The sequence below is a fragment of the Cellulomonas gelida genome, from assembly GCF_006538725.1.
Taxonomy (GTDB): domain Bacteria; phylum Actinomycetota; class Actinomycetes; order Actinomycetales; family Cellulomonadaceae; genus Cellulomonas; species Cellulomonas gelida.
Map to the genome: position 1 here is coordinate 1 of NZ_BJLQ01000021.1, position 56,698 is coordinate 56,698.

Here is a 56,698-nt window from a genome sequence, read left to right on the forward strand (position 1 = left end):
CACCCCGGGCGGAAGCCCGGCACACCACTTGTTCCCTGCAGAGCCGCAGCACCAACACATAGACGGCCTCCGTCCCGCCTGTGCCGAGACCTGGTCAGCCCGTCAGTACCGTCGCGTCATACAGGTCGGTCGCGTTCCAGAGCGGCGTGTAGAGCTTGCGGCAGACGCCTCCGACGCCGTCCGCAGCGGCCTTGCCACTATGGATCCCGTACACGCGCACCCCGCCCGTAACCGTGTTGAACCACGGTCCGCCGCTGTCGCCGTTGGTGGTGCAAGCGTTCGTCGAGCGGACCTCAACCAACGGGTAGATGTCCCAGGGTATTCCGCCGGCGACGTCCTGGTGGATCAAGCGGCCGCCGCCCGTCACGCGGAACGTGCACTGGACGCCGGAGATGGTCCCGGAGAAGCACAGCTCGACGTTGGGGTCAGGCGTGCCCAGGTGCGTCGCCTTGATGGCTGCGCTCGTAGTTCCCGTTGCCCCGCCCATCCAGATCCGGCCCTCGCTCCCATTGTTCTTCCAGGCCCCGATGTCGCCGCGGTTGGGAACATTCACTCGGAACGTACTTGTGAGCCCGTACGTGTTGCCGACAAGGTTCGTGTACGTGCCGTCGCCCGCCTTCGAGTAGACGTTCAGTGACGCAGCCATCTCGGTGCAGTGTCCAGCGGTGACCATGATGTGGTCGCCGTTGGAACGAACCATCGGCACACCTGCGGTGCATGTGTACCGGTAGCCGTCGGAGAACATGTAGGCCGACGAAGCGCCCCAGTACTCATAACGGTCCTTGTCGCGCTGCGGCCCCGACTCCAAACTGACGCCAGACTCGACCAGCTGGACCGACACGCTCTCGCCCGCCTTGGAGTACAGGTCTTTGCGAAACGCGTCTGGCGCCTCGAGCATGTCCAGCACCACACCGTCGCTTTCCGGGTCGATGTACCCCATGCCGGCGCCGTGCTCGACGAAATCGGGCTCGTCCATCAGCGCGCTCATGAGTTCGTAAAGCTCCCGTGCGCTGCGCTTCGCCGGGACGACATCGACCTTTGCGGCTGCGGCTGCCGGGACCTTCAGAGTGCTCAGCTTCTCGCCGACCAGCCGCTCGGCGAGCTTCGTGTTCGGTGCCCCGACCTCGAGCGTCCCTTCGGCGGTTGTCCTCACCCACGCCAGATCGTCGAGGTGCGTCGAAACGAGCAGGTCAAGCTCGGGATAGATGTCGGACGCCCAGGTCCCGACCTGGTAGGCCGTCTGCTCGGGGACCAGAGGTGCGAACGGCACATCGTCCGCGGCTCCGGCGCTCGTCCCGCACACGAGGCAGAGGCCCGCGACCCCCACCAACGCGACTCCGAACTGCACCCGACGGCGTCCTGCCATGGCCTCTCCTCGGCTGTCGTGCACCTGTGGCACCATGACGCTAGCCCTCGTGTACTGCCCGTTCTTCATCCATTCGAGTGGTTTGCCTGAGCGTGGCCGTCGCCGGCTACTCGAGCCCGGCCGAGCTCGACGCCAGGACGATCGCGACCGAGGCGCCGTAGCGCTCGGCCAGCATTCGACGGAAGTCGTCGGGCGCGTCGAGCAACGCAATGATCAGTCTGTCCGACTCGCTGTCGATGTACGACATTCCCGCGGACAGGGCCTGGAACGTGGGATCCTCGCCGAGCTCACGAGCGATGGCGTAGAGGTCTTGGGCGCTGCGAGTCGTCTCGACCACGTGGATCCGGTCGGCGAGGGCCGTGTGTGTCGGGGACTCGGCTAGCGCCGATGTGACCAGTGGCTGTGCCGCGTCGACGTCTGTGGCGCCCAGCTCGATGTCGCCTTTGGCGTCGATGCCGATGTAGGAGAAGAGGTCGCCGTTCTCCTGCACGACCAGGCTCAGCATCGGGTAGATGTCGTGCGCCCATGGGCCCGCCGCGTTCGGGACGTCTTCGCCGACGATCGGTGCCATGGCGCCCGTGCCTGCGTCGGCCGGTTTGGTCGCAGCGGCGCTGCTCGATGGCGAGGGCGGCGGGGGTGTCGAGCGTGCGCTATCCGCAGTGTGTGAGTCGCGGGCCCCGCCCAGGAGGCTTCCGGTGGCCACCGCGCCCACACCAATCGCCGCGACCATGAGTGCGGCCGCGGGCAGTGCCCACCTGCTTCGCGAGCGCGGACGCACGACACGCAGTTCGGTGGTGCCGACGGCGGCGAGGTCCATCTTCGGTGCGAGGGTGGATCGGTCATCACGCTCGACCGACTTGAGGTACGCGTCACGGAACTCAGCTTCGGTCCAGCTCATCATCGGCCTCCTTCTGGCACGGCGGACTTTCCTGTGACGCGGAGCCGGGTCAGGGCCCTATGGGCTGTGACCCGCACCGTGCTGCGAGTGACACCCAGCGTCGACGCGATCTCCTTGTCGTCGAGGTCGGCGACGTACCGCAACGCAAGCACCGCGCGGGCGCGGGGACTGAGCAGTGCGACCATCTGGATGACGGCGTCGATCCCTTCGATCTCGTCGAACGGCTGGGCAGCCGATCGGTCGACGGTCAGCTCGACCGACGTGGAAGCGTGGACGTGGGGATCCCGCCCGTCGAGGTACATGCGGACCATGACGGTACGGGCGTACCCCATCTGGTTGGTCGCCCGAGCGAAGGCTTCGTGTTTCTGCAGGAGGCGGGCGAGGGTGTCCTGTACCAGGTCGTCGGCCGCGTCGACGTTTCGGCAGATTCCGATCGCGATGCGTCGTAGCTCGGGTCCGTGCGCCCGTGCGAACGACTCGACACCGTTCGCAGGCTGGACGAGCTGCACGGCTGGCTCACCCCCGGTCGGTACGACGGATGTCTCGTTCACACCCACTGTGACACCTGGATACCTGTCTTCTGTTTACATCTGCCACTCGCACTCCGGAGCGCGAGTGGAAGCGGAGTGGGGTCTCACCCCATTGCGCAACCTCAGGCGCTGGCCCGCGCCTGCTCGGCCGGCCCCAAGCGGTCCGCCAGGCGCACGCAGCGGTCCGTGGCGCGTATGGGACCCTCCGGTATAGGCTGTCCTATATCGAGGAGGTGGACGGTGGCACTGCTGGAGCACACGCCGGACGTCGGGACGCTGCGGCGTCTTCGGAGTCGGCAGGAGATCGACCGGCTGGACTACTTCCGTGCGCTGCGGTTGGTGGCGCGCACGATGCGTCAGACGGACCTTGCGCGTCAGCTGGGGATCGCGCAGCCCTCGGTGTCGCAGGCGTTGCAGCGGGCTGAGACCGTGCCGGATGTCCGGCCTGGGTTCTCGGGTGCGACCCCGTACGAGATTGCTCAGCGGTACAGCGCTGGTGAGCTCACGCGCGACCAGCTCGTCGACGAGCTGGCGCGCTGGGAGTACCGACCGAGCGCGTCCGGGGACGGGTACGACTGGTCGACGTACGAGCCGGGGGAGTGGCAGGAGACGGTCGTGCGGGCTCTGCGTGATGGGCTGATCGATGGCGAGGCTTACGAGCTCGCGTTGCAGAAGTGGGAGAGCGCCGGCAAGTGACGGCGAGCTACTGCCTGCGGCGGCGTGCGGCTGGAGATCTGTGACCTGGTGATCGATGACGTGCGCCTGCATGAGCACCGGGATCGTGTGGTCAAGTCCTCGGTAGTGGTGTAGCGGTTCGGGCGTGACCCTGTTGGTCAGGCTGTCAGGGCGAGGTGCGGATCGGTCACCTCCTCGTCGCCGGGGACGATCGTGATGCGGGCTTTCGCGAGGAGCTCGAGGCCGAGGTAGCGGCGTCCTTCGGCCCACTCGTCGTGCTGCTCGGCCAGGACCGCGCCGACGAGGCGGATGACGGAGGCGCGGTCGGGGAAGATCCCGACGACATCGGTGCGGCGGCGGATCTCGCGGTTGAGGCGCTCGTTGGGGTTGTTCGACCAGATCTGTCGCCACAGGTCCTTGGGGAAGGCTGTGAACGCGAGCACGTCAGCGCGGGCCGCGTCCAGGTGCTCGGCGACGTCGGGGAGCTTGTCGACGGCGGCGTCCAGGAGCTTGTCGAACTGGGCCTGGACATCCTTGGCGGTGGGTTGGTCGTAGACGCTGTGCAGCATCGCCTTGACTGCCGGCCACGACGTCTTCGGACACGCGCTCATCAGGTTGGCGGCGTAGTGGGTCCGGCATCGCTGCCAGGTCGCCCCTGGCAGGGTCGCCCCGATCGCGGCGACCAGCCCGGCGTGGGCGTCAGAGGTCACGAGCTTGACCCCGTTCAGGCCGCGGGCCACGAGGTCCTGGAAGAACGTCAGCCAGGCCGGGCCAGTCTCGGCGGTGGTGACCTGGACCCCGAGGATCTCACGGTGCCCGTCGGCGTTCACCCCGGTGGCGACCAGGACCACCGCGTTGACCACGCGGCCGGCTTCACGGACCTTCATCGTGAGCGCGTCGGCGGCGCAGAACGTGTAGGGGCCGGCGTCCAGCGGGCGCGTCCGGAACGCGGTCACCTGGGCGTCCAGGTCCTTGGACATCTCACTGACCTGTGACCTGGACAGGCCCGTGATCCCCAACGACTGGACCAGCTTGTCCATCCGCCGGGTGCTCACCCCGAGCAGGTAGCAGGTCGCGACCACCGACGTCAGGGCCCGCTTCGGCTCGTCGACGGCGGGTCAGCAGCCACTCGGGGAAGTACGAGCCAGAGCGTAGCTTGGGGACCGCGACGTCCAGCGTGCCGACCCGGGTGTCCAGGTCACGGCGGCGGTAGCCATTGCGCCGGTTGACCCGCTCAGGCGAGGTCTGTCCCCAGCCGGCCCCGCAGACCGCGTCGGCCTCGGCCGACAACAACGCGTCGATGAACGTGCTCAGCAGGTCGCGCATGAGGTCCGGGGACGCCTGCGCCAGCTGCTCGTGCAGGAACCGGGCAGGGTCGATACTCGTGGGTGCGGTCATCGTGGAGTCCTTCTTCGAGTCGGTTGTGAGAGATCACTCGAAGGGTCACGCGGTGACCGCGCCGTCGTCTACGACGACACGATCACCGAGCTACCGGTACACCACTCTGGCGGACTCCACTGATCGTGTTCGTGCGTTGATGAAGCCTGGCCAGTTGCTCGCGGTGGACAGCCCGTACGCGACGGTCAACAACCGTGCGTGGTTCGCGAGCCCGGGACGGCCGCGACTCGCTCGCGCGGAGTTGCATGAGGAGTTGGTCGCTCGCGCGCTAGGGGATAGGACGAGCGCGTCAGGTCGGAGCCGACCCTCGGCCATCGTCCTGGCGGGACCACCCGGTGCCGGTAAGGGCACCATGCGACGTCAGCTGCTCGGCGCTGAGGTCGGCTCGTGGTTGGTCGTTGACGCCGACGACTTCAAGCGGGCGCTGTTGGCCGCTGCCCTCGAGGATGGCACCTACGACCGGTTGATCGTTCCTTCCGAGACGAGCCTGGAGGTCGCAGACGCGCAGTCCCTGTCGGCGGCCGCCGACGCGCTCGAGCGGCAGGCCAAGGGCGCCGTTGACGAGAACACCGCGGCCGCGGCGCTCGACGAGGCCGCGGCGGACCGCGCCGACGCCAGCGCGGCGTGGGACTCGGCCGAGCGGCGCCAGGACCTGGCCGCCTCCCTCGAGCACGTCGACAACCGCGCGGCCGTCGACGCACGGCTGACCGCCGACCTCGACCAGGGCACGCCCCCTGCCGCGGCCGCTGCGGCCGGCCGTGCAGCGAGCCGTGCCGGCAAGGCCAAGGGCAAGGCGCGCACACGCACCGCGAACCAGCGAACGGCCGAGCGGAGCAGGTGACCGCCAGCGCTCCACGCTGCACAGGGCCCGCACTCGACTCAGAGAGTGCGGGCCCTGTCGCGTGCAAGGGGTCACTACGCTCGGCACGACCACGAGGAGGAGCCATCGACGACGAGGTAGGCCGGCTCGCCGAGCGAGTCGCGGCCGCGGCTGACGCCTGGCTGCGCGACCCGCAGGACGCCGGCGTCTACCGCCGCCTCGTCGACGCAGTGCTCGCCTGGCGCACCGTCACTCGCGCACAGCTCGACCTCGTCGACCCGAGCCCGGGAGCCACCACCGTGGCCGAACGGCACGCGGACCCACAGATGGTGCGCGGCGCTTTGGCCGACGTCGTCGACGAGCTCCGGCGCCGAAGCACCGGTCCAGACTCATGACGGTCGGCGCCACAGGCAGGGGGGACCGTGACGCCGACCGTAGGACACAGCATGCCGCGGAACGTCATGCGCGGGAGGCCGGTTCGATGCGAGGCACCCGATCGGGTCAGGAGGCCCGATCAGCCAGCGGTGCCGGGCTGCGGCCGCTGGCCGGGGTGCACATGCTGCGCACGGACGAGGCCGCGCGGATGCTCGGCGTCAGCGTGAACCTGGTCCACAAGTGGGTGCACGACGGCGTACTCGACGCCATAACCACTCCGTCCGGCGATCTGAGATTCGACGCGTCGCTCGTCCGCGCCGTGTCCGACGGCTTGTCACGTCCGGAGCCGAGGTCTCGGTGACGCCTTGACGTTCACCGACACCTCAGGCCGCGACCCCATCGGCGGTTGAGTCCCCGTAGCCCATGACCGTGTGTGAGCATGACGATGTGCACGTACCCGAGGCGCTCCGCACCAACCACGACGCGATCCTTGGCGCCCTCGGCCGGCACCATCTGTGGAGCGGATACGTCCACAACTGGGACGATCCGTGGTTCGACGAGGTCGTCGCCGCGATCCTCGTTCTCGTTGGCGAGAAGCCCCTTGTCTACATCTCTGCCAGCGGCAGCGCCGCGGAGATACCGGACGGGAGCCACGAGCATCTGGCCGTCCATGTCATCACGGACGGCGCTCTGATCGTCGTAAGCGTGGGCCCTGCCGATGACACCGGCGCCCGAGAGATCTCGACACGGGCGGTGCCCTAGACCGTGCAGTCGCTCGCGGTCGCCGTGCGGAGTCCGTGGCCCGGTCGACTGTCTGCAACCGTGACAGTCGCTGGCGAACAGGCGTTCCGAATTCCGTCCCGACACCCAATGAGCGACGGCGAGGCTGAGGTCCTGCGACACGCCATCGACCATCTGGCGCGCCGGGTCGCGAGCGATCAGGCGCGCTGAGGTCAGCGCGCGCACATTGCCGCCCGGAGTTCGCCGACGTCTGGCCTGGCCTGGCGCTACTGCTCGGTTACTCCAGGGCCCCCAGTCGAACGGTCCGGCGCGGCAGCCGGTGACCTGGCGCGCTGGCTGCTCTGATTGTCACCGTGAGCACTGCGGCCTTTACGTTCGGTGGCGGCGACCAGGTGACCATCGAGATCACCGATTGCCACCTGGTTCCGGGGTTCGGCTCCCACGAGCTGCGCCTGAGGATCCGGCATCGCGGCCCAAGCCAGCCTGCCCCTGAGCTAGTGATGCTCACCGGCACGCTGTCCGCCGGCTATCCCGGTCGGGTCCTGGGACCGATCGCGCCGGCTACGCTCGCCATCCGTGACTGGGACGTCACCAGTGACAGCCTCGTGGCCATGGTCACCGACGACCAGCTCGCCGCCATCAACGCCCTTCCCGCCAGCGATGTCGAGCTCCAGCTGGACCTGACCCTGGTCCGGCTACGTGCTCCCGCAGATGCGCACCCCTCGATGACCGCGCAGGCCCGACACCGCGTCGACGCCGCCACCTGGTCGGCGAGACTCGACCAGCTCGGCGCGGCCGTCGCGCTCACAGTGCGGGTGCCCACACCACTCGTCGGACACGACGGCGAGTCCTCCGGGCTGACCAGAATCGGCGAGCACCTGCGTGAAGCGCGGCGACACCTTGAGAACCACCGGCACCGCGAGAGCGCCGCTAGCTGCCGCCTGGCACTCGAACTCCTCCTCGAATGCGAGGAGATCCCGGAAAAGCCGACGACCGCAGAGCTAGCGAGCGGCGCCAGGCGGTCCGTCCCCGAGCCCCGCCGCTGGCTCCTGCTTCTGCGAGCAACGGTCGAACTCGCGCATCTGTCCCACCATGCCGCCGGCACCGCATCGGACGTCAGGTGGAGACGGACCGCTACCGAGTCGCTCCTTGCCACGACCGCCGCGCTCGTCAACTACTACATCGATCCGCACCGCACACCGCTGCCGGCGTAGCCGCGCCGGCAGTGCCGGGGGCGAGGCGGGTGATGCTCGCGGACGGCCCCATCTTTGAGCGAAGGAGCGCACCATCCCATCGACGTGGGTACAGGCCGCGATCGTCCTGACGCTTGTTGTACCCGGATTCGTCTACCAGGCCTCCACCAGGGCTGTCGCCGGACCGGACCCGGAAGAAAGCGAGTTCGGCGCGCGCGTCCTACGCATGATCGCCGCCACCGCGGCGTTCGCCGGCGTGTACGCACTGCTCTTTGGCGAGCGCGTCGTCGAGTACGTGCGCACCCCGGACCGGGCGCTCAGCGACGTGCATCTCCTCGGGGTGGCGTTCGTCGTCCTGGCGCTCGTCATCCCGTGGCTCGTCGCGCGCTGCATCTACTGGCTCGTCAGCAGCGGTCCGTACAAGCGCGCCTCGCTGTGGGTGCTCACGAAACTCCACCTGCGCCGGCCCTACGACCCGACGCCCTCGGCCTGGGACTTCGCGTTCGGGAACGGTGCCCGCGTGGGCTGGGTGCGTGTGCGCCTCGATGGCGGCGTCTGGCTGGGTGGCTACTACGGCGCCAACTCGTACGCGAGCTCCTATCCTCACCCCCACGAGCTGTTCGTCGAGGAGGGCTGGGTCATCAACGACGACGGGACGTTCACCGACGTCTGCCACGCACCCGGTGGCATGATCATTAACTGCAGCGGGGCGGTCACCGTGGACTTCCTTCCCGGCGACGCCGATACTGCTGAAGCAGACGACGACGCTGACGAGCAGGAGGTCGGGTGATGGGGAAGAAGCGAACGAAGCCGGTCGCGACTCACCAGGTCGGCCGATGGTTTGCTCCCTCGACGGGGGGCTACAGCGGACTCGGCCCGGGCGGCGAGGTCGTGCCTCGCAAGGGGACTCCCCCCAAGCTGCCGGCAACCCCCGCTGGCGTCGCGAAGACGCCCGCCGCCGAGCAAAGGGCCCAAGCCTCGTGAGCAACGAAGGCCGCCTCTACGGTGTGCCGCCCGAGCAGGCGCCGTACCGCGGCGTCGACGACGACAGCGACAGCTTGTACGAGGGCTACACGCCCACCGCGGCTGTCGACGAGCGTCGGGTGACGCGCCCTCCCACGGGACCCGCAGCGACCTCGACTTCGCGAACGGACGCCGAACGTGCCTGAGGACAAGATGATCTGCCCGGACGAGTTCACTCGGCGCCCGGATCGTTACGAGGAGCGTGGTCTCCGTCCCACGGTCGCCACCGCGCGACCCCCGGCGCCCCCACGCACACCCCCGGCAGTGCCGCCGGCGCGCGACAGCCGCCCTAGCGACGACGACAGCCGGTAGTACTCGCGCCGTGGCTGCGGCGTCGACCGTCGCGCGATCGCGTCTGAGTCCGGCGACCACGTCGCCTTGTGCATGCCGATAATGGGTCTTATGTCCGGTAGCCCTGATCAGAGGCGCTCTCCGCCGTGGCATCTGCTTTCCAGAGCGTGACGATGTCGCTCCGCAGCGGCCGGGGCGCTCCTGCGAGCTGTGTGTGGCTTACCGAACAGCAAAGGCGCGAACCCCGAGAATCGACGAGCGAGGTTCGACGGGGGGTCTCGCAGCTAGGCGACTCGCGCCTCCACAAACTGCCGGCGTGGACTGCGATTGCCCTCAGCGTCGGTCGGTGACTGCAATCGTCGCCCCTGGGCGCGAAGCCGATGGGCGATCCGAGCCGCGCCTCGGGGCTCTGAAGCTATTCCGTCCCCCATTCTGCAAGTAATTCGCGGCGGAGTAGGTCGACCTGCATCTGGAGTGCCCCAAGCAGCTCTGTGCGGTTCGGGGCACTGCTGGTCCGATACGCCCAGCCAGGGTCCGAGCCCTGTCGAGACTTCAGCCTGATCATGACAAAAGCGAAGTCCCAGTCATCTTCGTCATCGAGGGGGTGTAGGCGGAGGTTAGGCAACGCCTCCTCCGCGGGGAGTCGGTCGTCGTCCTGCTCGCTGTCGTCGCTAATAGGGTCTGCGCGCATCGCCCTTTTCCCCGCCCCTAGTCCGTCCTGGGTCTACTTTGTCAACAAGCGCAGCAGAGCTCGAGCCCAATGCCACCGACGTCCGAGCAGAAAGAGTGAGAAGAGAACCACGACTATCGCGACCCAGATGACATAGTGCGTCCAGAATATTGGATCTGAAATGCCCGACGGGATATGAACCTGAAAGGTCCCTGGGTCGAACAGGCCCATAGGGAGCAAGTATATCGGGCAAAATGCGATAATTATCCACGCGTAGCGACGGGTCTGGCGGTCGGATGACGCCTCTTGGTCGCGGCGATCGGCCCAGTCGGGGTTGCTATCGGGCATGCTTGGGGCCCTTCAGTAGCCACTTGTTGACATATGTCACCACAGTGTAGTACTTCGTGCCCGACGCCCACCGGAGTAGGTATTGGCCCAGCTTTCGCAACACGGTGAACTTTACCAGGCCGAAGACAAAACCCTTAAAGAACTCGCCTGCGGCGGCGAGCGCGCTGAATGCTTTGTCGCCAGCGTACTTCCAGACGTACTTTGCTAGGTAGTTCATTCCTTGCGCGACGCCACTGCAGAAGAATGCGCCCAGTCCAACCACCGAGGCGAGTGCGACCTTGCAGCCCGCGTTTGTCGCCAGACTGACTGCGAACGCAGCGCCCACACATAGGAAGTTGCATGTTCGTGCCAACCCGTCGAGATCAAACTCGTTGACTGGATCTTGTGGGTACGCGTAGGCGGTCGTATTTCCGCTGGTGATTGGGTCTACGGACGTAAACGAACCGGTGCGTGGGCTGTAGAGGCGGGCGCCCATCAGGAGAAGGCCGCTCGTGTCGGCGGCGCGTTGCTCGGCGCCAAGCCAGCCGTAGGTCAGGGCACCGGTGTTGGGATGAGTGGTGGCGTTGCCGTACTCGTCGTACAGGTTGGCAACGTCGGGGACGAGGTTGTCGTCGACGCGGGTGAGTGTGGTCAGGACGTCGCCGTGAGGGTCTGTCAGAGCAATGGACAGGGAGTCGTCGGCGAGTGTCGCTGACAGGTCACCTGCGATCGAGGACAGGTACCGGGTGGTGGCCGTCTCGGGCCCGCTGGCGGTGGTGGCCCAAGTCGGGTTGTCCGAGGTATCGCTGTAGTGGTGAGTCGTCGTACTCGACATCGCGCCTGTGGTGGAGCTAGCGGTCGTGCGTCGACCGCGCGGATCGAGCTGGTAGGTCGTGGTGGTGCCGTCCTGTGTCAGGCCACGAGCGGCGTCGGTGTCGTAGTACGCGATGGTCAAGTCCCCGACTGTGGCTCCGGCCGGCGTGTCGACGGCGGGGACGGTGGTCTGCCTGCCGAGTTCGTCGTAGACGTACGCCCCCACACCGTTCGCGCCGAGCTGGACGCGGTCTGCTGCGTCGAACGCCCAGGCGCTGGTGGTACCACCTGTCATGGTGCACGCCCCGTCGTCGATCGACGCAGCCACCCGCACACGATTCCCGTTCGGATCGAAGCCGTAGTCGCGCCGGGTGCAGGACCCGTTCGCTGTGTCGGTGGCACTCACGAGACGGGCCGCGTTGTCGAACGTGTACCGCTGGGTGCGGGACAGGCTCGGGGCGGTCAGGTCGATACCGTTGACACGGTCCAGGATGTCGTAGCCCTGGGTCCACGTCGCGACCGGCGACCCGGCCACCTCGTAGGTCCGCGAGGTTTGACGACCGGCGATGTTGTATGTGTTGCGCTGGAGCACACCGCCCGGGGTCTGCTGGGTGAGAATCTGCCCGGTCATGTCGTACGTCGCCGTGAACGAACCCTCGACCCCGGTGGCGGACTGCTCGACGAGCAGACCTGTGACAGGTGCGTAAGTGTTCGTCGTAGTCCCCACGCCCGCGATCGCGCTCGATGCGACCCGCCCGGCGGCGTCGTAGGTCGTGGACGTGATCGTCCCATCGGTGTCGGTGTAGGTGACCGGGCGGCCCCAGCCGTCGTACCCGGTGGTTACCTGGTCGGTGACGTCTCCCGGGCCGGTCAGTGACTGTGTTGCGACGACCAGGCCGGTCAGGCTCGAGTACACGGTCTTGGTCGTGGGAACTGGTGTCGAGGAGGTCAGGCCGGTGACCGCGACAGTTGTGGTGACGCTCCGGCCTGCGGTGTCGAACGTCGACGTGGTGGTACGGGTCACTGTGCCGCGTGCCTCGGTCACCGTCTGCGCGGACAGGTACTTGTCGTAGCTGGCGATCGTCGTGACTGGGGTCGCCGCTGCGTCCGCGGTCGAAGTACGGCAGGCCAGGCCAGCCCACTGCGGCTTGGCGCCGCACACCGCGTCGGCCCCAAGCTGGCTGCCCGCCGTGTAGTAACTGGTCGTTGTCGTTCCGGCATCGGTCCCGTCGGAGTTCGGCTGACGTGAGGCGATGGTGCGCCCCTCGGCATCGAGGATTGTGCGCGACACGATGTCATCGGCGCCGCCGAAGCCGTCACCGTCGGCGTCGACATGCGAAGTCGTTGGCGTGCTCAGCACCCACCCCGAGGTCGGGCCCGTCAGGCTGGCACCGTCTTCGACGGGCGCGTAACCGTGCACGGTCGTCGCGACGACTGTTCCGAGTGCGTACGCATCCTCTGGGTTGCTCGATCCACTTGCGGGGTCGGCCTGTCGGATCGTGAGCGTGGTCGGGAGGAGGTACGGCAGACCGGTCTGCGGGTTCACGCCGTCGTTGGGGGCGCCTTGGTCGTAGTCGGCGTGGGTGTGCTTGCGCGCCAGGGTCACCGATCCGTCGCTTGAGGTCACCTCGACGGTCGGGCCCCATACGTCAGTGACCACAGTTCCCGCCACGGTCAGGACGTCGCCGGGGTCGATGTCACCGACTTCCGTGGTAATTGCGAATGGTGCGGTGATCTCTGGGTTGTAGCGAATGATCGTGGCGTACTGGTCAGGGTCGGCCACTCCCCCAGCGTCGATGATCGTGGCGATGGCACGGGCGTCGAGCTCGCGCACGACAAGCCCGGTGTCGTCGTAGCCAGTGGAGGTCAGGGCCCACCCCTTGCCGGAGTAGGTTGCGGTGTTCACCACGCGGCCGTCGTCGTCGGTGAGCTGCAGGTCGCCGTATGGGAGGTCCGTGCTGGTCGGCGTGGTGGGGACCTCGGCTGCGTGGTCCTGGCCGAACACGGCGAACGCCTTGGTGGGAGTGTCGGTCTGGCCCCAAAGTGCGACGTCGCCAGCGCGACGCCCTCAAGGCCACCGGGCGCCCGATCGTCTACTCGATCAACCCGAACAGCGCGCACTCCAACACCGCCCCGACATACTCGGGCTGGGGCGCGTTCTCCGACATGTGGCGCACCTCGGAGGACCTGTCCGCGTCCTGGTCGACGGGCTGCTCCCCGTCCGCCGACTGCTTCGTCGGCATCACCGAGGCCCTCGACATCGTCGAGCCCATGCGTGAGTGGACCAAGCCGGGGCAGTACAACGACCCCGACATGCTGATGGTCGGGGTGCGCAACGCCCTGAGCCTCACCGAGAACCGCGCGCACATGACCATGTGGGCGATGCTCAGCGCACCGCTCATCGCAGGCAACGACCTGAGGAGCATGAGCGCGGACGTCCGCGGGATCCTCACCCAGCCGGACGTCCTCGCGATCGACCAGGACCCGCTCGTCCGGCAGGCCGACCGGGTGCGCGACGACGGTGACGCCGAGGTCTGGGCGAAGCCGCTCGCGGACGGCTCGGTGGCCGTCGCGCTGCTCAACCGCGGCAACGGCAGCAGGCAGATCTCGACGACGCTGAGCCAGGTCGGGCTCGGCTCCGGGACCTACCAGTACCGCGAGGTCTGGACGGGCGCGACGGGCACGACGACGAACCAGCTCTCCGCGCAGGTCGCCCAGCACGGCGTGGCCCTGTTCCGCGTCAGCGCCGGTGGCACCACCCCGCCGCCGCCGACCGGCTCCGCACTGGTCAGCGCGTCGTCGGGACGGTGCCTCGACGTGCCGGGCAGCGCGACGACGAACGGCACGGGCCTGGTCATCTGGGACTGCCACTCGGCGGCCAACCAGACGTGGACCGCCGGCTCCGACGGCACGCTGCGCTCGCTGGGCAGATGCCTCGACGCGCCCCCGAGCGCCACCGCCGGCACGCGCGTGCAGCTGTGGGACTGCAACGGCGGCACCAACCAGCAGTGGACGTTCCAGAGCAACGGCACCATCCGCGGCGCGCGGTCGGGCCTGTGCCTGGACGTGGACCGCAACCTCACCGCGAACAGCACCGCGGTGCTGCTGTGGACGTGCACGGGGTCGGCGAACCAGGTCTGGTCACGCCGGTGAGGCGGGCTCAGCCAGGCGTCGGTCGTCGGGGCGAGGGGGTCAGGACACGACCTCGAGCCCGGTGGCCCGTGCGGCGTCGTCGAGACCCCCGGCGTTCTGGACGTCGTTGAAGCCGAGCTCCTCGAGGTAGTCGACTGCGACGCCCGCGCGGCTCCCCGAGCGGCAGTACACGACGTAGCTGCCCTCGGGGTCGAGCGCGGCGACCTGGCCCGCGAAGCCCGGGCTCTGGACGTCGTAGTTGACGGCGTCCTCGAGGTGGCCCGCGCCGTACTCGGCGGCGGTGCGCACGTCGATCACGACCGTGTCGGCGTCCATCTCGACGTCCGCCGACGACGAGCACCCGGCCAGCGCGAGGGCGCCGACGAGCGTCACCAGGCCGGAGACCCGCGCGGCCCGTGCGTTCCTGATCATGCGACGTTCCTTCGTGAAGCCGAGCGAGCCCATGCCGCGGGGTCGCGGCTCAGCGGCCGAAGAGCCGGGCGAGGAAGCCACCCGACGAGGGGGCGTCCGGGTGTCCCGGGCACCACTGGGCCGCGGGGACGGAGCGCTTGACGCCGTCGACGTGCTGGCCGCAGCCGGCCCAGGTGGTCTTGCCGCAGGTCTTGCAGGTGGTCGGGTAGCACATGAGGGGTCTCCTTGGGTGAGGGGGCGTGGGGGTCAGACGGCGGCGATCTGATACGAGACTTTATACCCCCGGGGGTATCCATGGCTACCTGTGTGACCGTGACGAGGCGCGCATCAGCGCCACCGCGACGACCTGCAGCACGGCGGGCAGCGTCGCGGCGAACGCGAGCGGCGGCACAGCCGCGACCAGCACCGGGACCGTGAGGACGACGCGCGGGCCGAACCGGTCGTGCAGCGCGCCGACGATGAGCGCGCCGATCGCCGCCGCGAGCATGGCGCCGGCGTAGACCACCGGCACCAGGGCCGCGTCGAGGAGCCCCTGGTCGACGAGGCGGTAGGAGGCACCACCCGCCACGCGCTCGAGCGCTCGGCGCTCTGCGACCCTGTCCTCACGCCCCGACGGTAGGCGTCTCGGTCGCGCGGCGTCGCTAGGCGGCCGCGCTGCTCGTCGGCTCCGCGAGCAGGTCGGCGAGCGCCGCCGCGGTCTCCAGGCGGGCGATCCTCGGCAGGATCACGTCGAGGGCGTTCGCGTGCGCCTGGGCCACGAGGTCGGTGACGGCGTCGTGCGCGACGACCACCTCGTAGCCGAGCTCGCGCGCGGTCCGCGCGGTGGACTCCACGCCGATGCTCGTCGCGATCCCGGCGACGACCACCGCACGCACGCCCCGGCGGCGCAGGCGCGAGTCGAGCTCGGTGCCGGTGAACGCGTCCCACCCGCGCTTGGCGACGTGCAGGTCGGACGACGAGATGGGGACGCGGGGGTCGAGCTCGGAGAAGTCGGCAGGCTGCGCGACGGCGGGACCGGGCGAGTCGGTGCGGCCGCGCAGCAGGTCGCCGCCGTCGGGCGAGAACTCGATGCGGACGCGCACGACCGGGCGCCCCGCCTGGTGCGCGGCGGCGGCGAGCAGTGCGGCGCGGGCGACGACGACCGCCGGGTCGTGGACCGTCGGGAGGGCGGTGATGCCCTTCTGGAGATCCACCAGGACGAGGGCGGTGGCGGGATCGAGCACGTCGACGGGCACGGGGGACTCCTGACTCTGGGAGAGAAAGACAGCAAAACTGTCTATCGCGGGGTCGGGAGATGTCAAGCAAGACTGCACAGTTCTGCTGTCCGTCTGGGCGTAGGCTGCAGGCATGGACGACGCACTGCTGGCCGCCGAGCTCCGACTGCAGCTGGGCCGGCTCGTCCGACGAGGGCGCGCCGAGGACCCCCGCCCCCAGGCCCTGACCGCGGTCCTCGGGCTGCTCGCACGCGAGGGTGCGCTGACCACCAGCGAGCTCGCCGGCGCCCAGCGGGTCCGCCCCCAGTCCATGGCGCGCACGGTCCGGGCGCTCGAGGACGAGGGCCTCGTCGAGCGCTCCACAGACCCGACGGACGGCCGCAAGTCGCCGCTGGTGCTCACCGCCCAGGGTCGTGCCGCGCTCGAACGGGAACGGCGTCGCCGCACGGATTGGCTCACGCTCGCGCTGGCCGAGGCCCTCGACCCCGAGGAGAGGCAGACGATCGCGGCCGCCGTCCCGCTGCTCGCCCGCATCGTCGCCTGGGACGAGCGCCGCACGGACGAACACCACTCGGACGAGCACGACGAGGCACCCGCCCCTGACCGACCCTGAACCACGGGGTGATGGACGCGTGAGCGCCTACCTGATGACTCGGACCTCCTGGGGCCACCCGCACCCCTGCGCGACCTTGCCCGCCCACATCTTGGCCGACTCCCGGTCGGGCACGTCGATGACGGTGATGCCGCCGAGGTACTCGGCGGTCTCCGTGTAAGGGCCGTCGGTGATGGACAGCGTCCCGCTCGTCGCGTCGGCGCTGAACGCGTCGGCCAGGTTCTCCTCGAGCCCGCCCGCGAAGACCAGCACCCCGGCCTCCTCCATCTCGCGCACGACCGCCTTGCTCGGCTCCACGCGCGTCTGGAACCACTCGGCCGGGTGGTCTCCGACCCACTGCTGGTGGAAGTAGATGGCATACCGCGTCATGTCGCTCCTCCGGTTCGTGGCGTTCACTCCCGTGACGGACGAGCCTCGCCGGAATCGACAGAGCCCGCCGGCCGGCCAGCGGCCGCGCGGCGTAATCGATTCGCCCCCGGGGACGGTCGGGCGACCCCGCCGCCCGGGGCCCGCGCAGAGGTGAAGACTCGGGCCGATCGCTGACCACCAGAGGAGCTCGTGATGTCGTCGCCGGGGAAGATCCGTTCATGGAGCCGTCTGCTCGCCGTGGTGCTGGCGGGTGGCGCGCTCGTCGGCGTGCAGTCCCAGGCGGACGCCGTGCCGCCCGGCGGTGAGACCGGCCCGGTGACCGGCAACGCGACGTGGTTCGACAACCTCGGCGCACCCTACGGCGGCTGCGGGCTCCCGCAGGACCAGCTCGAGACGCAGAACTGGATCGCGCTGAACGTCTTCGACACCCCGGGCGACTACGCGATGTACTCGCGCCCGATGGCCGCGGGCGACCCGAAGATCGGCATGTGGGACAACGGCCGCAACTGCGGTCGATGGGTCCGGGTGTCGATCGACGACTACTGCACCGGCCTCAACGACGGCGCGGCCGGGCAGGCGTTCTGCCGCAACGGCGCGTGGGTCGAGGACAAGTACAACGGCGCGACGCTCGACATGCTCGTCGCCGACAGCTGCGGCGACCCCAACGCGTGGTGCCGGGACGACCCGTACCACCTCGACCTGGCCCACCAGGCCATCAACAGGTTCGTGAAGAACGGCACCGCGGTGGGCGACCTCGAGCCGAACCACTGGGGCAACCGCAAGGTCAGCTGGCAGTTCATCGAGGCGCCGAACTACACCGGCGACATCGAGATCGGGTTCATCCAGGGCTCGGAGAAGTGGTGGGCGGGGGTCTCGATCAACCACCTGCCCAACGGCATCCACGGCATCGAGCACTTCGCCGACGGCGCGTGGGTGCAGACCCCGATGAACGTCGACATGGGCCAGTCGTTCCTGCTGAAGCCGACGACGCCGGGCGGCACCGACTACAAGATCCGCGTCAAGGACGTCGACGACGCGTACCTGTTCGGCGGGCGCGAGTACTCCTTCTCGCTGCCGTCGAGCTGCGGCGGCAAGTGCTCCGCACCGCGGACGGTCGTCCCGTACACGACGAAGGGCGGGGACGACTCGACGCCCACCCCGACGCCGACCCCCGACCCGACGGTCACGCCGACCCCGACGCCGACCCCCACTCCCACCCCCACTCCCACGGCGACGCCGACCCCGACACCCACCCCGACCAGCGGCCCGGCCGCCTGCACCGCGACGTTCCGCGCCGTGAGCACGTGGCCCGGCGGGTACCAGGGCGAGGTCACGGTGACGGCCGGCTCCTCGGCGCTCTCGTCGTGGACCGTCACGCTGTCCGGCGCGTCCGTGAGCAGCCTCTGGAACGGGATCGTGAGGACGTCCGGCTCGACGACGACCGTCACCAACGCGCCGTACAACGGCACCGTGGTCGCCAGCGGGACGACGAGCTTCGGCTTCATCGGCTCCGGTGCGCCCGGCACGCCGGCCCTGACCTGCGCGGCCTGACGCCGAGACCGACCGGCCCGGCCAAGACCGCCCACGTCGCCCCGTGAGCACCGTTGCTCGCGGGGCGGCGTCGCGAGAACCTGGAGCCCCGTCGACCGGAGGCACTCATGGGCAAGCTGATCTACGCGGCGAACACCTCAGTGGATGGGTACCTCGAGGACGCGGCGGGCGCGTTCGACTGGTCGGTGCCCGACGACGAGGTGCACCAGTTCTGGAACGACCACGAGCGCCGCATCGGCACGTCCCTGTACGGCCGGCGCATGTACGAGACGATGCGCGTCTGGGAGGACGACGAGTGGCTCGCCGACGAACCGGCGGTCGTCCAGGAGTACGCGCAGGTCTGGCGTGACACCGACAAGGTCGTCTACTCGACGACGCTCACGGATGTCTCGACGGCGCGCACCCGCCTCGAGCGGCAGTTCGACCCGGAGGCGGTCCGGCGGCTCAAGGCGGCGTCCCCGAAGGACCTGAGCGTCGGCGGCGCGACGCTCGGGGCGGAGGCCTTCCGGCACGGTCTCGTCGACGAGTGCGTGCTGGTCCTGCACCCGGTCACGGTCGGCGGCGGCAAGCCCGCGCTGCCACGAGGCATCCGTCTGGAGCTGGAGCTGCTCGACGAGCGTCGCTTCACCAACGGCGCGGTCTGCGTGCGCCACGCGATCCGCGGCACCTCGTGACGGGCGCCTGACCCGCGGACGAAGGTCCGCGGCGACCGGGACCGGCACGCGGGACGCTGCGGGCATGACGTCCGTCGGCCCTGCGCGATCACCGTCCCGCGTGAGCACCGACCGGCTCGTCGTGCGCCGGTTCACGCCCGACGACGGCGAGGGCTTGCACGGCTACCTGTCGCGACCCGAGGCCGTGCGCTTCGAGCCGTACGGCGTCCAGACGCGCGCGCAGTGCGACGAGCTCGCAGGCGCGCGTGCGCACGACCCGTCGTTCTGGGCGGTCTGCCTCCGGGACGACGGCACGCTCGTCGGGAACCTCTACCTGCACCACGACGACCCTCGCGAGTGGCGCAGCTACGGCCTCGGCTACGTCTTCCACCCCGACCACTGGCACCAGGGCTACGCGACCGAGGCGTGCCGCGCTCTGCTCGACGTGTGCTTCGACCAGTGGGGTGCGCACCGAGTGATCGCGCACTGCGACCCGCGCAACGAGGCGTCCTGGCGCCTGCTCGAACGCCTCGGCCTGCGGCGCGAGGGCCACTTCCGGCAGTCCGCGTCGTTCAGCGCCGACGACGCGGGGCGTCCGGTGTGGCACGACGCCTACTTGTACGCGGTGCTCGACACCGAGTGGGCTGCCGCGAACGGCTGAGGCCCCGCGTCGGGCCAGCACCCGCCTCGGTGTCCGGCCGGCGTCGCTACCTCCTCGTGGCTCTCGCGCCGATCCACGCACCGGCGACGACGCCGAGGCCTGCCCCCAGCAGGACCGTGACGGACAGCGACGGAACGCTGTCGCCCCGCATCAGCTCCACCGTCACGTCCACGACGCCCGCGTCCGGTGGCCACACGCGTGCGGCGACGTCGATCGCGCCGCGCGCGGCCGTCACGGTCTGCGACATGGCACCCGTCTGCACCTCGACGCCCTCCCACCCTTGGGCCTCGAGGGCCGTCCGGACGACCGCGCCGTCGACGGTCGCGTCCGCCGTCGCGTCGAACACCACGGAGCCCCGGTCGAACGACGGCGCCCACTTCCCGCTGACCGCGGGGTCGCCGTCGGTGACGAGTCCCGGCAGCTCGATCTGACGTGCCTGTGCCAGGAGCTCGCCGTCGGACGGCTGCACCACGTACCAGTGGAACGCGTACGCAGCGGCCGCACCCACAGCCGCGAGCAGGACCGCGAAGAGGACGCTGAGCGCCGCCCGCCGGGCGTTCACCTAAGGCTCGTCCCTGATGACGTTGCGACCGTTGCCGCCGTCGAGCACGTCCTGCCCGGGCCCGCCGTCGAGCGTGTCGTCACCGCCCTGGCCCAGGAGCGTGTCGTCGCCGGCCTCCCCGTACAGGATGTCGTCGCCCTCGCCCCCTTCGACGTGGTCCTTGCCGTCGCCGGCCCGCACGACGTCGTTCCCGCCGCCGGCCAGGACGCGGTCGTCGCCCGCTCCCGCGTGGACGGTGTCGGCGCCCTCACCGACCGTGATCGTGTCATCGCCGTCGCCGCCTGTCACGACGTCGTCGCCGTTGGCACCGTCGGCCGTGTCGTCACCCGCACCGGCGTCGATGACGTCGTGACCGTCGCCGCCGAGCAGGCGGTCGTCGCCGTCTCCACCCAGCAGCGTGTCGTCGCCGTTAGCGCCGACGAGCTCGTCCGCGCCGTCGCCGCCGTCGAGGTGGTCGGACCCGTCACCGCCGTCGAGACGGTCGTCGCCTGCCCCGCCGATCAGGCGGTCCCGACCGTTCGCTCCGACCAGCACGTCGTGCTCGTCCCCACCGATCAGCACGTCGTCGCCATCACCCCCGTCGAGACGGTCGTGGCCGTCGCCGCCCTCGAGGCGGTCGGCACCGTTCCCTCCGACGAGGACGTCATCGCCACCGCCACCGCAGATCACGTCGTCGCCCTCACCACCCTCGATCCGCTCGCCGGCGCCGGTCCCGACGATCACGTCGTCACCGGAGGTGCCGTGCAGCACCGCTCGCCCGTCGCCGACGACCGTCGCGACCAGTCCCTGGCAGGTCGGTGCCGTGGTGACCACGGTGAGCGTGGTCGTCGCGACCTGACCGGCCGTGTCGGTGACGCGCACCGTGACGGTGTACGTCCCCGGGGTCGGGTACTCGTGGTGCACGGTCTCGCCCGACGCGGCGTTCCCGTCACCAAGGTCCCACGCGATCGAGGCGATGCCGTGGTCGTCGCTCGACGCGGAGGCGTCGAGGTCCACCCGCAGACCGTCGACCGCGGCGACCCGAGCCGACGCGATCGGCGGCGCGTCACCGCTGCTGCCGCCCGGGAACAGCGCGCTGCGGTACGCCTGCGTCCGCAGGCTGTCGACGAGCGCCAACCCGCCCGCCGAGGCGGCCGTCGGGTACAGCGTGAGGTCGCGCAGGACGAACGGGCCGTCCTTGCCCGTCGCGCCGATCGTCGCACCGTCGAACCCGAGCTCGATCGGCGTCGCCCCGGCCCCGAGCCAGACCGTGGTGCTCGCGCGCCCCACCTCGGTGCCGTCGGCCGCGACGAGCTTGCCGTTCAGCGCGTACCAGCCGGACGCGTCGGTGTGTGCGGTCCCCTGGATGGAGAGGATGTCGATCAGGCCGTCGCCGTCGGGGTCCACCGGCTCGTCGCGCAGCTCCGCGACCCGCAGAGCGTCATGCTCCAGCTCGGCCACGTCGTCGTGCGCCAGCGGGCCGAGGTCGGCGATGTCGAGCAGGTTCATCGCCCCGTCGGACAGGGTCGCGTCCACCAGCGTCCATGGCCCCTGGAGGCCGCGGTCGTGGATCTGCCGACCGTCGAGCTCGAGGACCAGGGTCCCCCGTCCAGCGGCCAGCGTCGCGCGCGTCCCTGCCGTGCTCACGGTCCGGCCGGCAGCGTCGACGAGTCGCGCCGCGAGCCGGTAGTCGCCCGCGCGTGCGACGTCGACCGGGACGTCCAGCACGAGCGTGTCGACGAGCCCGTCACCGTCGTCGTCGGTGGTGAACTCCTCGAAGCCACCGACGAGCTCGCCACCGTCCGCGACGACGACAGGAGACACCGCGGTGCGCGCCTGCGGACCGACGGTCGCGACCGCAACCGTGTAGCTGCCTGCGCCGGGCGGGGTCACCGTCGTCGCCCAGGCGCCGTCGCCGGACCGCGTGAGCTCACCACGGACGACGACCTCACCCTCGTCGTCCGCGACGACGTACTCCACGACCTCGTCGTCGAACGCGCCCGCGACCGTCGCGTCGATGTCGAACGCCTCCCCGGCACGCACGAGCGTCGGCACGGAGAGGGCGAGCGTGCGCGTCGACGCGAGCGTCAGCAGCGACGCGGCCTGGAGCGGCTCGTCGGTGGGATTGTGCACCGTGAGGACGGCGGGGCCGTCGAAGGTCGCGCCGACGGCGGCGACGCCGAGTACGTCCGCCTCGACGAGCTCAGCGACGTCGAGCCGCAGGTCCAGTCCCTCGTCGGCGAAGACAGTGAGACCCGCGTGCTCACCAGCAGCGACGTCCACCGGGAGCTGGACGCTCTGCCCGGCCTCGACCACGGCGGCTGGACCGACACCAACCTGCGCGCGCGCAGCGGCCTCGGGAGCCACGGCCCGACGCGAGGAGACCTCGTCCGCGGTCTCCGTCCCGTCGAGGGTGTACGGGAGCGGGCAGAAGTCCACCTCGTAGTAGGCGATCTCGCACGCCGTCTGCGCGAACGAGAGGGGGGCCTTGCCGTCCCTCTGGTGGATGAGCCCCATGTGGTCGCGGTCGACCGTCGGGTGCACCGAGAAGTGGAGCCCCGGGTGCTCGTCGTCCGCGACGCTCAACCACCGGACGCTCGCGACGGACACCGTGCCGTCATCCTCACCCAGGATCCCGGGGCCGAAGCCGTCGGTGATGACGCTCCCGGGTCCACCCTTGCGGCCCGCGATGGTCTGGTAGTTCACACCCGGCCGGTCCGGGACCTGCCGGTTGAAGACATCGCGGACGTACGCCGGCAACAGCTGGTACAGACCGTTGTCCGGGCCGTCGCAGTCGCCGAACTCCGGCGCGGCGTCGCGCGCCAGCCATCCGACGACGCTCGTCGGGAACTTCTTGTTCATGCGCAGCGCGCAGAGCGCGACGGCGAGCTCCGCCCCACCGTTCGGGGTGCCGACCATCACGAGGTTGCGGACCCGGCCCGGGTTGTCGAAGGCGTACTGCCGCGCGTCGAGCCCACCCATGGAGTGCGCGACGACGTCGACCTGGTTCGTGGGCTCATCGTCGACGAGGTCGTCGACAGCGTCCGCCAGGATCGCCACGTTGTCCGCGATCGAGCCGTTCAGCGTCATCGGCGGCGACGACGTGCGGTTGCGCAGGCCGGGGACCGTCTCCTGCAGGTAGTCGTCGAACCGCCACATCCCGCTGCGGGCAGCACCGGCCCCGTTGTCGGTGATGCCGTGCGCCAGGACGACCGGTCGCACGGAGCTGTGCGGGACGTACGGCCGCAGCTCGGCCCAGTCGATCTCGACCGCCCACCCGCCGTTGTTGCGGTCCACGTCGATCTGGACGGTGTTGGTCCCGCGAGGGTTGTCGGGCGTCGGCAGATGCAGCCAGCTGGCGAACACGTCGAACGTGTCGGTCGCCCACTGGTTGTTCGCGCCGCTGAGCTGGCCCGGCACCAGCAGGTTGCCGTTGAACCGGACGTCGTCGACCTCACCCTGGGCCTCGTCGACGTCCCATGCGCGCATCGTCAGGAGCATCGACTTGCCGTAGAGCAGGTTCCCCGGCGCGGGGTGGCCGTGCTCGTCGACCGGCCCGTAGCTGCGGTCGATGTCGAACGAGAACGTCAGCGGGCCCCGGTACAGGTACTGGTCGAGGTCGAACCCGTCGTCGACGCGGAACACCGTGCGGCCCGCGTCGTCGGTGTACGTCGTCGTCTGCCCGACGGCGGCGCGCGACGCCACCGCGCCACGCGCGGCGGGCGCGGTCGGCGGCGGCGCCTCGCCCGTCGCGGAGACGTCGGGTGCGGGGCCGCCAGACGCGGTCGCCGGCAGCGCGCTGCCGAGAATCGCGCCGACCGCGACGAGCACGACAGCCAGGTGACGGGAACGCCGCATCGAATGCCTCCTGCAGGATCCGGTGGTCGCCGACGAGCAGGTGCCCCCCAGCCGCTGTGGACGTTAGGGCAGGCCAGAGGGACGGACAGGCGATTTCGCTCGCGTTCACCCAAGTGGCCCAAACACGCCGATCAGGGCGACTGGGACGATCTCCCACCGAAGAGACCGGCTCGGGCACGGGTCGCTCGCGCCGACTTCTCGACGATCGGGGCCGTGCGCGGGTCAGGACCGCGTGGCTCGCGGCTGGGCGGAGCGCGAGCCTGCGCGCCGCGCGGGCGCGCAGCTAGCCGCCGGCGTGGTCCGGGTCGATCGGGGCGCCGTCGCCTTCCTCGGGCAGGTCGCCGCGCTCGACCGGCCCGTCCGGCACACGCACCTCGGAGAAGAGGTGCGGCAGCTCGCCGACGGTCGGGACGCGGACGGCCTCACCGGCAGCGCGCAGGGTCGCGGCGTCGACGTCGGTCCCCTCGAGCGACACGAACGCCTCGCCGCGCACCACCCCGCACAGCAGCGTCGTCTGCGTGTCCGTCAGCTCGTCGCACGGCACGACGACGGACGGGTCGATGACCGAGGTCCGTGCGGTCCTGAGTGCGACCATCGCCAGCCGGTCGTCGACCTCACGCGTGTAGGTCGCGGAGAACCCGTCATCGCCGGAGACCCCGACGGACTGCACCGCGAGGTCGAACCCCTCGACGTCGGTGACGTACACGAGGTCGGGTGCGATCCCCGCGGGCGTCGCCCGGGACCCGATGTCGTCGACCGTCGCCGGTTCCGTCGACCCGGCGCCCCCTCCGCTCGCGCACGCGCCCAGCAGCAGCACGGGGACGACGACGAGGGCGAGGGCACGGCGGGAACGGATCACGCCCGGAAATGTACCGAAACGCCCGCGCACCCGACCGCACCTCACGGCCCAGCCGACGCCAGCCCCGGCCGTGCACACCGTGACCGCAGCTCATCGGGTGGAGAACCGCTCGCTCAGCGAGCGGAAGTCCACCCACAGCGGCCCGGGGCAGGCAGGCGCGGAGGCGCGCGTCGGTCGGGGGGCGGGGGATAGTGGCGGGGTGCAGCCCGAGCCGATCACCGCGACGCCACCTCCGCTGCGCGGGCGGCCGGTGCTGCGGCAGTCGTGGTGCGACCTCACGTTCCTGCACTGGCGCGTCGCGGCCGACGTCGTCGCGCCGCTCCTGCCGCCCGGCACGAGGCCGGACGTGCACGACGGGACGAGCTGGGTCGGTCTCGTGCCGTTCCGCATGGTCGGCGCGGGCGCCGGGCGTGGACCCGGCGTCCCGTGGCTCGGGACGTTCCCCGAGACGAACGTGCGCCTCTACTCCGTCGACGAGCACGGCCGCCGGGGCGTGGTCTTCCTGACGCTCGAGGCGGCCCGGCTGGCGTTCGTCCTCGGCTCCCGTGCGGCGCTCGCCCTGCCCTACACCTGGTCGCGGATGAGCGTGCGGGAAGCCGACGGACTCGTCACCTACACGTCGCGGCGCCGCTGGCCGGGGCCACGCGACGCCACGACGCACGTCGTCGTACGGCCCGGCGAGCCGCTCCCGGCCGGCGACCCGGAGGCCGAGTTCCTCACCGCGCGCTGGGGGCTGCACACGCGGGCGTTCGGCCGCACGCTCTACCTGCCCAACCGGCACGAGCCCTGGCCGCTGCGCGCCGCCGAGCTGCTCACGCTCGACGACCATCTCCTCGCCGCGTGCGGGCTCCCGGGAGTCGCCGTCCGGCCCCCCGACTCGGTCCTGTTCTCCCGCGGCGTCCGCACGCAGTTCGGCGCTCCCGTCGGCGCCCGCGCGTAGCCGACACCCAGGCGACTCGCCCAGCGACGAGCAGGCCGTCGGGTGATCGCCTCAGCGCTGGCGCGCGAGCCGCTGCTCCCACTGGTCCTTCGTGATCTCGTACTGGTAGCCCCCGAGCTCGGCGCCCTCGACCGCCAGCATGTCCTCGGGCGTCGGCAGCGTCTGCGTGACGGTCATGCCGACCTTCTCCATCACGTGCTGCGACGCGCGGTTCAGGGACATCGTCGCGCCCCAGACGACGCGGACGTCGAGCTCGGTGAACGCCTTCGTGAGCAGGGCCGACGAGACCTCGGTGGCGTAGCCGTGGCCCCATGCGGGTCGGCGCAGCCGGTACCCGAGCTCGACGACGTCCAGCGGCCCCTCGCGCTCGGGGCGCAGGCAGAACCACCCGAGAAACGCACCGTTCGTGTTCTCGTGCGCCACGAACAACCCGAACGCTCCGGCCCACCGGTCGTAGCCGGCGAGGATGCTCGGCAGGTCGCGCTCGCGGATCAGCTCCGGCGCGGTCGGCTCGCCGCCGGACAGGTACCGCATGACCGCGGGGTCGCTGTCGAGCTCGATCAGCAGGTCGGCCTCGTCGGCGCGGAACGGTCGAAGCGTGACGCGCTCGGTCCGCAGGTAGGTGTCCACGCGCGACAGCATGCGAGGAACGACGCACGAAGGCGAGGCGAAATCGCGTCGTCGAGCGCGGTCGTAGGGGCTCACCGGCGTCCCCCCGACCGGCCTCGGGACGTTCCTGCGCCGGAGCTGACGCCGTCCGCCCGGGCTCAGCGGGCGGGTGGACGAGCGCGGGCGTCCAGCCGCGCGATCGACTCCTGCACCGAGCCGTGCAGCATGAGCTCGACGTCACCCACCAACCGGTACGGGTCCTGCACCATGCCCTCGGACACCCAGCGCAGCACCACCGCGAGCACGGCCGAGGTGTAGAAGTCGACGACGAGCCGGTGGTCGGCCGGGTCCACCGGGCCCCCGCCGCCGACCTCCCGGACCACCGCCTCGGTCACGGGCCGCATCTGCCGGAACAGGAAGCGCTCGAGCCCTGCACGCCCCAGACCGTCGAGGACAGCGGTCGTCGACGACCGGTTGGCCCGCAGGTACCCGAGGAGCCGCACCAGTCCGTCGGCCCACGCGTCGTGCCGAGCCTGGACGCGCACCTGCGCGGCGACCTCGGTCTCGAACACCCACGTGGCGAGCTCCGGCACGTCGTGGAAGTGGTAGTAGAACGCCTGCCGGGTCAGCCCGCAGTCCCGAGCGAGCTGCGTGACGGTGACCCTGTCCAGCGGCTCGGAGCGCAGGCGCGCCTTGAGCGCGGCTGCGAGCGCGTCGCGCGCGTCCGGACGTCGCACCCCCGTGCACCCGTCGTCGCTCATGCCCTTGCAACGGCCCGACGGCGCCCGTCGCCGTGGGCCCAAGGTCCCCGAGCGGCCCCGGCCTGCCGCCCTGCCGAGGCCCGGGCACCGCCCCGCTGGACACTTCGCGCCCGGTGTCCAGTGCCTGGTCGGGTGGCGACTTCCTACCGTCGAGCAACCCCGAGCCGTGCCGGCACGGGTCGTCCGCGAGGAGGTCACGGTGTTCCTGTTCGACTCCATCCCCTGGCAGTCCTGGGTGATGTGGTTCGTCGTCCTCGGGGCGCTCATCGCCCTCAACGAGGTGACCCGCCGCTGGAAGTGGGCGGGGCTGGCGTTCTTCGTCGCGCTGCCGCTGGTCCTCACGGTGTTCGTGTGGCCGACGACGGCGGGCGAGGGCTCGTCGACCGGCACCTGGTTCCACTGGGTGAAGGTGTACTCGGCGCTCGCCGGGTGCCTCGGTTTCATGCTGCTGCGGTACGTCGACAAGCTGTCGAAGAACCGCTGGATGCTGCTGTTCCCGGCGCTGATCCTCGCGGTGAACATCGGTGAGGCCGTCATCCGCGACTTCCAGGTCGCGGGCCTGCAGGGCATGCACGACGGCGTGTTCATGGTCGGCGGCGCGTGGAACTACATGAACGGCGTCGCGGGCATCCTCAACGCGCTGACCATCTGCGGCTGGGTGGGGATCATCGTCTCCCGCGACAAGTCCAAGGACATGATCTGGCCGGACATGCTGTGGTTCTGGATCATCGCGTACGACCTGTGGAACTTCGCCTACGTCTACAACTGCGTCGGTGACCACTCCTTCTACGCCGGTGGCGCGCTGCTGATCTCCTGCACGATCCCCGCGTTCTTCCTCAAGAAGGGCGCCTGGCTGCAGCACCGCGCGCACACGCTCGCGCTGTGGATGATGTTCACGATGGCGTTCCCGACGTTCGTCTCGTCGTCGCGGTTCGCGGTCGACTCCTCGCACGACGAGACGGCCCTGTTCGTCGTCTCGGCGCTGTCGCTCGCGGCGAACGTCGCGGTCGCCGTCTACCAGGTGCGCGTCATCGTCACCCGGCGCCGCAACCCCCTGCGCGACGAGCTGTTCACGCACCTGCGCCCGTACCGTGAGGTCCTCGAGGCGAACGCGCCCCTGCCGACGACCACGGGTGCGCCGGCCGGCGCGGTCCCGACGACGAGGCCCACGGGACCCCAGGACGAGCCGCTCGTCACGGCCTGACCGCGCATCCCGCCGTCCCGCTGCGTCGACCTCTGGCGCGGCGGGACGGCGACGGCGCGGCCGAGCGGCCGCTAGCGTGTCGCCGTGATCGTCTGGCTCAACGGCACCCACGGCGTGGGCAAGACCACGACGAGCGCGCTCGTGCAGCGCCTCATCCCCGGCTCGCGGGTCCTCGACGCGGAGAAGGTCGGCGAGACGCTCATGGACATCACGCCGGGGCTGCCGGCGACCGACAACTTCCAGCACTGGGCGCCGTGGCGCCCGCTCGTCGTCGACACCGCGAGGCGTGTCCTGGAGTACACGGGCGGCACGTTGGTCATGCCGATGACGGTGCTGGTCGAGGAGTACTGGCGCGAGATCAGCGAGGGGCTCGCCGGGCACGGCGTCGAGGTGCGGCACGTCGTCCTGCACGCGGACCCCGCGACGCTGCGCACGCGGATCCTCGAGGACCACGCGATGGGGCCGTCGCCGTTCCGGCTCGCGTACGTCGACGCGTACGCGGAGGCCGCGCGCACGTGGCTGCACGACGCCGCGCACGTGGTGGACACCACCGACCGGACACCCCAGCAGGTCGCTGAGCAGGTCGTCGCGACCGTGAATGCCGTTGCCCCCGCCGACGCGCGTCGGTAGGACTGGCTCTCTTCCTGCCCCGGCACGCCGACCCTCGGAGGACTCATGCCGCTCGCTCTCGTCACCGGCGCCGCTCGCGCCGACAGCATCGCGGCCGGGATCGTGCCGCGCCTGCGGGCCGACGGGTGGGACGTCGCGACGAGCGACCTCGTCGGCACGGACTACCCGTGCGACCTGTCGACGCCGGACGGTCCCGACGAGCTGATGGCCGCGGTCACGCGCGACCGGGGGCCCGTCACCGCGCTCGTGCTGAGCCACGCGTACGACGTGAACACCGGGATCCTCGACACGACCGCGGAGAGCTTCGACACCCACGTCGCGGTCAACGCGCGGGCGAGCCTGCTGCTCATCGCCGCGTTCGCGCGTCAGGCACCGCCCGACGGCGGCGTGGTCGTCGCGATGACCAGCGACCACACGACCGGCAACCTGCCGTACGGCGCGTCGAAGGGCGCGCTGGACCGCATCGTCATCTCCGCGGCACGCGAGCTGGGGCCGCGGGGGATCTCGGCGAACGTCGTCAACCCCGGCCCGATCGACACCGGGTGGATGGACGACGAGACGCGCACCGCGCTGACGGCCGCGCACCCGCTGGCGCGGCTCGGTACGCCCGCGGACATCGCGGCGGTCGTCTCGTTCCTGGTCTCGCCCCAGGGACGGTGGGTGTCCGGGCAGCTCCTGCAGACCGACGGGGCGTTCTCCGCGCGCTTCTGAGCGCGGCTCGGCCGGGCGGGTGTCGGTGGGCCGTCCTACTGTGCCGATATGACCGATCTGGGCGGGGACTGGCGGGTCGTCGACGGCCTGACGACGGCGTGGTTCGAGGCGCGTTCGCTCACCGAGGGCGCGGCGCTGGCCGCACGCGTCACGCAGGTCGCGCCCGGCGCCGCGGTCGACGTGCGCGCGTCGGGCGTGCGGGTGCGGCTCGAGTCCGACGAGGAGGCAGCCGGCCTCGCGGGGGCCATCTGCGACGAAGCGCGCGCACTGGGACTGGTCGCCGACCCCGCTGTTCTGCAAGCGCTGAACGTGGTGCTCGAGTCCCCGGACCCGTCCGCGCTGCGGCCGTTCTGGCGCGGCGCGCTGGGCGACGTCACGGAGGTGGGCGACCGGCTGGTCGACCCGTTGCGCCGCGACCCGGCGTTCGCCATCCGGGAGTCGAGCGAGGAGCGACCGCTGCGCAACCGCATCCACGTCGACGTGGTGCGGCCGTCCGACGCCGTCGAGCACGCCGGTCTGGGCGAGGCCTCGGGCCCGTACGGGGTGTGCCACGCCGACGCCGACGGCAACGAGGTCGACCTCGTGCCGGGCGGGCCGCTCGACGAGTCCGACGAGCCGTCGGAGGCGACGTCCGACTGGCAGACGGTGTTCAGCGCAGTGGCTGCGTACCGCGTGCCCTCGTCCGCTCAGCAGCGCGACCTGGCCGGGGCGGCGGCCGCGCTCGCGGACGCGGCGGGGTTCCCGCTGCTCATCGACCTGCGCCCCGGGTTCGTCGTCCTGGACACCGGCAAGGACCAGGGGGACGCCGAGGCGCACGGGCTCGACCTGGACTTCGCCGACCTCGCCGCCCGGCTGCAGACCGCGGCGCGCGAGATCGGCGCCACGTCGGACCTGGCCGTGCCGCGGTTCGTCCAGCTCGCCCTCGACGCCGCGGACGTCGCCGCGGTGCGTGCGTTCTGGGCCGCCGCGCTCGGGTACGTGCACGACCGACGCACGAACCTGACGGACCTCGTCGACCCGCGCCGGCTGAACGCCGTCGTGATGTTCCAGGACATCGACGTCGAGGACACCGAGCGCCGACGCCAGCGCAACCGCATCCTCCTCGAGCTCGCGGTCCCGGCGGACCTCGCCGCCGCACGGGTGGCCGCGATCGTCGCCGCGGGCGGACGGCTGCTGGACGAGACCGGCACGCGGTGGCGCCTCGCGGACCCCGAGGGCAACGAGCTGGTCGTCGTCGCAGGCTGAGCCGACCCCTGGACAGGAGCACGATGGGCTCGTGACCGAGCACACCCCGAGTGACGAGCTGTCTGCCGACGACCACCTCGGGGGCGGCCGGGCGCCGCAGCCCGACGACGGACGCACGCCGCGCGCCGACTGGAACCCGCGCGGCCCGCGCGTGCGCCGCGACCCGCTCGCCGCCTACGACGCGTTGCGGACCCACTGCCCGGTCGCGCGCGGGCCGGACGGCGCGTGGACCGTGTTCTCGCACGCCGATGTCATGGCGACCGTGCTGGACCACACCACGTTCTCGAACGCCGTGTCGCGCCACCTGCAGGTGCCCAACGGCATGGACGGCGCCGAGCACAGCGCCTTCCGCGCGGTCGTCGACCGGTACTTCACGCCCGAGCGCATGCGTGACCTCGAACCGGTGGTGCGGGACGTCGCGACCGAGCTCGTCGCGACGATCGACGTGCCCGGCCCGGTCGACGCGGTGGCGCTCGGGGCGCGGTTCGCGGTGCGTGCGCAGAGCGCCTGGCTGGGCTGGCCGGGCGAGCTCGAGGAGGAGCTGCTGGGCTGGGTCGAAGAGAACCGGCTCGCCACCCGGTCGCGCGACCGTGGGCGCACCGCCGCCGTCGCGCAGCACTTCACGACGATCATCACGACGCTGACCGCCGCACGACGAGGCGAGGACGCCCCGCCCGACGTCACGACCGAGCTCGTGCGCGACCGCGTCGACGGGCGACCGCTGACCGACGACGAGATCGTCTCGATCCTGCGGAACTGGACCGGTGGCGACCTCGGGTCGATGGCCCTGTGCGCGGGTGTCGTCCTCACCTACCTCGCCGACCACCCGGACCTGCAGGCGCGGCTGCGTGCCGGGGTGCCCGACCGCGAGCTGGACCACGTGCTCGACGAGATCCTGCGCCTGGACGACCCGTTCGTGAGCAACCGCCGCATCGCCACGCAGCCCGTCACGATCGCCGGCCGGTCCGTCGCCGCGGGCGACCAGGTGCTCGTGAACTGGACCGGGGCCAACCGGGACCCTCGCGTCTTCGGCCCCGCCGACGCGTTCGACCCCGAGGCCCACGCGCCGTACAACCTCGTGTGGGGCATCGGCAAGCACGTCTGCCCGGGACGCCCGCTCGCGACCCTCGAGCTGCGCGCGCTCACCCGCGCGGTCCTCGCCGCGACGAGCGCGGTCCACCCGGACCCGGACCGTCCCCGCGAGCGCGAACGCCCACCGGCCGGCGGCTGGGCATCGGCCCCACTCGCTCTCCTGTGAAGACGCTGCACCACCTGCTGCCGAGGGCCTGGCAGGAGGTGGTGCCGTCGTGAGCCGCCGCTTCGAGCGTCGGGACCGGGCGAAGCGGGCTCCGCGGGGTATCACGCCGTAGGCGCGCGCCCTCTTTGACCCTGACGCCGGTCTGCGGCCCCACGGTGTGGCACCGATCTCCGACGGCAGGGGGCAGAGCGCTCCCGACGGTCAACGCAGGGAGCACGGACATGCCCACCATCAGCACCCCCACCCTGAGCCTCACCGACATCGGGGCGGGAAGACCGGGCAGATGACGGTCCTCAACCGCTCGTTGCTCGTCGTGGACGCCGACGGCGTGAACGAGCTGAAGGCCCAGGTCAGGCTCCACTCGCCGGAGACGGTCCTGGAGTTCACGCCCGGTGCCGTGAGCGTCCAGCAGAACTTCATCCCCTGAGGCCCGAGTCGTGTGCTGGCATCGAGAGGACAACGCCGCGCCGACCTTCGCGTGGACGTTGAGCACCATGCCCGTCGGGACGACGACGGTGCGGTTCCACCACCCGGCCGGCGCCCGCGGGCTCGTCGTCCTGTTCGACGGCGGCGGGGGCGGGAGCGTGTGGTTCACCTTCATGGAGGACCGGCTGCTCGTCGAGGCGCTCGTCGACGCCGGGCTCGCGGTGGCGGCCGTGCAGAGCGAGGGCCCGAGCGGCAGCTACGACATGACCGAGGTCCTCGAGGACAACCTCGATCTCCAGAACGTGAGCACGACGATTGCCGACCTCGGTTTCGCGGGCGGCGACGTCTACTACCTCGGCTTCTCCTCAGGGGGAGTGTTCGCGAGCCTCGCCGCCACGGCCATCCCCGCCAAGGCGCTCGCCCTCCTCAGCGCGCGGGGCGTCGAGGCCACCTTCTCGAGCACCGCGCCGCTCCCCCCGCCGACGATGTGGGTGCTCGGCCGCAACGACCGGCGCGTCCCGCCCACCGACCCGGGCCTGATCACCAACTGGGCGGCGATCGCGGCGAGCGGGGTCGACTGGGCGTACTACGTGAACGAGCCCGTCGGCATGCTGCCCGAGGCCTTCGAGCGCATCGCCGACCCGACCTCGGGCGTGAGCCCCACCGACTCGGCCGACGCCGTGGCGCAGCTCGCCGCGGGCGGCCAGCTGGACGCCTGCTCGGTGCCGCTCGGCCGCGGGAACGCGATCGACTGGACCGTGGTGACGCCCGGTCCGTCCTTCACCGGCCCGTTCCTCACGGAGGCACGACGCCAGGTCGACGAGCTGTTCGGCGCGCACACGGTGACGAGCGACGTCCGCCAGCAGATCGCCGACTTCTTCCTCGCACACCCCTGAGCGGACGCCTCACTGGTGTCTCAGTGACGTCCGCCCGCGTCAGATCAGCTCGACGCCGTCGGCCTGCGGGCCGCGGTCGCTCTGGCGCACCTGGTAGCGGACGCGGTCGCCCTCCTGCAAGACGTCATCGCCGCGCACGACCGACACGTGCACGAAGAGGTCGTCGCCGCCCGCGTCGGGGGTGATGAAGCCGAAGCCGCGGTCCGCGTCGTAGCGCGCGACCACACCCTGGCCGCCGCGCGCGGGGGCGCCGGACGACCGCGGCCGCTCCGAGCGACCGCGCGCGAACGGTGCGGGAGCGCCTCGGCGGGCCGGAGCGCCCACGAGCTGGACGTTGCGCGCCTGCGGCCCGCGGTCGCTCTCGACGACGTCGAAGGTCACGCGATCACCTTCGACGAGCTCGGAGAGCCCACCGCCGAGCGCCTTCACGTGGACGAACACGTCGTCGCCGCCGCGCTCGGGTGCGATGAACCCGAAGCCCTTCTCGTCGTCGTACCAGCTCACGGTGCCGTCCGCACCGTCGTCGGCGGACCGGCTCGTGTCCGCGCCGAGCGGGAGCAGGTGGTCGGCCTGCGGACCCTTCTCGCCGTCGACGACGAGGAACGCGACGCGCTGGCCCTCGGTGACGACACCGCCCCCGACGATCGCGGAGCTGTGCAGGAAGATCTCCGCGCCGCCGGTGTCCGGCATGACGAAGCCGTACCCCTTGGCCGGCTCGTACCAGGACACGGTGCCGAGCAGGCCCAGGGTCGCGTCGGCCGCGTGGTCGCTCGTGACGCGGACCCGGCGGGCCTGCGGGCCGCGGTCACCCTCGCCGATCTCGAACTCGACCTCCTGCCCCTCGCGGAGCACGCGGTCGTCGCCGAGGATCTCGGACGCGTGCACGAACAGGTCGTCGGCGCCGTCCTCGGGTGCGAGGAAGCCGAACCCCCGCTCGGCGTCGAACCATCGGACAGTTCCCTGGGGCACGGTGACTCCTTGTCGAAGCAGTTGTTGCTGCCACCAGTGTCCCCCGGCTGGACCGCGTCGCGAGACGTGGGGTGCGCTCGTTGCTGGTCGTCGGGGCCTCGACCCGGGTCACTAGGGTGGCGGGCGTGACGGTGACGGCGCGGCAGGTGGCGGAGCGGATCGGCACGCACGTGGGGGTGCCGCCACGGCCGACGACGGTCGACGGTTTCCTCGCCGGCGACCCGGACGCCCCGATCCGCGGCATCGCCGTGACGATGATGGCGACGCTCGACGTCCTGCAGCGCGCCGCCGCGCGCGGGCTGGACCTCGTCGTCACGCACGAGCCGCTGTACTTCGACCACCACGGCGCGTCCGACGAGGCGCTGGCGTCCGCGGGCGACCCGGTGTTCGCGGCGAAGGCCGCGTTCGTGGCCGAGCACGGGCTCGTGGTGCTGCACCAGCACGACGCGTGGCACGACCGCGAGCCGGACGGGATCCAGACGGGCGTCGCGCGCGCCCTCGGCTGGCTCGAGCACGCGCGCGCCGGTGACCACGAGGTCTACGACCTGCCGCCGACGACGCTCGGCGCGCTCGCCGCACACGTCGCCGAGGCGCTCGGTGCGCGCGCGCTGCGCTACGTCGGCGACCCGGACGCGGCCGTCTCGGCCGTGGGGCTGCAGCCGGGGTTCCAGGGGTTCGTGCACAACCGGGCCCTGATCGCCCGCGCCGACGTCGACGCGATCGTCATCGGCGAGGCGCACGAGTGGGAGACCGGCGAGTACGCCGCCGACGCGGCCACCGCGGGGCTGTGCGCGGGCGTCGTCGTCGTGGGGCACGTGCCCTCCGAGCAGGAGGGGATGGCCGAGTACGCCCGCTCGCTTCGCGAGCTCCTGCCCGAGGTCCCGGTCGAGCTCGTCGCCACCGCCGACCCGTTCCGGACCGTCACGCGCTAGTTCTTGCGCTCCGTCACGCGCAACTACAGGTCGCCGCGGCGGGCCGTGAGCGGTCGCCTCCGCGACGCGTTCGGGTGACGTCTCGCCTTGACGCTCCCCTTGACGATACCTAGCGTGTCACCCGTACGGCCTAGGTCCGCTGCGTCGAGGGTGACGCTCCTGCATCGATGGAGATGCGCCTGGTCGTGCTCGTGCGGCTGGTGAGACAGGCTCTCGTCGTCGAAAGTCTCGGCCGCACACCGAGGGATGTCAGCCGAGTGCCGGGCAAGGTGGGCTGAGCGTCACCGGTCGCCTGCGATCGCCACCCCCGGCTCGGGCGGTGCCAGCGAGAGGAACGGGTCGATGACAGGGCTTGTCACACGACGACATGACGACGGACCAGCGACGACGCAGGGACGGTGGCGTCCGGCACGGTGGGCGGGAGCCGCGGTCGCCGGCTTCCTGGTGGCGGCAGGTGTCGCCCTGCCCGCACAGAGCGCGGTCGCCGACGACGGGTTCGACGTCCGGATCACGGTGTCCGGGCACGGCGGCACCGTCACCGGCGCCGGCAGCTACGAGCCGGGCGAGACCGTCCAGCTCACCGCGACGCCGAAGAAGGGGCACGTGTGGGGCGGCTGGACGTCCACCGACCTCGACTGGATCGGCGCCCGGGTCGACTCGTTCACGATGCCGGCGAGCGACGTCGTCCTCACGACGAGCTTCCGGCACGCGATCAAGCCGCTCAAGGACGTCTACCGCGACTACTTCGACGTCGGCAACATCTACTCGGGCCCGCAGACGTACGCGGCCGGGTCGCCCAACCTGGCTACCGTCGAGCGGCACTACAGCGCGATGACGGCCGAGAACGCCATGAAGCCGGACCAGCTGCTGCCGAACGCCAACATCGACCCCGTGACGGGCGCGTTCACGTTCACCTTCGCGGCCGCTGACGCGTTCGTCGACCAGACGCTCGCCAAGCACAAGAAGGTCCACGGCCACGTGCTCGTCTGGCACGGGCAGTCCCCGGCCCGCCTCAACAGCGGTCCCACGGGCGGCACCCGTGAGCTGGCGCGCGCCAACATGGAGCGCTACATCAAGGACGTGCTGACGCACTTCAAGGGTCGCACCGTCTCCTGGGACGTCGTCAACGAGGCGTTCGTCGACGGGCTCGACGAGTTCGACCCGGCCACGCAGGACTGGCGCGACTTCCTGCGCGGCGGCCCGAACGGCGGCTGGTCGAACTGGTACGCGGCGTACGCCAACGGCGCCGACACCGCGGCGGGCCAGAGCCCCGCGGACTTCGTCTACGACGCGTTCGTCTTCGCCCGCAAGTACGGTCCCGAGCAGCGCCTCGTCTACAACGACTTCAACGTCTTCCAGTCCGAGGGCAAGGGCGAGGCGATCGTCACGATGGCCAAGGACCTGAACGCCCGCTACGCCGCCGAGCACCCCCGGGACAAGCGGCCGCTCATCGAGAGCATCGGCCTGCAGTCGCACAACTACATCAACCAGACGCCGGCGTTCGCGTGCTCCGACCACACCCAGCTGCGCAAGGTCGTCAACGACGCGGCCGAGGAGTGGCAGCCCGGGGCGTGCTCGGACCACGCGTCCGTCGAGCGCTCGCTGCAGCTGATCATCGACGCGGGCCTGACGGCCGACATCAGCGAGCTGGACACCCAGGTCTGGGAGGCGTGGAACGGCCAGCCCGAGGGCGACGACCGCTCCCAGTACCGCGACCTGACCGACCCGTCGGTCAAGGACCGGATCTCGCGTGACGGGTTCACGTACTGGGTCGGCAAGATCACCAACCGCGCCGAGCTGGAGAAGATCCAGGCCCAGCGGTTCGCCGAGTACTTCGCCGTCTACAAGAAGTACTCGACGCACCTCGACCGTGTGACGTTCTGGGGGCTGACGGACCAGCTGAGCTGGCGGTCGACGCACAACCCGCAGATCTTCAACGGCGACTTCTCGGAGAAGCTGTCCGCGGTGGCCGTCGCCGACCCGGAGCGCTGGCTGGGCATCCGCGGGCAGATCACCGACACCTCGACTCTTGCGGCCACGGTCGCCGAGGCGAAGGCGATCGACCTGCGCGCGTACACGCCGAAGAGCGCGGCCGCGGTGAAGAAGGCACTGGGTCAGGCGAAGGCCGTGCTCGCCAAGGGCGGCCCGCAGGCCAGGGTGAACAAGGCGAACGCGGACCTGGAGCGCGCGATCAGCCAGCTCCAGCTGCACAAGCCGCACCACCCGAAGCCCACCCCGCCGAAGCCGCCGCACCCCAGGCCGTGACGGTCGGCTGACGCCCACGAGGCCCCGCGGGAGCGCACGCTGTGCTCCCGCGGGGCCTCGCTGCGTCGGGCTTGCTGCGGTCGGCCTCGACGCAGGTGGGGTCTGCACCAGGTGGGTGCGTGCAGCGGGTGGGTCAGTAGCGGTAGGGCGTCTCCGCGCGGTGGACGCCGCGCGGGCCGTACGGTGCCTTCTCGAGCCAGACCGACGCGGCCTCGTCGGCCGGCGCGCGCTCGGCGGCGTCGCGGACCTTCGCGGCCGTCGCGGCGTCGGGGCGCAGGTGCGCGAGCGCCTCACCGGCCGCGTCGCGGTTGAACAGCGCCGCGGACCGACGAGCGAGCGCGAACGCCTCGACCGGCGTGCGGGCCGCCGGCCCCGAGGCCCGGGACGCCGCCGCGATCGCGATCGCCGCCGCCTCCGCGTCGGGGACGCCCGAGTTGAGGCCACGCGCGCCGAACGGCGCGAACAGGTGCGCGGCCTCCCCGGCCAGGAGCACGCGGCGGTGCGGGTCAGCGAAGTCGTGCGCCACGAGCTGCAGGAACTGGTACGTCGAGACCCACGTCGTGCGCTGCGCGTAGCCCGGCGGCAGGACGGCGTCGAGCCACGTGCGCACGCCCTGCGGCGACGCGAGCTCGTCGGGGTCGTCGCCGTCCACGAGCTGCAGGTCCACGCGGTACCCACCGGCGAACGGCACGATCAGCACGTTGCGACCGCCGACCGCCGGGTGCGCGTAGTGGAAGTGCCGCTCGCGCGGCAGCGTCGGCTCGTCGAGCTCGGCCACGTCGACGACGACGTACCAGCCGTCGTCCTTCCCGCCCTCCATGCGCGCACCGATCTGCTTGCGCACCGCCGAGCGCGACCCGTCCGCGCCGACGACGTAACCCGCGTCCCAGCGGGCCCCTGCGGCCGTGGTCACGGTGACCCCGTCGTCCTCGGTGGTGATCTGCTCGACCTCCTGCTCCCACGCGAACCGGACCCCGGCGGCCACCGCGCGCGCGTACAGGTACGCCTCGATCTGGACCTGCGGCAGGCTCGTGAAGTGCGGGTACACCCCCGCGGGCGGGTCCGGGTAGGTCTTGGCGTAGACCTCCTTGCCGCCGTAGAACGTGCGCTGGGTGTTCCAGTAGACGCCGTGCTCGTAGAGCTCGGCGCCCAGCCCGGGGGAGATCCGGTCGAGGATCTGCAGGGTCTGGCTGTGCGTGAAGATCGCCCGGCTCCCGGGACGCTGCCGGCCGTCCGGCCCGGCCTCGAGCACCGTGACCGGCAGCCCGTACGCACGCAGCGCCAACGCGGCGGTCAGCCCGACCGGGCCGGCGCCGACGACCAGGACGTCTCGGGTGTCGCCCGAGCCGAGGGGGTGTGCACTCACGGACGCGTGTCTCCTCTCGGGGGTGCCACGACGACGAGGGCGTCGAGGACGACGGGCCCCTCGGCCGTGATCCGGACCGGGTTCAGGTCCACCTCGGCGACGTCGCCGTGGTCGCTGATCAAGTCGCCGACGGCGCGCAGGACCTCGGCGAGCGCCTCGACGTCGACGGCCGGGGTGCCGCGGAAGCCGTGCAGGACCGTGGGCGGGAGCGCGGCGACCATCTCGCGCGCGCGGGCCTCCGACAGCGGCGCGAGCCGCAAGGCCGCCGCCCCGCCGAGCTCGGCCGCCACGCCGCCCAGCCCGAGCAGCACCACGGGGCCGAAGACCGGGTCGCGGACCGCGCCGACGATGAGCTCGGCGCCGGGCGCCGCGAGCTGCTCGAGCAGGTAGCGCCGCGGGTGACCTGCGCGGGGGATGGCGTCGATCGCGTCGAGCGCGCGGTCGAGCGCGGCGGCGTCGCTCACGCCGACGTGCACCCCGCCGACGTCAGACTTGTGCAGCACGTCCGCGTCGAGCACCTTCACGACGACGCGACCCCCGCCGCGCCCGAGGTCCGCGAGCGCCGCGTGGGCCTGCGCCCGGTCGTCGGCGACGCGACGCGCGGGCGTGCGCAGGCCGTACGCCTCGACGAGTGTCTTGGCCTCGTGCTCGTCGAGCGTGCGCCCGAGCGTCCGCGTCGCGGCGACGGGCGGCACGTCGACGACCGCGCGCAGGCGGGCGTCGGTGACGACCGCCGCGAGGGCGGTCGCGAGGTCCCCCGGACCGGCGAGCATCGGGATGCCCGCGGCGTCGAGCCCCAGGCGCCGTGCGGCGAGCGCGTCCGGCGGTCCCCCGGTCGCGAACAGCACGCGGCCCGCGGCCGGTCCGAGCGCGGCGACCGGGTCGAGCGCGCCCGGCTCGTCGAGCGCGTACACGCCGACGACGTCGATCGCCGGGTCGGAGGCGACCGCGCCGAGCACGTCACCGAACGTCGGCGAGGGCCGGCCGGTGTCCACCGGGTTGCGCTGGAAGGTCAGCGGCGGCAGCAGCTCGGCGATGCGCTGCTGCGTGGCGTCGGCCAGGGGCGGGAGGTCGATCCCGCGCGCACCGAGCGCGTCAGTCACGACGAGGCCCGGACCCGCCTGCCCGGTGAGCAGGCCGACCCCGATGCGCTCGGCCGCGGGCAGCCGCACTTCGCGCAGCGCGGCGAGCGCGGCGACCAGCTCCTCGAGGCTGTCCACCACCACCGCCCCGGCCTGCTGCAGCGCGGCGCGCGTCACCTCGTACGAGCCCGTCATCGCGCCGGTGTGCGATCGCGCGAACTCCGAGACGTCGGACCGCCCGACCTTGAACGCCACGACGGGCTTGCGCGCCGTGGTCCGGCGCAGCGCGGCGACGAGCGCGGGCCCGTCGGTCACGCCCTCGACGTGCAGGCCCACCGCGGTGGTCGCCTCGTCGTCCGCGAGCAGGTCCAGCAGCTCGGGGAAGTCGACGTCGATCGCGTTGCCGAGCCCGGCGCCGAGCCGCAGACCGACCCCGGCGCGCGCGAGCATGAACGCCAGGGCGAGGTTCACCCCGCCGGACTGCGCCACGACGCTCACCGAGCCGGCCGGCAGGTCCGCCACGGCGGGCATGAAGTTGGCGGTCGTCCGGTCGACCGGGTTCATGAAGCCCGACGTGTTGGGGCCCAGGAGCCGGATGCCGGCCTCCTGCGCCACGCGCGCCACGCGCTCCTGGATGCGCGCGCCGTCGGGTCCGGACTCCGCGAACCCGCCCGCGCACACGACCGCCGCGCGCACCCCGGCGTCGCGCGCGTCCTCGAGCGCCGCGGGCACGGCCTCGGGCGGGACCACGAGCACGGCGAGGTCCACGCCGGACGACTCGCGCAGGGTCGTCAGCACCGGGTGGCCGAGCACGTGCCCGCCGCGCGGGTTGACCGGGTGGAGCGTGCCGGGGAAGTGACGCAGCGCCTGGACCATCGCGTGCCCGGCCTTGCCGGGCTGCGCGGAGGCACCGACCACGGCGATGCTCGTCGGCCGGAACATCACCTCCAGCGGGTGCGCCGTGCGCGCGTGCGCCACGGCACCGGCGGCCGGCGGGACCGCCGTCACCGAGGACCCGGCCGGTCGGCGTACGCGATCGCGCCCTCGTCGGTGACGCAGACGTCGAGCCGCCCCAGCCCCTCGATCTCGACCCCGACCCGTTGCCCCGCGGCGATCGGCCCGACGCCGGCGGGGGTCCCGGTCGCGATGACGTCCCCGGGGTGCAGCGTCATGACATGGCTCGTGTAGGCGATCAGCTCGGCGACGTCGTAGATGAGGTCGGCCGTGCTCGCGGACTGGCGCAGCTCGCCGTCCACCCAGCAGCGCAGCTCGAGCGCGCCGGGGTCGCCGACCTCGTCGGCCGTCGTCACCCACGGACCCAGCGGCGTGAACGTGTCGAAGGACTTGCGCGTCGACCGGTCCTCGCCCGACCGGACCGTGATGTCGAGGACCGGCGCGTAGCCGAAGACGTGCTCCAGGGCGCGCTCGGCCGGGACGCGGCTGGCGGTGCGCCCGATCACGACGCCGAGCTCACCCTCGTGGTCGGTGCGGACGTCCAGGTACGGCAGGCGGATCTGCTCGCCGGGTCCGATGACCGACGAGCTCGCCTTGAGGAAGATCCCGTAGTCGGCGATCGTGCGCTGCTCGCCCATCTCGGCCTTGTGGTCGAGGTAGTTGACGGGCGCACCGACCACCTTGCCGGGGCGCGCGATCGGCGCCGCGAGCCGGCGCTCGTCGAACGGCTGCGTCGGCAGCGCGTCGAGGTCGAGGGCACGGAGCTCGGCGAGCGAGCCGCCGCGGTCGAGGAACGCCAGCAGGGGCCCGCCCGGGCCGGGCGTCAGGCCGAGCGCGTCGGTCACGTCGACCGAGCCGTCGGCCAGGAGGACGTGCAGGCGTGCGTCGACGGTGCTGGCTAGCCTCATCGCTATCGCTCCCCCGAGCTCGCTAGAACGTGACATCACTATCTGCGGCCGACGTAGAATGTGTCAAGCATTGCCGCCGGGGGCGGCGACCGACGAGAGGGGAGCAGCCCGTGGCGCGGACCAGCGAGGGCAGCCGCACACCGCGCACCCGGCAGGGCTCGCCGCCGAGCCTGCTCCTGACCCTGCTCGGCGACTACTGGTGGGGACAGACCGACCCGCTGCCCTCGGCCGCTCTCGTCGACCTCCTCGCGGACTTCGGCGTGAGCGACGTCGCCGCGCGCGCCGCCCTGAGCCGCATGGTCAAGCACGGCCTGCTCGTCTCGACCCGCAGCGGCCGGAACACGTTCTACGCGATGACCCCCCGCGCGCAGTCCGTCATGCGCCGCGGCGCCGAGCGCATCGTCGCGTTCGGCGCGGGGAACCAGGCCGCGTGGGACGGGCGCTGGAGCCTCGTGGCCTTCTCGGTCCCGGAGACCAACCGCTCGGCGCGCGAGCAGCTGCGCACACGGCTGCGCTGGCTCGGGTTCGCGCCGCTCTACGACGCGCTGTGGATCTCACCGCACCCGCGCCACGACCAGGCGCTCGCCGAGCTCGGGGACCTCGGGGTCACGCGCGCCACGGCGTTCGTCGCGACCTCCCCGGACCTGCCCGACGCGACCGTCGAGCCCCAGAGCGCGTGGGACCTCGGCGGTCTCGCCGAGCTGTACCGCACGTTCGTCACGACGTGGGAGCCCACGCACGCCGCGCTCGGCAAGGGCGCGATCTCCCCGGTCGACGCGCTCGTCAAGCGCACCGCGCTCATGGACGGCTGGCGCGCGTTCCCGGGCATCGACCCGGACCTGCCGCGTCCGCTCCTGCCGGCCGACTGGCCGCGCGACCAGGCCCGCGACCTGCTCCTGGACACGTACGAGCAGCTCGGCGCGCCCGCGTCCGTACGCGTGCGGCAGGTGATCGGCGCGTACGCGCCCGAGCTGACCGACCGTGTCGTCCAGTTCTCCGTGCTGTCCGACCCGCCCGGACCGCGACCCGCGCCGCCGGCCCCGAGCGGCCTCGCACGGACCGCGGCCCCGGCGGGCCGCTGAGCCCGTCAGGCGGTGAGGTACCGAGCCGTCAGGCCGGGGCGTCGAGCGGCGGCAGCGTGATCCCGCTCGGCTGCTGGAGCGAGGAGAACGTGTCCTGCCACGCCTCGGCGATCGCGTCGGCGTCCCACCCGCCCTCGCGGAACGTCACGCCCAGCTCCTGCGGGACGGAGTAGAGCGAGAGCTTGTCGCCGCCGATCCCGATCGCCTGCCCGGTCACGCCCGCGGACGCGTCGGACGCGAGCCACACGACGAGCGGCGCGACGTCCTGCGGCCCGCCGAGCGCGTGCTCCTGGCGCACCACGCGCGGCAGCGGCTCGCCGCGGTCGTACGCCGCCGCGACCTCGGCGTACACCGGGATGGTCGCGGTCATCGCGGTGATCGCGGTCGGCACGACGGCGTTGACGGTGATGCCTGCGCGCGCGAGCTCGAGCGACCAGGTGCGGGCCATCGCGACGATCCCGGCCTTCGCCGCGGCGTAGCTCGTCTGGCCGAAGTTCCCGTGCTGCCCCGCGGGCGAGCCGACGAGCACGATCCGGCCGCCCTCACCCCGTTCGCGCATGTGGACCGCGGCGGCCCGCGCCGTGGTGAAGGTGCCGCGCAGGTGCGTCTGCACGACGAGGTCGAAGTCCTCGTCGGACGTCTTCCACAGCACGCGGTCGCGCAGCACGCCCGCGTTGGTGACCAGGACGTCGAGGCGCCCGAACGCCTCGACGGCCGTGGCGACGAGCTGGTCGGCGGTCTCGGTGGGGCCCACGGGCGCGACGACCGCGACGGCCATCCCACCGTCGGCGACGATCGCGTCGACGGTCTCCTGCGCGGAGTCGGGGTTCACGTCGTTGACGACGACCCCAGCCCCGGCCGCGGCCAGCGCGCGGGCGTACGCGCGGCCCAGGCCCTGGCCGCTCCCGGTGACGACCGCGGACTTCTCGGTCAGGTCGATGCTCATGCGTAGTACCTCACGATCATGACGGCGACCGCGGCAGGCTTGGCCAGCCCCTCGGCCTCGAACGTGTTCTCGAAGACCGCCTGGTACCCGCCGGCCACCTCGGTCACGTCCGACAGCGTCGAGGTCACGCGGATGCGCGACCCGACCCGCACGGGCGCCGGGAAGCGCAGCCGGTCGAGCCCGTAGTTGACCCCTGTGCCCACCCCGGTCACCTCGATCACCTCGGCCATGAGCGGCACGACGAGGGCCAGCGTGAAGTAGCCGTGCACGATCGTCCCGCCGAACGGCGTGCCCGCCGCGTACGCGGGGTCGACGTGGATCGGGTTGTGGTCACCCGTGAGGTCCGCGAACCGGTCGACCTGCTCCTGGGTGACAGTGCGCCAGGACGACGGTCCGAACGTCGTCCCGACGAGCGACGGCAGGTCGCTCATGGCGACGGTGGTCAGGACCGGCGTCGCCTCGTCGGGCGGCGCCTCGTCGGTCGGGGTCGCCGTGGGTGCGGCGGCGTTGTCGGAGGACATGAGGTGTGCTCGCTCTCGTCGTCGGGCCGGGACAGGAACAGGGCCGTGCAGGACAGGTCAGAACAGGGGGAAGGCGGTCAGCCGTCCACGCGGACGACGACGGCCCCGGCTGAGTCACCCGCGGCGCAGCCGGTGAACAGGCCGGTCCCGCCCCCGCGCGCATGCAGCGCGTGCACGAGCTCGGTGACGGCGCGGGCGCCGGTGGGACCCTGCGGGTGGCCGTAGACCAGCGACGACCCGTACGGGTTCATCCGCTCGAGCGGGTAGCCGGTCTGCTCGGCGAACCACAGGTCGTTCACCGCGAACGGGTTGTGCGTGGTCACCACGTCCAGGTCGGCGACCTCGACGCCCGCCTCGGCGAGCGCGCGCAGCGCGGCCGGGACGGGCGCCCGCGGCATGTACGCGGGCTCGGCGCGCGCGAAGCCGGTCGCCAGGATCTGCGCGGTGACCCCGTCCCGCCCCAGCTCGCGCGCCCGGGCACCGTGCGCGACGACCACGCCGGCACACCCGTCTGCCGGGTGCGTCTGCGCGCCGAACGTCACCACGCCGTCGGGCGCCACGGGACGCAGCCGGGCCAGGCCCTCGGCCGTCGTCGGGAAGACGCCGTGGTCCGCCTCGAGCCAGTCGTCCTCGCGGCGGCCCGGGATGCGCACAGGCACCATGTAGGCGCGCTGGATCGCGCGGTCGTCGGCCAGCGTGCTGCGGTACTGCTCGTAGCGCAGCAGCGCGACCTCGTCGACCTGCTCACGCGTGTAGCCCGCGGCCCGCGCGGTGTTCTCGGCCGTGTCGTTCATGCTCTGGCCGGTCGTCGGGTCGAGCTTCATCGGATCGAGCACCCAGTGCTCGCTCACGGGTGCGCCGCCGGGGCCCCGGGCGCTGCTCCACAGCATGAGCGGGCCGTTGCTGGTGCGGTCGGTGATGACGCCGATCGTCGTCGCGTGCGCGCCGAGCTGCACCTGCGTCGCGAGGTGCTCGATCACCGCGGCCGAGGTCGCGCACGCGCGGGAGATCCACGGCCCGCCGTGCTCACCGGCACCCAGGCGGCGCGAGAGGCCGGTGACGCCGTAGAAGCCGTGCTGCTGCGGGACCGTGCACCCCAGCGTCCACTCGGTGATCTCCTCGGGCGGCAGCCCGCGGTCCGCGAGCGCCCGCCCGGTGACGTCGACCGCGACGTCCAGGCTGTTGAGCTCGGCGAGCGGCCCCTGCCACTTGGCGAACGGCGAGGTCCAGCTCATCCCGAACGGGATGTAGGCATCGGTGAACTTCATCGGGTCCTCTCGGCAGGGTCGGGCGCGCCGCTCGCGTCGGCGGCGGGGGCCTCGAGCTCGGTGATGCGGCGGCGCAGCCGGTGCATGTCGACCTTGCCGCTGGGGCTGCGCTGGAGCTCGTCGACGACGTGGACGCGACGCGGCTTCTTGTACCCGGCCAGGTGCCGGCCGACCTCGTCCTGCACCTGCTCGGGCGTGACCCCGGCGCCAGGCGCGGTGACGACGACGGCCGTGACGACCTCGCCCCAGCGCGGGTCCGGCAGGCCCAGGACCACGGCGTCGACGACTCCCGGCAGCGCGAGCAGCACCTTCTCGACCTCGCCGGGGAAGACCTTCTCGCCGCCGGTGTTCACGACGCCGGACCCGCGACCGAGCAGCTCGACGTAGCCGTCACCGAGCACGCGCACCCAGTCGCCCGGCATGACGTACCGCACGCCGTCGATCACGGGGTACGTCTCGGCGGTGCGCGACGGGTCGTCGTGGTAGCCCAGCGGCATCGCGCCGCGGTAGGCGAGCATGCCCGTCTCGCCGACCTCCTCGACCGGGGTGAGCTGTGGCGACAGGACCACGGCGCCGGGCGCGAGGCGCGGTCGGCACGGCAGGTCGTCGGGCCCGCGCACCACGCCGTACGCGAACGGACCGCCCTCGCTCGCCCCGACGATGTCGATGAGCGTCGCGCGGGGCGCGTGCGCGAGGAGCCGTCGCTTGAGGTCGTCGGACCACACCATGCCCGAGCTCAGCACCGTGCCCAGCCCGGAGATGTCCGCACCGGCCCCCTCGGGCGAGTCCAGGACGTCCACGAGCGGTCCGACGATCGCGTTGCCTGCCACGACGAGGCGCGTGACCCCGTGCTCGGCGATGGCCCGCACGGCCGCGCGCGGGTCGAAGCGCGCGGCGGGCAGGAACACGACGGTGCCGCCCAGCACGATCGCGTTCATGACGTTGAACAGCGCGGTCGCGTGCATCATCGGCGGCAGCGGCAGGCAGACCGTGCGCGGCAGGTCGTCGCGTGCGGCGATGCGGGTGACCTCGTCGAGGGAGGTCGGCAGGTCGACGGGCAGCGAGCCGTAGATCGAGAACTGCTGGCTGTCGAACAGGTTGCCGTGCGTCCACTCGACCGCCTTGGGCCGGCCCGTGGTGCCGCCGGTGAACATGAAGATCTTGTGCTCCGGGCCCTGCTCTTGCGGGGGGAGGGGGTCGGCCTCGAGCGCGGAGTCGAACGGGGCCGCGCCGGGGATCTCGACCGCCTCGTCGGGCGCGTCCCGCGGCGGGCCGTCGGGCACGACGAGGACGAGCGCGGGCAGTGCGACCCGCTGCGCGGCGTCGCGCACGGCCGGGGCGAGGCTGCTCGGGTGCACGAGCGCCGACGGCCGCGACATCTCCAGCAGCTCGGCGAGCTCGGTGCCCTGGTAGCGGAAGTTGATGTTGACCGGGATCGCGCCGATCTTGTACGCCGCGTACAGCGTGATCAGGTACTCGACCCGGTTGTACATGAAGATCGCGACGGTCGACTCCGCGCCGAGGCCGCGCGCGACGAACGTCGAGGCCAGTCGTGCGGCGCGCTCCTCGAACTCGGCGTACGTGAGCGTCGTGCCCTGCGCCCGCACGGCGACGCGGTCCGGCACGGCACGCGCCACGGCGTCCCAGATCGTTGCGTAGTTGGCGCGATCGAGGTCACCGGACGACGACGGGACGTCTGCCACTGCTCACATCCTCGTGGGCGGGCCGCGCTCGGGCGCGACGGCTGCTGACCTAGCGATCGTGCCCGCCGCGACCGCGGACGTCAACCATTCTCGTGACGATCGTCAACGAGATGTCGAATGATTGCCCGGGTCTCGCGCCGCTGCTGGCGCCCCCGGGTCAGGGTGCGAGGCGTCGGCCGAGCTCGGCGCGGGCCGGCTCGGCGAGGGCCGTGTGGAGGCGGCCGAACGCGGCGACCGAGCGCGCGGCGGGCCAGTCGTCGGCCAGGTGCTCGGGCGGCAGGCGCGGCACCGCGCGCAGCAGGTCGAGCCAGTCGGCGACGAGCGCGGTCAGGTCGCACAGCGCGCGGTCGGCGTCGGGCGCGGCGCCCGCCCAGCGGTGCTGGAACTCCTCGTGCCGCGCACGCATCGCGTCGAGCCGCCACGCGGTCCGGACGCTGCGCGCCGCCGAGAACCCCGGGACCTCATGGGCGCGGAACGCGAGGAGCTCGAGCTCGTCGTCGTCGCCGCGGTCCCCCGCCCCGCTGTCGTGTCGCTCTTCGTCGTGCCGCTGCTCGTCGTGCCGCCCGTCGTCGTGCACGCCGCCCAGCGCCAGCGCGACGTCGACCTCGCCGGGCGCGATCCACAGCCCGTCACGCAGCAGCCCGAACCCCGCCCAGGCGAGCTGGGCCCGCACGCGGTGCCGCACGTCGCGGCGGCTCTCGGGGACCGAGAAGGTCACGAGCGTCCAGCCGGTGCCCCGCGGCGCGAACGGGTCGGCGTCGAACACGCGGTCGCGGGCCTCCCCGAGCACGCGCTCGCTCTCGGGCGTCAGGCGGTAGGTGACGGTGCGCCCCACGCGCTCGGAGGCGAGCAGGCGTCGGGTCGCCATGCGGGTCAGCGCCGCGCGCGTCGCGGCCTCGCCGACGCCCAGCTCGCCGAGGACGGCGATGAGCACCGAGGCGGGCAGCGGGCCCGCGCCGCCGGCCACCATGAGCTCGCCCATGAACGCCAGCAGCAGCTGCTCCGGCCGCCGCCGGACCGTGGCACCGCCCGGTCCGAGCGCGCCCTGGGACGGCGTCGACATGCGCGCGATTCTCGCACGGCGTCAGGTCACATGTCGGCATCGGGGGCGCGAACGCTCATTGACATGCGTGACATTCGACTGCACGATTGCTGGACGAGTGTCATGCATGGTCCGAGCGCTGGTCGGTCCCGACGGCGTGCGGAGCTGCCCGCCAGTCACCCGCGATTCAACGGAGAATTGAGGACCCCATGAACCGACGTCCCGCTCTCGTGGCGGCGCTCGTCGCGACGCTGTCCCTCGGGCTCGCCGCGTGCTCGTCGTCCGACACGCCCTCCCCGTCGAACACCTCGGCCGCCCCCGGGGCGACGGCGACCGACGACGGCGACGCGACCCCGACACCCGTCACGATCGGCGCGCTGACCATCAGCGAGACCGCCCCGCTGTGGGCGGCAGTCAAGGCCGGCATCTTCACCGAGCACGGGCTCGACGTGACCGTCCAGCCGATCCAGGGCGGCGCGCAGGCGATGCCGGCGCTGCTCAACGGCGACATCGACTTCTCGATCGGCCAGCCGTTCGGCGCGATGCGGGCCAGCCTGCAGGGGCTGGACGTCAAGATCATCGCCAACTACGCGCAGAGCCTCACCGAGGGCGACGACATCAACTCGGTGGTCGTCGGTGCCGGCAGCGCCATCACCAAGCCCGCCGACCTCGCGGGCAAGAAGGTCTCGGTCAACTCGATCGGCGCGGCCGGTGACCTCACGATCCGGGCGGCGGTCGAGGCCGACGGCGGCGACCCGGACTCGATCCAGTTCGTCGAGGTCGCATTCCCCGACGCCCAGGCCCAGCTCGACGCGGGCAACATCGACGCCGCATGGGTGCCCGAGCCGTTCGTCTCGATCATCGTCGGCGCGGGCGGCGCGCGGGTCGTCGACCCGTACCAGGCGGTCCTGCCGGGCCTGCCCACGCTCGTCGTGCAGACCACGGGCAAGACCGTGTCCGACGACCCGGAGCTCGTCGACGCCGTCCGCGACGCCATGACCGAGGCGTTCGCGTGGGCCAAGGACAACGACGCCGCCGTGCGTCAGTCGCTGGTCGACGAGATGAAGCTGCCCGAGCCGGCCGCGGCGAACCTCCGCTTCCCGACCTTCTCGACCGAGCTCGACGTCAGCGTCCTGCAGGGCCTGTCCGACCTCGCGGTCAAGTACACGTACTTCGAGAAGGCCCCGGACCTCGACACCCTCATCGTCGAGTGAAGCAGGCGGCCGACACGGTGACCGGCCCGGACCTCGGGGGCGCCGCCTCCCCGGCCCGGGCCGGACACGGGGCCGGCCCCGACGAGCGCGCCGTGACCGGCGCGGGGGGTCGCCGCTCGGCGGCGCCCCGCTCCGGCCGCGCCGCGCTGCTCGGGTTCCTCGGGATCGTCGGCTTCGCCGCCACCTGGGAGCTCGTGGCACGCGCCGAGCTGGTCAACCCCGCGTACCTGCCGCGGTTCTCCACGACCGCCGCGCGCCTGGTCACCGAGCTCGGCGAGCCGACGTTCTGGTCGGCGCTCGGCGACACGGTGGTCACCTGGGCGATCGGGCTCGCGATCGCGGTCGTCGCGGCGGTGGTCGCGGGGACCGTGATCGGCCTGGTGCCGTTCCTGCGCCGCGCGACGCACAGCACGGTCGAGTTCCTGCGGCCCATCCCGTCGGTCGCGATCATCCCGCTCGCGGTCCTCGTGGCCGGCCTGTCCCGCGAGGCCGCGCTCGTGATCGTCGTCTACGCGCCGTTCTGGCAGGTGTTCATCCAGGTGCTGTACGGCGTGGGGGACGTCGACACCGTCGCCGACGACACCGCGCGCAGCTTCGGGCTCGGGCGCCTCGCGCGGCTGCGCCACGTCGTCTTCCCCACCGCGCTGCCGTACGTCATCACGGGCTTCCGGCTCGCGGCGTCGATCGCGCTGGTCCTGACCATCACGGCCGAGCTCGTGATCGGCAACCCGGGGATCGGCCGGCAGATCGACGTGTACCGCTCCGCCCCCGACGCGCCGGGCCTCTACGCGCTCGTCCTGGTCACCGGGCTGCTCGGGCTCCTGGTGAACCTCGCCACGCGCCTCGTCGAGCGCCGCGTGCTGCACTGGCACCCGTCGGTCCGCAAGGAAGGCGCCCGCTGATGCCCGCCGTGCGTCGCTCACTCGTCTCGATCGCGTTCGTCGTCGGCCTGCCCGCGCTCCTCGTCGTCGCCTGGGGCCTGGCCACGCAGGGCACGACGAACCTCTACTACCCGCCGCCGTCACGCGTGCTCGACGCGTTCGTCACCACCTGGCTCGCCCCCGAGACCCTCACGCGCGACGTCCTGCCGAGCCTGAGCCGGTTCGCGATCGGAGTGCTGCTGTCGATCGTCATCGGCATCGTCGCGGGCACCGCGATCGGCGCGACGCCGTGGCTGCGGTCCCTGCTCGAGCCGATGCTCGAGTTCTTCCGCGCGATCCCGCCCGTCGTGCTCGTCCCGGTGCTCATGCTCCTGCTCGGCATCGACGACTCCATGAAGCTCGCGGTGATCGTCTCGGGCAGCGTGTGGCCGGTCCTGCTCAACACGATCGAGGGCGTGCGCGGGACCGACCCCGTGCTCGTCGACACCTCGCGGTCCTACCGGGTCCGCGGCGTCCTGGCCTACCGGTACGTCGTGCTGCCCGCCGCGAGCCCGCAGATCATGGCTGGCGTCCGGCTGTGCCTGTCGATCGGGCTGATCCTCATGGTGATCTCGGAGATGTTCGCCTCGTCGTCGGGGCTGGGCTACCAGATCGTCTTCTTCCAGCGGCAGTACATGGTCGCCGAGATGTGGAGCGGCATCCTGCTGCTCGGCCTCGTCGGCGTCCTGGTCGCCGGCGTCTTCCAGCTCGTCGAACGACGGGTGCTGCACTGGTACCACGGCTCGAGAGAGGTCGCACGTGGCTGAGCGAACACCCCTGCTGTCCGTCCGGGACCTGAAGAAGACCTACCAGGGCGCCGCCGGGCCGGTCGAGGCCGTCGGCTCGATCACGTTCGACGTGCAGCCCGGTGAGCTGGTCTGCATCGTCGGGCCGTCCGGCTGCGGGAAGACGACCCTGCTCAAGTGCCTGTCCGGCCTGCTCCCGCCGACCGCGGGCTCGGTCACCCTCGACGGGGCCGAGGTCACCGCGCCGCCGAAGAAGATGGCGCTGGTGTTCCAGGAGTACGGGCGCAGCCTCTACCCGTGGCTCACGGTGCGCGACAACGTCGCGCTGCCGCTCAAGGCGCGCGGCGTGCCCAAGAGCGAGCGGCTCGCCCTGGTCGAACGGGCGATCGAGGAGGTCGGGCTGGGCCACGCGCTCGACACGTACCCCTGGCAGCTCTCGGGCGGCATGCAGCAGCGCGTCGCCATCGCGCGGGCCGTGGCCTACCAGCCCGAGATCCTCGTCATGGACGAGCCCTTCGCCGCGGTCGACGCCCAGACCCGCGCCGACCTGGAGGACCTCGTCCGACGCGTGTGGCGGGACCTCGGCGTGACCGTCCTGTTCGTCACGCACGACATCGACGAGTCCGTCTACCTGGGCGAGCGCGTCCTGATGCTGTCGAGCTCCCCGACGTTCGTGCAGGAGGACCTCGCGATCGACCTACCGGACGCCCGCGACCAGCTCACCACGCGCGCGATGCCCCGGTTCACCGAGCTGCGCACGCACGTCTACGAGCAGATCCAGCGCGCCAAGCGCGGCGAGTCGGTCCCCGCCACGCCCTGAGTCACTCCGGTGCGGGGGTGTGGGAGTCGAGGATCGTGGTGAGGAGGTGCTGGAGGGTCTCGCGCTCGGTCGGGGTCAGGGCTGAGGTCAGGACGGCGTCGACACGCGCCGCCGAGGGGACCAGCTCGCGCAGCAGGGCAAGGCCCGCATCGGTGAGGCGGACGACGTTGCGGCGTCGGTCCGCCGTGGCGCGCACGCGCGCGACGAGGCCGCGCGCCTCGAGGCGGGCGACGAGCCCGGCGACGGTCGAGCGGTCGAGGTCCAGGGCGTCGCACAGCTCGCGCTGACTCGCCTCGCCCAGCCGGTGCAGGACGTTGAGCACGCCGAACTGCACGTTCGTCAGCCGCGGGCCGACCTCCTGCGCCCAGGCCGCGAGGTGCGCCTGCTGTGTGCGGCGCACGAGGAAGCCCGTGTGCCGGGCGAGGTCGAGGGGCAGCGGGTCGCTCACGGCGCCATGGTGGCAGTCGTCAGAGCCAGCGCGGTGGTGCCGGGACGGGCGTGCCGTCGGTCGTCGTCAGCAGGTGCGCGCCGCCGCGGCCGGTCGCCCATCGCGCGAGGTCGGCCGCGCGGCCACGCAGGTGGGTGCGCGGCACGTCGTCGCCACTCGCAGGGTCGTCCGTGAGCGCCGCGCGGTCCGTGGGCTCGAGGACCGGGACCACGACACCCCCGGCGTCGCCCCGCGCGCGCCAGGTGCGGGTGACGTCCGCGAGGAGACCGTCGACGAGCTCGGCCGGGAAGTGCCGGAAGGACGCGCCGTTGTCGAGGTCGACGGCGTGCACCCACACCTCGCGCGTGCGCATCCAGACCGTCTCGCTCGCGGGGACCACACGCCCCTGGGCGGTGCGGACCTGCGCACGCCACGCCTCGTCGGACAGGTCCCGCCACTCGACGTTGAGGTGCACGGCCGCGTGCGCGGACAGGTTCCGCAGGGCGCGCGCGGGCAGGGTCGCGCCGTACTCGATCTCCGCGTCGCGCTCCTCGCGAGAGGCGTACATCGGGGTCTCGACGCCCGTGGCCGCCCACTCGGTCAGTCGCGTCAGGGCACGCGCGTTCAGGCCGACGTGCGCGACGACGTGCCGCCGGGTCCAGCCCGGCACGAGCGACGGGGCGTCGAGCTCGTCGTTGCGCAGCTCGTTGAGCGTGCGGGAGAAGTACGCCTGGCCCCGCCGGGCCAGCAGCAACGAGGCGAGCAGCTGCGGGTCGGTCGTCCGGTCGGTGCGGCCCGCCACGTCAGGCCTCCGCGACGACGTCGTTGCGGAGCTCGCCCAGCCCGGTGACGGTCGTCGTCAGCCGGTTCCCCGGACGCAGGTAGCGCGGGGGTGTGCGCGCGTGGCCGACGCCGCCGGGCGTCCCGGTCGCGATGACGTCGCCCGGGTGGAGCGTCAGGATCTGCGAGACGTACGCGACCAGGGCGGCCGGGCCGAAGACCATGTCGTCGACGCGCGTGTGCTGCACCTGCTCGTCGTCGACGACCGTGCGCAGCTCGCCGGTGAGCGGCTGGTCGACCGTGAGCCACGGCCCGAACGGTGTCGTCGCCTCGAACGTCTTGCCCTGCAGCCACTGCGCGGTGCGGTACTGGTAGTCGCGCATCGTGACGTCGTTCAGCACCGCGTACCCGGCGATCGCGTCGCGCGCGGCGGCCTCGTCGAGCCTGCGTGCCGGGGCGCCGACGACGACCGCGACCTCGCCCTCCCAGTCGACCGCGTCGGCCGCGTGCGCGGGCAGGACGATCGGGTCGTACGGCCCGACGAGGGCCTCGGGATACTTCGCGAACAGCGTGGGGAACGCGGGCAGCTCCCGGCCCATCTCGAGGATGTGGTTGCGGTAGTTGAGCCCGACGCAGACGATCTTCGACGGCCGCAGCACGGGCGGCGCCCAGGCGCGGGGCTCGAGGTCCGCGAGCGCGTGCCGAGGGCCGTCGGCCGCCGCCGCGCGCGCACGCCAGAGCGGGTCGGCCAGCAGCGCACCCACGTCCGCGGCGTCGCCGATCTCGACCGCCGTCTCGTCGTCCACCCGCACCGCGACCGTCGTCCGCCCGGCGGGACCGTCCGTCGACGAGGCACCGACCCGCAGCGTGCCGAGCCTCACGCGAGGTCCTCGTTGCGCTGGCCGGGCACGTAGGTGCGCGTGAACTGGAGCCGGTCGATGATCGGCCCGTCGTTGAACCGGAACAGGTCGAACTGGGTGTCGGCGTGCAGCGACCACGGCACCCAGCTCGGGACGGCGAACAGGTCACCGGTCTCGACGCGGTGCTCGGTCCCGCCGAGCACGACCGTCCCGTCGCCCTCGAACACCTGCCACACCGACGAGCCGACCTCGTGCCGTGTGGGCGTCTCGGCGCCCGCGCGCAGGCGGTGGAACTCGCATCGCAGGGTGGGCATCACGTCGCCGCCGGTCGTGGGGTTGGTGTACCGGATCGCGGCGTGCCCCTGCTCGACGGTCGCCGGGTAGCCCTCGTCCTCGAGCCGCAGCTGCTCGGTCAGCGCGCGGTCCGTGTGCTCCCAGCGGTAGGCGGACAGCGGCGAGCTCGTCTGGTCCTCCAGCCCGGACAGCGGCCGCAGCCCCGGGTGCGCCCACAGCCGCTCCGCGCGCGAGACGTCGGGCGAGGCCTCGTCGGTCACGCGCTCGGAGCCGAACTCGAAGAAGCCGACGTCGGCGTAGTGCGAGAACGGGACGTCGAGGCCGTCGATCCAGGCCATCGGCTGGTCGGTGTCGTTGTGGTGGCCGTGGTAGTTCCAGCCGGGCGTGAGCAGCAGGTCGCCGCGTCGCATGGCCACCGGGTCGCCGTTGACGACGGTCCACACGCCCTCGCCCTCGACGACGAAGCGGAACGCGTTCTGGCTGTGGCGGTGCTCCGGGGCGGTCTCGTGGCCGCCGAGGTACTGGATCGCGCACCACAGCGTCGGGGTCGCGTACGCGGTGCCCGGCAGGCCGGGGTTCGCGAGCCCGATCGCGCGACGCTCGCCGCCGCGCCCGACCGGGACGAGCTCACCGGACCGCTCGGCGATGTCGAACAGGGTCTTCCAGCGCCAGATGAAGGGGATGGCCTGGGGCGCCGGCGCCATGGGCATGAGGTCGTCCCGCTGGGTCCAGAGCGGGGCCAGGTTGTTCGCCTCGAAGTCGGCGTAGAGCTGCTTGAGCTCGGGGGTGTCGGCGGTGCCGTCCATCTGGTCCACGGTGCTCTCCTCGATGACGTCGTCGTCAGTCGTTGGCATACCAACGATAGGCGCGAACCGCCGCGCACGGAAGGGGCGGACGCCGTCCACCCAGTGGCCGCCCCCTGGCAGCGCCCGAACGGCCTTCCTACTGTGGGCCTGCGCCGGTTCGTCCCGTTCTGACCGAGCGCTCTCCAGGGGGTGACGGCGGGGGCCCGCGCCCGAGGGGACGTCTCGACCCCGCCGCAGGGGGACCCATGCGCTCCAGGCTCACGACCTCGCTCGCCGCCGCCGTCATGGCACTCACGCTCGTCACCGCCGTCCCGGCGGCCGCGCACGGCCCTGGGCACCACCACCGCCCGGCGACGTACCTGCTCGACCCCGTCGGCCCCGCCGCGGACGACGTCTACCCCGAGGGCGTCGCCGCGCACGGCGGCCACTTCTACGTCAGCAGCACCACCGACGGCACGATCTACCGGGGAGACCTCGACGAGCCGACCGCGACGCCGTTCCTACCGGGCGGGCAGGACGGCCGCGTCATCGCGGTCGGGCTCAAGGTCGACGGCCGCACGCTGCTCGTCGCGGGCGGCTTCACGGGTCGCGTGTGGGCGTACGACCTGCGGACCCGCGCGTTGACCGGGTCGTGGCAGGTGGTGCAGGACGGCACGCCGACGTTCGTCAACGACCTGGCCGTGAGCCCGCGCGGTGACATCTACGTGACGGACTCGATGCGCCCGGTCCTCTACAGGATCCACGCGGGCGAGAAGCGGACGACGACGACCGAGCTGCTCGAGCCGGTCGTGTCGTTCGAGGGCACCGAGTTCACCTACGACCAGGACGTCAACGCCAACGGCCTGGTGATCTCCCCCGACGGGAAGACCGCCGTCGTCGCGAAGACGCGCACCGGGCAGCTGTTCCGGGTGGGGCTGACCGACGGCAGCGTCTCGGTCGTCGACCTCCACGGCGGCTCCGTCCAGGGCGACGGTCTGCTGCTCGACGGCCACCGGCTGCTCGCGGCCGAGTGGACGGCCGGCAACCCGCAGTCCGTGGTCGCCGTCGACCTCAACCGGCGCTTCACCGAAGGTCGGGTCGTCTCACGGACGTCGGACCCGTCGTTCGACG

At 72.0% G+C, this 56,698-nt stretch carries 54 protein-coding genes and 1 pseudogene (1 of these 55 cut by a window edge); 27 read left to right on the plus strand and 28 right to left on the minus strand.

The genetic code is table 11. The features are described from left to right. Positions 1 to 94: 94 nt before the first annotated feature. From CGE01nite_RS10405 to CGE01nite_RS10415, 3 genes are all read right to left on the minus strand, one after another. A complete protein-coding gene (locus CGE01nite_RS10405) occupies positions 95 to 1,366 on the minus strand; it encodes a chymotrypsin family serine protease (RefSeq protein WP_141370750.1) in 1,272 nt (423 codons plus the stop codon). Positions 1,367 to 1,472: 106 nt separating this feature from the next. After that, positions 1,473 to 2,264 (minus strand): hypothetical protein, encoded by a 792-nt coding sequence (locus tag CGE01nite_RS10410; protein WP_141370752.1) that lies wholly within the window; start codon positions 2,262 to 2,264, stop codon positions 1,473 to 1,475. Then, complete coding sequence (locus tag CGE01nite_RS10415) at positions 2,264 to 2,773, minus strand: RNA polymerase sigma factor (protein WP_170210942.1); 510 nt, start codon at positions 2,771 to 2,773, stop codon at positions 2,264 to 2,266. Before CGE01nite_RS10415 ends, CGE01nite_RS10410 begins: the two co-directional genes overlap by 1 nt. A gap of 261 nt (positions 2,774 to 3,034) precedes the next feature. Here CGE01nite_RS10415 and CGE01nite_RS10420 point away from each other — a divergent pair, with 261 nt between their 5' ends. Beyond that, complete coding sequence (locus CGE01nite_RS10420) at positions 3,035 to 3,490, plus strand: helix-turn-helix domain-containing protein (RefSeq protein ID WP_141370756.1); 456 nt, start codon at positions 3,035 to 3,037, stop codon at positions 3,488 to 3,490. 137 nt (positions 3,491 to 3,627) lie between these two features. Here the strand turns inward: CGE01nite_RS10420 and CGE01nite_RS10425 are convergent. After that, positions 3,628 to 4,867, minus strand: a pseudogene (locus CGE01nite_RS10425) (IS256 family transposase). Between CGE01nite_RS10425 and CGE01nite_RS17315 the strand changes: the two are divergent. From CGE01nite_RS17315 to CGE01nite_RS10450, 5 genes are all read left to right on the plus strand, one after another. After that, a complete protein-coding gene (locus CGE01nite_RS17315) occupies positions 4,854 to 5,708 on the plus strand; it encodes a zeta toxin family protein (protein ID WP_255318497.1) in 855 nt (284 codons plus the stop codon). The pseudogene CGE01nite_RS10425 and the gene CGE01nite_RS17315 overlap by 14 nt on opposite strands. A gap of 535 nt (positions 5,709 to 6,243) precedes the next feature. Further along, on the plus strand, positions 6,244 to 6,423 hold the full coding sequence (locus tag CGE01nite_RS10435) for a helix-turn-helix domain-containing protein (protein ID WP_141370758.1): 180 nt from the start codon (positions 6,244 to 6,246) through the stop codon (positions 6,421 to 6,423). Between the two features lie 68 nt (positions 6,424 to 6,491). Continuing rightward, positions 6,492 to 6,824, plus strand: coding sequence for a hypothetical protein (locus tag CGE01nite_RS10440; RefSeq protein ID WP_141370760.1), 333 nt, complete (start codon positions 6,492 to 6,494; stop codon positions 6,822 to 6,824). Between the two features lie 332 nt (positions 6,825 to 7,156). Then, positions 7,157 to 8,017 (plus strand): hypothetical protein, encoded by an 861-nt coding sequence (locus CGE01nite_RS10445; RefSeq protein WP_141370761.1) that lies wholly within the window; start codon positions 7,157 to 7,159, stop codon positions 8,015 to 8,017. Between the two features lie 73 nt (positions 8,018 to 8,090). After that, complete coding sequence (locus CGE01nite_RS10450; RefSeq protein ID WP_255318501.1) at positions 8,091 to 8,786, plus strand: DUF6338 family protein; 696 nt, start codon at positions 8,091 to 8,093, stop codon at positions 8,784 to 8,786. A 1,531-nt stretch (positions 8,787 to 10,317) separates the two neighbouring features. Here the strand turns inward: CGE01nite_RS10450 and CGE01nite_RS10455 are convergent. Further along, a complete protein-coding gene (locus CGE01nite_RS10455; RefSeq protein ID WP_141370765.1) occupies positions 10,318 to 13,125 on the minus strand; it encodes an RHS repeat-associated core domain-containing protein in 2,808 nt (935 codons plus the stop codon). 38 nt (positions 13,126 to 13,163) lie between these two features. On the opposite strand from CGE01nite_RS10455, the gene CGE01nite_RS10460 reads away from it, so the two are divergent. Further along, positions 13,164 to 14,273 (plus strand): ricin-type beta-trefoil lectin domain protein, encoded by a 1,110-nt coding sequence (locus CGE01nite_RS10460; RefSeq protein WP_229747565.1) that lies wholly within the window; start codon positions 13,164 to 13,166, stop codon positions 14,271 to 14,273. Between the two features lie 39 nt (positions 14,274 to 14,312). On the opposite strand, the gene CGE01nite_RS10465 is transcribed toward CGE01nite_RS10460, so the two are convergent. From CGE01nite_RS10465 to CGE01nite_RS10475, 4 genes are all read right to left on the minus strand, one after another. Continuing rightward, entirely contained in the window at positions 14,313 to 14,684 is a 372-nt protein-coding gene (locus CGE01nite_RS10465) for a rhodanese-like domain-containing protein (protein WP_141370767.1), read from the minus strand. A 49-nt stretch (positions 14,685 to 14,733) separates the two neighbouring features. Further along, on the minus strand, positions 14,734 to 14,898 hold the full coding sequence (locus tag CGE01nite_RS16970; RefSeq protein ID WP_170210943.1) for a DUF8730 family Cys-rich protein: 165 nt from the start codon (positions 14,896 to 14,898) through the stop codon (positions 14,734 to 14,736). A gap of 84 nt (positions 14,899 to 14,982) precedes the next feature. Continuing rightward, complete coding sequence (locus CGE01nite_RS10470) at positions 14,983 to 15,252, minus strand: hypothetical protein (RefSeq protein WP_174773440.1); 270 nt, start codon at positions 15,250 to 15,252, stop codon at positions 14,983 to 14,985. Positions 15,253 to 15,325: 73 nt separating this feature from the next. Beyond that, the gene (locus CGE01nite_RS10475) at positions 15,326 to 15,919 is read right to left on the minus strand and encodes an isochorismatase family protein (protein ID WP_141370769.1); all 594 of its coding nucleotides are present in this window, start codon (positions 15,917 to 15,919) and stop codon (positions 15,326 to 15,328) included. Between the two features lie 112 nt (positions 15,920 to 16,031). Between CGE01nite_RS10475 and CGE01nite_RS10480 the strand changes: the two genes are divergently transcribed. After that, complete coding sequence (locus CGE01nite_RS10480; RefSeq protein ID WP_141370771.1) at positions 16,032 to 16,511, plus strand: MarR family winged helix-turn-helix transcriptional regulator; 480 nt, start codon at positions 16,032 to 16,034, stop codon at positions 16,509 to 16,511. A gap of 27 nt (positions 16,512 to 16,538) precedes the next feature. Here the strand turns inward: CGE01nite_RS10480 and CGE01nite_RS10485 are convergent, their stop codons facing one another. Continuing rightward, entirely contained in the window at positions 16,539 to 16,880 is a 342-nt protein-coding gene (locus tag CGE01nite_RS10485; protein WP_141370773.1) for a YciI family protein, read from the minus strand. A 192-nt stretch (positions 16,881 to 17,072) separates the two neighbouring features. On the opposite strand from CGE01nite_RS10485, the gene CGE01nite_RS10490 reads away from it, so the two are divergent. The 3 genes from CGE01nite_RS10490 to CGE01nite_RS10500 all read left to right on the plus strand — a co-directional run bounded on the left by CGE01nite_RS10490 (position 17,073) and on the right by CGE01nite_RS10500 (position 19,745). Continuing rightward, positions 17,073 to 18,431, plus strand: a complete 1,359-nt coding sequence (locus tag CGE01nite_RS10490; RefSeq protein ID WP_141370775.1) for a cellulose binding domain-containing protein — start codon at positions 17,073 to 17,075, stop codon at positions 18,429 to 18,431. A 107-nt stretch (positions 18,432 to 18,538) separates the two neighbouring features. Then, complete coding sequence (locus tag CGE01nite_RS10495; protein WP_141370777.1) at positions 18,539 to 19,105, plus strand: dihydrofolate reductase family protein; 567 nt, start codon at positions 18,539 to 18,541, stop codon at positions 19,103 to 19,105. A gap of 100 nt (positions 19,106 to 19,205) precedes the next feature. After that, positions 19,206 to 19,745: a GNAT family N-acetyltransferase gene (locus tag CGE01nite_RS10500; protein WP_229747566.1), complete on the plus strand. Its 540-nt coding sequence runs from the start codon at positions 19,206 to 19,208 to the stop codon at positions 19,743 to 19,745. 46 nt (positions 19,746 to 19,791) lie between these two features. Here CGE01nite_RS10500 and CGE01nite_RS10505 read toward each other — a convergent pair whose 3' ends face one another. From CGE01nite_RS10505 to CGE01nite_RS10515, 3 genes are all read right to left on the minus strand, one after another. Next, complete coding sequence (locus CGE01nite_RS10505) at positions 19,792 to 20,307, minus strand: hypothetical protein (protein WP_141370781.1); 516 nt, start codon at positions 20,305 to 20,307, stop codon at positions 19,792 to 19,794. Then, positions 20,308 to 24,144: an alpha/beta fold hydrolase gene (locus CGE01nite_RS10510; protein ID WP_141370783.1), complete on the minus strand. Its 3,837-nt coding sequence runs from the start codon at positions 24,142 to 24,144 to the stop codon at positions 20,308 to 20,310. Positions 24,145 to 24,427: 283 nt separating this feature from the next. Further along, positions 24,428 to 25,003, minus strand: a complete 576-nt coding sequence (locus CGE01nite_RS10515; protein WP_048341339.1) for a hypothetical protein — start codon at positions 25,001 to 25,003, stop codon at positions 24,428 to 24,430. A gap of 199 nt (positions 25,004 to 25,202) precedes the next feature. Between CGE01nite_RS10515 and CGE01nite_RS10520 the strand changes: the two genes are divergently transcribed. Then, the gene (locus tag CGE01nite_RS10520) at positions 25,203 to 25,943 is read left to right on the plus strand and encodes a YqjF family protein (protein WP_141370785.1); all 741 of its coding nucleotides are present in this window, start codon (positions 25,203 to 25,205) and stop codon (positions 25,941 to 25,943) included. Between the two features lie 51 nt (positions 25,944 to 25,994). Here CGE01nite_RS10520 and CGE01nite_RS10525 read toward each other — a convergent pair whose 3' ends face one another. Then, the gene (locus CGE01nite_RS10525) at positions 25,995 to 26,573 is read right to left on the minus strand and encodes a GNAT family N-acetyltransferase (RefSeq protein WP_141370787.1); all 579 of its coding nucleotides are present in this window, start codon (positions 26,571 to 26,573) and stop codon (positions 25,995 to 25,997) included. Between the two features lie 137 nt (positions 26,574 to 26,710). Beyond that, positions 26,711 to 27,313, minus strand: a complete 603-nt coding sequence (locus CGE01nite_RS10530; protein WP_141370789.1) for a TetR-like C-terminal domain-containing protein — start codon at positions 27,311 to 27,313, stop codon at positions 26,711 to 26,713. A 166-nt stretch (positions 27,314 to 27,479) separates the two neighbouring features. Between CGE01nite_RS10530 and CGE01nite_RS10535 the strand changes: the two genes are divergently transcribed. The 7 genes from CGE01nite_RS10535 (at position 27,480) to CGE01nite_RS10560 (ending at position 33,683) form a co-directional block, all read left to right on the plus strand. After that, complete coding sequence (locus CGE01nite_RS10535; protein WP_255318498.1) at positions 27,480 to 28,517, plus strand: DUF5692 family protein; 1,038 nt, start codon at positions 27,480 to 27,482, stop codon at positions 28,515 to 28,517. Positions 28,518 to 28,601: 84 nt separating this feature from the next. Further along, positions 28,602 to 29,147, plus strand: coding sequence for a P-loop nucleotide/nucleoside kinase family protein (locus CGE01nite_RS10540; RefSeq protein WP_141370791.1), 546 nt, complete (start codon positions 28,602 to 28,604; stop codon positions 29,145 to 29,147). 45 nt (positions 29,148 to 29,192) lie between these two features. Next, positions 29,193 to 29,858, plus strand: a complete 666-nt coding sequence (locus CGE01nite_RS10545) for an SDR family oxidoreductase (RefSeq protein WP_141370793.1) — start codon at positions 29,193 to 29,195, stop codon at positions 29,856 to 29,858. Positions 29,859 to 29,906: 48 nt separating this feature from the next. Continuing rightward, positions 29,907 to 31,103 carry a VOC family protein gene (locus CGE01nite_RS10550; protein WP_141370795.1) on the plus strand — a complete coding sequence of 399 codons (1,197 nt, stop codon included), beginning with the start codon at positions 29,907 to 29,909 and terminating at the stop codon, positions 31,101 to 31,103. Between the two features lie 31 nt (positions 31,104 to 31,134). Beyond that, complete coding sequence (locus CGE01nite_RS10555) at positions 31,135 to 32,361, plus strand: cytochrome P450 (RefSeq protein ID WP_141370797.1); 1,227 nt, start codon at positions 31,135 to 31,137, stop codon at positions 32,359 to 32,361. A gap of 283 nt (positions 32,362 to 32,644) precedes the next feature. Next, complete coding sequence (locus tag CGE01nite_RS16975) at positions 32,645 to 32,788, plus strand: hypothetical protein (protein WP_156186504.1); 144 nt, start codon at positions 32,645 to 32,647, stop codon at positions 32,786 to 32,788. Positions 32,789 to 32,855: 67 nt separating this feature from the next. After that, the gene (locus tag CGE01nite_RS10560; RefSeq protein WP_141370799.1) at positions 32,856 to 33,683 is read left to right on the plus strand and encodes a dienelactone hydrolase family protein; all 828 of its coding nucleotides are present in this window, start codon (positions 32,856 to 32,858) and stop codon (positions 33,681 to 33,683) included. A gap of 39 nt (positions 33,684 to 33,722) precedes the next feature. Here the strand turns inward: CGE01nite_RS10560 and CGE01nite_RS17470 are convergent, their stop codons facing one another. Next, on the minus strand, positions 33,723 to 34,652 hold the full coding sequence (locus tag CGE01nite_RS17470) for a cold-shock protein (protein ID WP_141370801.1): 930 nt from the start codon (positions 34,650 to 34,652) through the stop codon (positions 33,723 to 33,725). Between the two features lie 125 nt (positions 34,653 to 34,777). On the opposite strand from CGE01nite_RS17470, the gene CGE01nite_RS10570 reads away from it, so the two are divergent. Together CGE01nite_RS10570 and CGE01nite_RS10575 are read left to right on the plus strand one after the other, a co-directional pair. Further along, on the plus strand, positions 34,778 to 35,584 hold the full coding sequence (locus tag CGE01nite_RS10570; protein WP_141370803.1) for a Nif3-like dinuclear metal center hexameric protein: 807 nt from the start codon (positions 34,778 to 34,780) through the stop codon (positions 35,582 to 35,584). Between the two features lie 444 nt (positions 35,585 to 36,028). Beyond that, positions 36,029 to 37,849, plus strand: a complete 1,821-nt coding sequence (locus tag CGE01nite_RS10575) for an endo-1,4-beta-xylanase (RefSeq protein WP_170210944.1) — start codon at positions 36,029 to 36,031, stop codon at positions 37,847 to 37,849. Between the two features lie 133 nt (positions 37,850 to 37,982). On the opposite strand, the gene CGE01nite_RS10580 is transcribed toward CGE01nite_RS10575, so the two are convergent. The 3 genes from CGE01nite_RS10580 to CGE01nite_RS10590 are packed head-to-tail and all read right to left on the minus strand — an operon-like array spanning position 37,983 to position 42,159. Next, positions 37,983 to 39,215 (minus strand): FAD-dependent oxidoreductase, encoded by a 1,233-nt coding sequence (locus CGE01nite_RS10580; RefSeq protein WP_141370807.1) that lies wholly within the window; start codon positions 39,213 to 39,215, stop codon positions 37,983 to 37,985. Then, the gene (locus CGE01nite_RS10585) at positions 39,212 to 41,305 is read right to left on the minus strand and encodes an acetate--CoA ligase family protein (RefSeq protein WP_229747568.1); all 2,094 of its coding nucleotides are present in this window, start codon (positions 41,303 to 41,305) and stop codon (positions 39,212 to 39,214) included. Before CGE01nite_RS10585 ends, CGE01nite_RS10580 begins: the two co-directional genes overlap by 4 nt. Then, complete coding sequence (locus CGE01nite_RS10590) at positions 41,302 to 42,159, minus strand: fumarylacetoacetate hydrolase family protein (protein ID WP_141370809.1); 858 nt, start codon at positions 42,157 to 42,159, stop codon at positions 41,302 to 41,304. Before CGE01nite_RS10590 ends, CGE01nite_RS10585 begins: the two co-directional genes overlap by 4 nt. A 110-nt stretch (positions 42,160 to 42,269) precedes the next feature. Here CGE01nite_RS10590 and CGE01nite_RS10595 point away from each other — a divergent pair, with 110 nt between their 5' ends. After that, on the plus strand, positions 42,270 to 43,241 hold the full coding sequence (locus CGE01nite_RS10595; RefSeq protein WP_141370811.1) for a PaaX family transcriptional regulator: 972 nt from the start codon (positions 42,270 to 42,272) through the stop codon (positions 43,239 to 43,241). A 28-nt stretch (positions 43,242 to 43,269) separates the two neighbouring features. Here the strand turns inward: CGE01nite_RS10595 and CGE01nite_RS10600 are convergent, their stop codons facing one another. The 5 genes from CGE01nite_RS10600 to CGE01nite_RS10620 form a co-directional block, all read right to left on the minus strand. Beyond that, positions 43,270 to 44,187, minus strand: a complete 918-nt coding sequence (locus CGE01nite_RS10600; RefSeq protein WP_141370813.1) for an SDR family NAD(P)-dependent oxidoreductase — start codon at positions 44,185 to 44,187, stop codon at positions 43,270 to 43,272. After that, positions 44,184 to 44,618, minus strand: coding sequence for a MaoC family dehydratase (locus CGE01nite_RS10605; protein ID WP_048341385.1), 435 nt, complete (start codon positions 44,616 to 44,618; stop codon positions 44,184 to 44,186). Before CGE01nite_RS10605 ends, CGE01nite_RS10600 begins: the two co-directional genes overlap by 4 nt. 167 nt (positions 44,619 to 44,785) lie before the next feature. Beyond that, entirely contained in the window at positions 44,786 to 45,976 is a 1,191-nt protein-coding gene (locus tag CGE01nite_RS10610) for a thiolase family protein (protein ID WP_141370815.1), read from the minus strand. Then, positions 45,973 to 47,679: an AMP-binding protein gene (locus CGE01nite_RS10615; RefSeq protein ID WP_141370817.1), complete on the minus strand. Its 1,707-nt coding sequence runs from the start codon at positions 47,677 to 47,679 to the stop codon at positions 45,973 to 45,975. The genes CGE01nite_RS10610 and CGE01nite_RS10615 overlap by 4 nt, the downstream gene beginning before the upstream one ends. Positions 47,680 to 47,836: 157 nt before the next feature. Continuing rightward, the gene (locus CGE01nite_RS10620) at positions 47,837 to 48,742 is read right to left on the minus strand and encodes a PaaX family transcriptional regulator (protein WP_141370819.1); all 906 of its coding nucleotides are present in this window, start codon (positions 48,740 to 48,742) and stop codon (positions 47,837 to 47,839) included. Between the two features lie 188 nt (positions 48,743 to 48,930). Between CGE01nite_RS10620 and CGE01nite_RS10625 the strand changes: the two genes are divergently transcribed. The 4 genes from CGE01nite_RS10625 (at position 48,931) to CGE01nite_RS10640 (ending at position 52,421) form a co-directional block, all read left to right on the plus strand. Further along, the gene (locus tag CGE01nite_RS10625; protein WP_141370821.1) at positions 48,931 to 49,935 is read left to right on the plus strand and encodes an ABC transporter substrate-binding protein; all 1,005 of its coding nucleotides are present in this window, start codon (positions 48,931 to 48,933) and stop codon (positions 49,933 to 49,935) included. A 92-nt stretch (positions 49,936 to 50,027) separates the two neighbouring features. Beyond that, complete coding sequence (locus CGE01nite_RS10630; RefSeq protein WP_229747569.1) at positions 50,028 to 50,837, plus strand: ABC transporter permease; 810 nt, start codon at positions 50,028 to 50,030, stop codon at positions 50,835 to 50,837. After that, positions 50,837 to 51,622 carry an ABC transporter permease gene (locus CGE01nite_RS10635; RefSeq protein WP_141370823.1) on the plus strand — a complete coding sequence of 262 codons (786 nt, stop codon included), beginning with the start codon at positions 50,837 to 50,839 and terminating at the stop codon, positions 51,620 to 51,622. Before CGE01nite_RS10630 ends, CGE01nite_RS10635 begins: the two co-directional genes overlap by 1 nt. After that, on the plus strand, positions 51,615 to 52,421 hold the full coding sequence (locus tag CGE01nite_RS10640; protein WP_048341358.1) for an ABC transporter ATP-binding protein: 807 nt from the start codon (positions 51,615 to 51,617) through the stop codon (positions 52,419 to 52,421). Before CGE01nite_RS10635 ends, CGE01nite_RS10640 begins: the two co-directional genes overlap by 8 nt. Position 52,422: 1 nt before the next feature. Here CGE01nite_RS10640 and CGE01nite_RS10645 read toward each other — a convergent pair whose 3' ends face one another. The 4 genes from CGE01nite_RS10645 to CGE01nite_RS10660 are packed head-to-tail and all read right to left on the minus strand — an operon-like array spanning position 52,423 to position 55,588. Continuing rightward, entirely contained in the window at positions 52,423 to 52,869 is a 447-nt protein-coding gene (locus tag CGE01nite_RS10645; protein WP_082156119.1) for a MarR family winged helix-turn-helix transcriptional regulator, read from the minus strand. Between the two features lie 19 nt (positions 52,870 to 52,888). Further along, positions 52,889 to 53,650, minus strand: coding sequence for a maleylpyruvate isomerase family mycothiol-dependent enzyme (locus CGE01nite_RS10650; protein ID WP_141370825.1), 762 nt, complete (start codon positions 53,648 to 53,650; stop codon positions 52,889 to 52,891). Between the two features lies 1 nt (position 53,651). Continuing rightward, complete coding sequence (locus CGE01nite_RS10655; RefSeq protein ID WP_141370827.1) at positions 53,652 to 54,509, minus strand: fumarylacetoacetate hydrolase family protein; 858 nt, start codon at positions 54,507 to 54,509, stop codon at positions 53,652 to 53,654. Next, positions 54,506 to 55,588, minus strand: a complete 1,083-nt coding sequence (locus CGE01nite_RS10660) for a cupin domain-containing protein (RefSeq protein ID WP_229747579.1) — start codon at positions 55,586 to 55,588, stop codon at positions 54,506 to 54,508. The genes CGE01nite_RS10655 and CGE01nite_RS10660 overlap by 4 nt, the downstream gene beginning before the upstream one ends. 245 nt (positions 55,589 to 55,833) lie before the next feature. Between CGE01nite_RS10660 and CGE01nite_RS10665 the strand changes: the two genes are divergently transcribed. Next, on the plus strand, positions 55,834 to 56,698 hold the 5' portion of the coding sequence (locus tag CGE01nite_RS10665) for an SMP-30/gluconolactonase/LRE family protein (RefSeq protein WP_141370829.1). The gene runs 119 nt beyond the window's last position; 865 of the gene's 984 nt are visible here — the first part of the coding sequence; its start codon is at positions 55,834 to 55,836; the stop codon falls past the right edge of the window.

Excerpts from the sequence above, each read along its gene's own strand:
- CGE01nite_RS10405 (WP_141370750.1), bottom strand. The coding sequence starts at position 1,366 with ATGGCAGGACGCCGTCGGGTGCAGTTCGGAGTCGCGTTGGTGGGGGTC.
- CGE01nite_RS10410 (WP_141370752.1), bottom strand. The coding sequence starts at position 2,264 with ATGAGCTGGACCGAAGCTGAGTTCCGTGACGCGTACCTCAAGTCGGTC.
- CGE01nite_RS10435 (WP_141370758.1), top strand. The coding sequence starts at position 6,244 with ATGCTGCGCACGGACGAGGCCGCGCGGATGCTCGGCGTCAGCGTGAAC.
- CGE01nite_RS10465 (WP_141370767.1), bottom strand. The coding sequence starts at position 14,684 with ATGATCAGGAACGCACGGGCCGCGCGGGTCTCCGGCCTGGTGACGCTC.
- CGE01nite_RS16970 (WP_170210943.1), bottom strand. The coding sequence starts at position 14,898 with ATGTGCTACCCGACCACCTGCAAGACCTGCGGCAAGACCACCTGGGCC.
- CGE01nite_RS10480 (WP_141370771.1), top strand. The coding sequence starts at position 16,032 with ATGGACGACGCACTGCTGGCCGCCGAGCTCCGACTGCAGCTGGGCCGG.
- CGE01nite_RS10485 (WP_141370773.1), bottom strand. The coding sequence starts at position 16,880 with ATGACGCGGTATGCCATCTACTTCCACCAGCAGTGGGTCGGAGACCAC.
- CGE01nite_RS10490 (WP_141370775.1), top strand. The coding sequence starts at position 17,073 with ATGTCGTCGCCGGGGAAGATCCGTTCATGGAGCCGTCTGCTCGCCGTG.
- CGE01nite_RS10495 (WP_141370777.1), top strand. The coding sequence starts at position 18,539 with ATGGGCAAGCTGATCTACGCGGCGAACACCTCAGTGGATGGGTACCTC.
- CGE01nite_RS10510 (WP_141370783.1), bottom strand. The coding sequence starts at position 24,144 with ATGCGGCGTTCCCGTCACCTGGCTGTCGTGCTCGTCGCGGTCGGCGCG.
- CGE01nite_RS10530 (WP_141370789.1), bottom strand. The coding sequence starts at position 27,313 with ATGAGCGACGACGGGTGCACGGGGGTGCGACGTCCGGACGCGCGCGAC.
- CGE01nite_RS10545 (WP_141370793.1), top strand. The coding sequence starts at position 29,193 with ATGCCGCTCGCTCTCGTCACCGGCGCCGCTCGCGCCGACAGCATCGCG.
- CGE01nite_RS10550 (WP_141370795.1), top strand. The coding sequence starts at position 29,907 with ATGACCGATCTGGGCGGGGACTGGCGGGTCGTCGACGGCCTGACGACG.
- CGE01nite_RS16975 (WP_156186504.1), top strand. The coding sequence starts at position 32,645 with ATGACGGTCCTCAACCGCTCGTTGCTCGTCGTGGACGCCGACGGCGTG.
- CGE01nite_RS10560 (WP_141370799.1), top strand. The coding sequence starts at position 32,856 with ATGCCCGTCGGGACGACGACGGTGCGGTTCCACCACCCGGCCGGCGCC.
- CGE01nite_RS10590 (WP_141370809.1), bottom strand. The coding sequence starts at position 42,159 with ATGAGGCTAGCCAGCACCGTCGACGCACGCCTGCACGTCCTCCTGGCC.
- CGE01nite_RS10600 (WP_141370813.1), bottom strand. The coding sequence starts at position 44,187 with ATGAGCATCGACCTGACCGAGAAGTCCGCGGTCGTCACCGGGAGCGGC.
- CGE01nite_RS10605 (WP_048341385.1), bottom strand. The coding sequence starts at position 44,618 with ATGAGCGACCTGCCGTCGCTCGTCGGGACGACGTTCGGACCGTCGTCC.
- CGE01nite_RS10610 (WP_141370815.1), bottom strand. The coding sequence starts at position 45,976 with ATGAAGTTCACCGATGCCTACATCCCGTTCGGGATGAGCTGGACCTCG.
- CGE01nite_RS10620 (WP_141370819.1), bottom strand. The coding sequence starts at position 48,742 with ATGTCGACGCCGTCCCAGGGCGCGCTCGGACCGGGCGGTGCCACGGTC.
- CGE01nite_RS10625 (WP_141370821.1), top strand. The coding sequence starts at position 48,931 with ATGAACCGACGTCCCGCTCTCGTGGCGGCGCTCGTCGCGACGCTGTCC.
- CGE01nite_RS10635 (WP_141370823.1), top strand. The coding sequence starts at position 50,837 with ATGCCCGCCGTGCGTCGCTCACTCGTCTCGATCGCGTTCGTCGTCGGC.
- CGE01nite_RS10660 (WP_229747579.1), bottom strand. The coding sequence starts at position 55,588 with ATGGACGGCACCGCCGACACCCCCGAGCTCAAGCAGCTCTACGCCGAC.